This is a genomic window from Saccharothrix sp. S26, from assembly GCF_021390395.1.
GTDB lineage: Bacteria > Actinomycetota > Actinomycetes > Mycobacteriales > Pseudonocardiaceae > Actinosynnema.
Map to the genome: position 1 here is coordinate 111,280 of NZ_JAJUWT010000026.1, position 57,671 is coordinate 168,950.

Genomic DNA, 57,671 nt, shown 5'->3' on the forward strand with positions numbered 1-57,671 from the left:
TCCGCACGGGGGAGTTCCGTGGTCGCGAAGAGCTCGACCGAAGAACCCGCGTTAACCATCCTCGACCCGCCGCGCCCGGTGTTCCGGCGCAAGCGCTTCGTGCTGCCGTTCGGCGTGTCGGCGGGGATCGCGCTGGCGGGCGTGGTCGCGCTGCTGGCGTCCGGCACGGTCGCGCTGCCGTTCCGCGGCGTCACGATCGTGCGGGCCATGATGGCCTCGAAGGTCGAGTTCTTCTCCGATGTCGAGGTCCGCCGCATCCTGATGGCCAACGGCATCCAGGTGCACCTCACCGACTCCGGCGGCTCGACCGAGATCGCCAAGGAACGGGCCGACCCGACGTCGTTCGACTTCGTCATGCCGTCCGGCCAGCTCACGGCCCGGCAGATCCACGACCGGGTGGGCGGCACCCCGTTCTACCCGTTCACCACGCCGCTGGTGATCGCCGCGTTCAGCGACTACGCGCGGGCGCTGGCGCACGCCGGGGTGGCCGAGCCCCAGCCGGACGGCGACGGGCTCTACTACACGCTGGACATGACGGCGTTCGTCGGGTTGACGCTGGAAGGCAAGACCTGGAAGGGCATCGAGGGCGGCGGCCTGACCAACGAGAACCAGGTCATCGCCCAGTCGCCGGATCCCTGCCGGGCCTACTCGGGCGCGGCGTACCTGGCGGTGGTGGCGTTCGCCGCCAACGGCCGGCGGGCGCCGACGGAGGCCGAGGCCGCGGCGGTCGCGACGAGGATCAAGCCGCTGTTCGAGGTGGAGGGCCAGTTCGGCGCGGGCATCGGCCGCACGTTCTTCGGCCCGGACGGCCGCACGTTCGCCCCGCTCGGCGTCATGTACGAGCACCAGTACCTGGCCTACCAGATCCGCACCAAGGAGCGGACCGGCGAGGTCGACCGCGACCGGGTGCTGCTCTACCCCGACGCCCACCACCACGCCGAGCCGTGGCTGATCGCGTTCAGCGAGGCGGGGGAGAAGGTGGGGCGGCTGTTGCAGGAGAACCAGGACCTCCAGCGGCGCGCGTTGGAGCTGGGGTTCCGCCTGGGGCGGGCGGGCAGCGCGTCGGTGGGCACCGTGCTCGCCGAGCGCGGCATCCCGGTGGGCAACCCCGGCCAGGGCGACACCGAGGCGCACGTGGCCAAGCCCGCCGCGCTGACCACGATGATCGGGGAGCTCGGCGACTGCCCGAGCGGGGTGCCGCTGTGAGGGCGCCGGCCGTCGTCCTGGTGACCTTCGCCGTGCTGGCCGGCTGCACCACGGCCAAGCCCGACCCGGTCACGTTGACCGTGCTGGCCAGCTCGGAGCTGGCGGACCTGGGGCCGGTGCTGGCGGACCTGCGCCGGGACACCGGGGTCGAGCTGAAGCTGGACCCGCGCGGCACGGTGCGGGCGAGCGAGGAGCTGGCCGCGGGCGTGGACCACGACCTGGCCTGGCCGGCCACGAACCGGTACCTGCGGCTGACCGGCGCGGACGTGCCGCTGTCCACCAGCATCATGGTGTCGCCGCTGGTCCTGGGCGTGAAGGTGGGCAAGGCGGACGCGCTGCGCGACGCGTCGTGGGCCGACGTGGCGAGCCGTGCGGCGGCGGGGGAGCTGCGGTTCGGGATGGCCGACCCGAGGGTGTCCGGCAGCGGCATGGCGGCGTTGATCGGGGTGGCCACGGCCGCCGCGGGCACCGGCGCGGCGCTGCGTGCCGAGGACGTGACCTGCGACAAGCTCCAGGGCTTCCTGACCGGACGGGTGTTCGGCGCGTCCGGTGCGGCGGAGGTCGGCGAGGAGTACGTGAAGCGGCAGGACGAGGTGGACGCCGTGGTCGCGTACGAGTCGACCGTGCTGTCGCTCAACGCCTCCGGGCAGCTCCGGGAGCCCTTGCGGGTCGTGTACCCCAGGGACGGGATCGTGCTGTCGGACTACCCGTTGATGCTGCTCAAACCGGACAAGCGGGCCGCGTACGACCGGGTGGTGGACTGGCTGCGCACGCCGGCGGCCCAGCGGTCGATCATGGAACGCACACACCGCCGGCCGGTCGACCCGCAGGTCGAGCGCGGGGCGGCGCTGCGCGAGCCGATCGGCACCGGGCTGTACTTCCCCGGCACGCGGGAGGTCGTGGACACCCTGCTCGCCGCGTACGACCGCGCGGGCAGGCCGGGACGGGTGGTGTTCGTGCTCGACCACTCGACGTCCATGGCGGGCGCGCGGATCGCCGGGTTGCGGGAGGCGTTCGCGACGTTGAGCCGGGCGGGCGGGTTCGACCGGTTCCGGGTGGGGGAGACGGTCGTGCTGGTGCGGTTCGCGGGGACCGTGATGGAGGAGCGCAGCGTCGTCGTGCGGGGCGGCGCGGACCTGGAGGCACTGGCCGTTGCACTGGAGACGGCGGAGCTGGCCGACGACGGCACGGCGATCTGGTCCGCGCTCGACCACGCCTACCGGGTCGTCGGCGACGGCACGGTGGTGCTGATGACCGACGGCGAGAACAACGCGGGGATGAGCGCGGACGAGTTCCTGGCCGCTTGGCCGCGGCCGTCCGCGCGCACGTACGCGATCCGGTTCGGCGAGGCCGACCCGGTGGAGCTGGACCGGGTGGCGCGGGCGACCGGCGGGCGCGTGGTGGACGCCGGTTCCGGCTCGCTGCTGGAGGCGGTGAAGGAGATCCGTGGCTGTCGATAGGACGCTGTGGTGGTCGGTCTGGTGGCCGTGGGTGGTGGTGTGGGGCGTGACCGCGCTGGCGCTCGCCGTGGCCGCCGGGGTCGCGGTGTGGGCGTGGCGGTCGCGGCACCGGTTCGCGCCGGCGCGCGAGGTGCCCGGTCTGACCATCTACCTGCACGAGAAGTCCGTGATGGACCTCTACCAGGTCGGGCGGTACGGCGACGCGATGACCAAGGAGGTCGTGGACCGGGTCGGCGTCACCAAGGACGGCAAGATCGCGTTGAAGGGCCTCGACCTGGGGGTGGAGGGCGCGCGGACGTCCGGGCGCGAGGTGGTGAAGACCTACATCGAGCAGTACGAGCCGATCGCGGTGGTCGGCGTGCTGCTGGACGCGCTGGAGTCGGCGTCCGGGGTGGTGCACGTGGACCTGCGCGACCTGACCGTGCGCCGGAACACGGCGGTGGAGAAGCACCTGGAGCAGCACTCGGGCCTCACCGACGTGGTGCGGCTGCGGCGGGTCGACTCGTACGTGTCGGTGAAAGGCGTGTTCCGGGTGGCGTCCGACGGTGACGGCACGACGGTGTTCCTCGCGCCGTTCGGCGACCCGGACGACCCCGAGTCCGGGCCGCAGGTGCGGGTCGAGTGCTACAACGGCGGGCTGCGCGACGACGTCGTGCCCGAAGGCGGGTTCCAGGCGCGCTGCCTGGGCAAGGTGCAGGCGTGGAAGGCCGACGACCGGCAGCTGGTCATCCGGCCGATCGCCATGTTCCAGTGATCGGGCGTGCGATGCTTGGCCCATGGCATCGGTACCGGAGCGGCTGATCGACGCCGCGACGCGGTTGTTCGCCGCCAAGGGCTTCGACCGGGTCGCGGTGCAGGACATCGTGGACCTGGCGGGCGTGACCAAGGGCGCGATGTACCACTACTTCGGGTCCAAGGACGACCTGCTGCACGAGATCTACGGCAGCCTGCTGCGGATGCAGACCGAGCGGCTGGACCACATCGCGTCCGGGTCCGCGCCGGTGGCCGAGCGGCTGCACGCGGCGGCGGTCGACGTGGTGGTCACCTCGGTGGACAACTTCGACCAGGCGCGCGTGTACTTCCGGTCGGCCGACCACCTGGCCGAGGACAAGCGGCGCGAGATGCGGGCGGAACGGCGTCGCTACCACGAGCGGTTCCGGTCCCTGGTCGAGGAAGGGCAGGCGGCGGGCGTGTTCCGCGATGACGTGCCCGCGGACCTGACCGTGCACTACTTCTTCGGCAGCGTCCACCACCTCGGCCAGTGGTACAGCGCGGACGGCCCGCTGTCGGCCAAGCAGGTGGGCCGCCACTTCGCGGACCTGCTGCTGGCGTCCCTGCGCCCGGTGTGAGGATTGCTCGGTGAAATCAGATCTGCACCGCTACCTGCGGGCCGCGCGCGAGGCGATGTTGTGGAAGCTCGACGGCCTGTCGCCCTACGACGCGCGCCGCCCGTTGACGCCGACCGGCACGAACCTGCTGGGCCTGGTCAAGCACCTGGCCGCGATGGAGGTCGGCTACTTCGCGGACACGTTCGGCCGACCGTTCGGCGAGCGGTACGGGTGGATGGGCGACGACGCCGAGCCCAACGCCGACATGTGGGCCACGGCCGACGAGTCGCGCGAGGACGTCGTCGGGCTGTACCGGCGGGCGTGCGCGCACGCGGACACGACGATCGAGGCCCTGGAGATCGACGCGCCGGGGGTCGTGCCGTGGTGGTCGGAGGAACGCCGGGCGGTCACGCTGCACCAGGTGCTCGTGCACATGATCGCCGAGACCAACCGGCACGCCGGTCACGCCGACATCGTGCGCGAGCTGATCGACCGCACGGCCGGCCTGCGCCCGGACAACGACAACATGCCCTCGGTGGACTGGCAGGCGTACCACGCGAAGCTGGAGCGCGTCGCCCGCGAAGCCCGGGCCTGAACGTCCTCGCCGACACCGGACCCGGACGGCGTCGGTCACGAGCGGGAGCAGGGCCTCCTCGGCGCCAGACCCTGCTCCCGCCCGTGCGATCAGGCGGCCGGCACCAGCAGGACCACGGTCTCCGCCACGCACGCGGGCTTGGGGTTGCCGTCGATCTCCACGGTCACCTTGACCACGGCCTGCTTGCCCTGGGCCACGTCGGTGACCTCGGCCAGCTCCGCCCCGGCGCGCACGCGCGAGCCGACGACGACCGGGCTCGGGAAGCGGACCTTGTTCAGGCCGTAGTTCACGCCCATCGACAGGCCCCGCACCGCGTAGATGTCCCGCACCAGCAGCGGGATCAGGGACAAGGTCAGGTAGCCGTGCGCGACCGGCGCGCCGAACGGGCCCGCGGCGGCCTTCTCCAGGTCCACGTGGATCCACTGGTGGTCGCCCGTGGCGTCGGCGAACAGGTTGATCTCGGCCTGCGTGATCTCGTGCCACTCGCCGTGGCCGAGGTGCTCGCCCTTGGCGGCGGCCAGCTCGTCGAGGTTCGCGAATACCCGCATCGTCAGTCCTTCGGTCCGCCGGCGACGTAGATGACCTGACCGGACACGAACCCGGCACCCTCGCTGACCAGGAAAGAAGCCGTGTGCGCGATGTCCTCGGGCGTGCCGACGCGCTGCACCGGGATGGCCGCCGCCGCGCCCTTCTTGAAGTCCTCGAAGTCGACGCCGACCCGGGCCGCCGTCGCGGCGGTCATCTCGGTCGCGATGAACCCCGGCGCGATCGCGTTCACCGTCACGCCGAACTTGCCCAGCTCGATCGCCAACGTCTTGGTGAACCCCTGCAGGCCCGCCTTGGCGGCCGAGTAGTTCGCCTGGCCCCGGTTGCCCAGCGCGGACGTGCTGGACAGGTTGACGATCCGGCCCCACTTCGCCGCCGTCTGGAACTTCTGCACCGCCCGGCTCATCAGGAACGACCCGCGCAGGTGGACGTTGATCACCGCGTCCCAATCGTCGTCGGTCATCTTGAACAGCAGGTTGTCCCGCAGGATGCCCGCGTTGTTGACCAGGACGGTCGGCGCGCCCAGCTCGTCGGCGACCCGCTGCACGGCCGCGTCGACCGCCGCGCTGTCGCTGACGTCGACGCCCACCGCGATCGCGGTGCCGCCGGCGGCCTTGATCTTCTCCACGGCCTCGGCGCAGCTGTCCTCGGTGAGGTCGAGCAGCGCGACGGCCATGTCGTCCCGCGCGAGCCGCGTGGCTACGGCGGCGCCGATGCCGCGTGCGGCACCGGTGACGATGGCCACCCGTGCTTCCGTCTCGGCCACGGTCAGTCCTCCTTGATCTGCGGGCCTAAGCAACCGCTTAGTAACCTACCGGCGGCGTCGCCTTGACGCCAGGGCGTGTCAGGAGAACCATACCGACTGGTCGGAATGTGGGCGAGCGCGTTCGACACGTCAGCTCAGAGGAGGCGCGGTGGAGTTCTCGGGCAAGGTCGCACTGGTCACCGGGGCCGCGAACGGCATCGGCGCGGGGGTGGCGCGCCGACTGGCCGCCGCCGGTGCGTCCGTCGTCGTCGCGGACGTGGACGACGTGCGGGGTGAAGCCGTGGCCGAAGAGGTGGGCGGTGTGTTCGCGCACTGCGACGTGCGCGACCCCCGGCACAGCGAAGCGGCGGTCGCGACCGCGGTGCGGAGGTTCGGCGGGCTCGACATCGCCGTGCTCAACGCGGGCATCGCCACCGGGTTCGGGCTGGGTGACGACTTCGACCCCGAGCGGTACCGCACGGTCATGGGGATCAACCTCGACGGTGTCGTGTACGGCGTGCACGCGGCCCTGCCCGAGCTGCGCAGGCGCGGCGGCGGGCACATCGTCGCCACGGCCAGCATGGCAGGTCTGATGGCCATGCCCATGGACCCCCTGTACGGCGCGAACAAGGCCGCCGTGGTCGGGCTCGTGCGCGGCCTGGGGCCGGTGGCCGCCGACGACGGCATCACGGTCAACGCCGTGTGCCCGTCGTTCGCCGACACCGCCATCATCACCGACGTCAAATCCGCCCTGGAGTCGGCGGGGATGCCGGTGATGAGCGTGGACGACGTGGTGGACGCGTTCATCTCCGTGTTGCGCGACGGCAAACCCGGTGAATGCTGGTTCGTGCAGGCCGGACGCCCCAGCGCGCCGTTCACCTTCCCCAACCCGCCCGGCCCGCGCACCGCCACCGGCGAGCGCGTCCGCCTCGACCGCGACCCGATCGCGACCACACCGCCCGTCACGAAGGAGAGCTGACACCCGTGCGCGCCATCCAGATCACCGAGTTCGGCGGACCCGAGGTCCTCAACGAGGTCGAGCTGCCCGACCCCGTCCCGGGCCCCGGCGAGCTGCTCGTCGAGGTCAGCCGCGCGGGCCTGAACTACGCCGACACCCACCAGGCGGAGAACAGCTACCTGTCGAAGATGGAGCTGCCGCTCGTGCCCGGCGGCGAGGTCGTCGGCCGGGCGGGCGACCGGCGCGTGGTCGGCCTCACCAACTTCGGCGGGTACGCGGAGAAGGCCGTCGTGCCCGAGGCGACCGCGTTCGACGTGCCGGACGGGGTGGACGACCTCACGGCGTTGAGCATGGTCGTGCAGGGGGCGACGGCGTGGCTGCTGCTGCGGCGCAGCGCGCACCTGGAGCCGGGGGAGAGCGTCGTCGTGCACGCCGCCGCCGGCGGGGTCGGGTCGCTGGCCGTGCAGCTGGCGAAGAAGTGGGGCGCGGGCCGCGTCATCGCCACCGCCAGCACCGAGGAGAAGCGGAAGCTGGCGCTGGACCTGGGCGCGGACATCGCGGTGGACTCGACCGCGCCGGACATGACGGACGCGTTGCGCGAGGCCAACGGCGGCCGGCGGGTCGACGTCGTGCTGGACATGACCGGCGGCGCGGTGACGGACCAGAGCATCGCGGCGCTCGCGCCGTTCGGGCGGCTCGCGTTCTACGGCATGGCCAGCCGGGAGAAGCCCACGCCGGTCGACCCGGGCCGGCTGCTGGTCCGGTCGACGGCGATCGCGGGCATGTGGCTGCCGCACGCGTTCAAGCTGCCGGGCAAGGTCGTGCACCGGGCCATGGCCGAGCTGTTCGACCTGGTCCTGGCCGGTGAGCTGCGGGCCGTGCCGGGCGGGGAGTACGGGCTGTCGGAGGTGCGCCGGGCGCACGAGGACCTGCGGGCCCGCCGCACCACCGGCAAGCTGGTGCTGGACCCGTCCCGGTGGCTCAGTCGCTCAGCTCGGCCAGCGCGGCCTTGACCCGCGCGAGCTCGGCCTCCAGCTCCTCCATCCGCGTGCGGTGCTGGGCGCGGGCCGCCTCGATGACCTCGTCGATGCCGCCCGCGATGTCGTCGTGCAGCTCCTTGGCCGCCCGCGACACCGCCGCGGCCGAGATCGGCAGGCCCTGCACGACCCGCTTGGTGCCGTGCACCAGGTCGGCCTGCCACTCGCCGTCCGCCGTGCCGGTGACGGTCAGCGTCAGCTCGACCGTGCGGGTCTTCTTGGCCGTCGACTTCGGCCGCTTGGCGGGCTTGGCCTCGGCGTCCGCGGACTTCGCCTCGGGCTCCGCGGGCTTGGCCCCCGTCTCGTCGTTCGAGGGCTGCTCTGCCTGAGCCACGGGTGCGACCTCCTGCTGCACGGGTGCGGCGGGCGCCTCGGCGTCCACCGTCTCTACCTGCTCCACGAGCGTGTCCGCCTGCACGTTCTCGTTGTTCCTCTCTGCGCATCCGGCTCGACCCGGCGTGATCATAGAACACGTGTTCGATGGTGGGTCGATTGCCCCGCACAGCGTAGGGTGTCGGCCTTGTGAGCGGTTGGAGGGACTTCTCCGCTCGCCGGTTCTTGGACCGGTTGAGCGACGAACTCGGTGTTGCGGCGGTGTTGGCGCCCGGCGTCCTGGCGCCCGGTGTGCTCGCGGCGATCGACCAGCACGGTGCGGCGGTGCGCGACATCCTCGCGTTCGGCGTGCCCGCGGCGGCCGTGGCGGGCGCGGTGCTGCTGGCCGGGTACGCCAAGGGCGTGCTGGACGAGGCGAGGGCGCAGGGCTGGTCACCGCCCGCGATCGTGGACTGGCCGAACGCCGACTGGCTGACGCTGAGACTGGCCGCCGTGTGTCACCTCGCCCGCCGCGACGAACCGGCGCTCGAGGCCTGACCGGGACTAGCGCGGGCGCACGGCCCTGATCCACAGGTGCCACGGGAACGCGTCGCCGGTGACCTGCGGTTCCCTGAGGGCCTCGATGAGCAGCCCGGTGTCCTCCAGGGCGGCGGTGTAGGCGCTCAACGGGTGGTTCCACCCGGTGAACCTCATCCGCATCCCGTCCCGCTCGACCTCCTCCTCGAAGCGGTGGCGCCCGAAGTAGGGGCGGTCGAGGACGAACACGCCGTCGCGCCGGCTGCCGGTGTTGGTGATCGGGTGGGTGATCGACAGGCAGAGCCCGCCGCCCGGTTCGAGCACCCGACCGATCTCGCGGACCGTGCCCGGCAGGTCGTCCACGTCCATCAGCACGTTGTAGGCGACGACGAGGTCGAAGCCGCCGTCCGGGAACGGCAGGTCCGCCGAGTCGGCCACCAGGTACCGCCCCTCGGGGTCGGCCCCCCGTGCCGCCTCCACGAGGGTCGGCGAGGCGTCCACACCGGTCACCTGGTGTCCCCGCGCGGCCAGGTCACGCGCCACCCGCCCCTCACCGCAGCCGAGGTCGAGCGTCGCCCGCCCGGCGGCGGGCACCAGCTCGAAGAACCGGTCGCGGTACCGCCAGTACGAGTCGAACCCGGGCCTGCGCACCCAGACGACCCAGTTGCGCGCCTGCTCTTCCCACTCCCGCGCGGTCGACGTGCGCTCACCCACCACCGCAGCCTAATCCGGCCCGTTCCCGGAGCAACCGTGTTGACGACCGCGCTCGCTGACGGCGGTCACGAAACAGGGGTCCCCTTGGCGGGGACCCCTGCGGGGCGTGGTGGTCAGCGTTGTTCGCCCGGCGGGTACTGGCCGGGGTGCGGCTGGACCGGGCGGGTGGGCTGGGCCGGCGGCATCGGCTGGCCCACCGGCGGGGTCGGCATGCTGGCCGCGTGGGCCGGGGTCTCGGTGACGCGGGTCGTCTGCTCGGCCGGCGAGACGCCCTGGGTCGTCCGCCGCACGTCCTCACGGCCGCGCTGGTACGCCTCGGCCTGGGCCTTGGCCTGCGGGGCCTCGTTCTCGGCCCTGGTCAGCCAGCCCTCCCAGCGCTGCTGCATGGGCTTGATCAAACCACCGCCCACGCCGACGACCAGGATGCCGCCGATCGTGGCCAGGATGGTGATCAGGATCGGGGTGGTGACGGTGGTGGCGACGCCGATCTGGTTCAGCGCCGCGATCACACCGAGCGCGATGATGAACCACGCGGCGATCTTGCCCAGCGTCGGCCCGTAGGACAGGCTGCCGAGCGCACGGGTGGCGATGTCCTGCACGGCACGGGCGATGGCGGCGGCCACGACGACGATGATGATCGCGACGATCGCCCGCGGCAGCCAGGCCACGATCTCGGTCAGCAGGGTGCTCACCGGGTTCGGCCCGAACACGCCGAACGCGATCTGGAGCGCGATCAGCAGCACGGCGTAGTACACGATCTGGGCGACCAGGCCCGAGGCGTCGAACTTCGACCGCGCCAGCGCGTCACCGATCCCGCCGCGCTGGACCGCGCGGTCGAAGTGGACGCGTTCCAGCACCTTGTTCACCGCCGCGCGCAGCAACCGGGCGACGATCCACCCGATGAGCAGCACGACGAGGAACCCCACGAGCTTGGGCACGAAGGTCACCACTGAGCGCAAGGCGTCACCGGCGGCGTCGCCGATGCCTTGAGCCTGCGCCGTCTGCACGGCGAGCAGGGCTTTCATCGTCTTCGACCTCCTCGGACGACCGGTTCGTCTCACCCAGCCGGTTACCCGAGGTCGCCGCCCCAAACCTGTGCCGCCCGACCGGGTGACAAAGCCTCACCCTTCGGGCGGCAGCCGGACCTCGCGGTCCACTTCGACGTGCGCGACACCGGGCACGGCCCCGAGCAGGTCACCCACACCCGGCGCGACCGACCCGGTGACCAGGCCCAACCCGTCCAGCACGCGCTCCACCACCATCCCGGCGTCCCGCAGCGCCGCCACGACGGTGGGCAGGTGCGCCAGGCTGTCGTCGGCGACCGAGACCACGACCTTGTCCACGGACGCCTCCACCACGGCCTAGGGTGCCTGCACCAGTCCCGCGCCGACGTCGGTCGAGGGCAGGCCCAGCCGACGAGCGGTCTGCGCCAGCCTCGCCCACAGCTCCCACCCGCGCGCGCCGTGCTTCTCCGCGATGAGCGCCGCGACGCCCGCGACGTGCGGGGTGGCCATGCTCGTGCCCTGGATGCGCTTGTGCATCCCGAGCCCGCCGTCCTCGACGTTCCAGCTCGAGTAGACGTCCACGCCGGGGCCGACCACGTCGACCTGGCCGACGGTGTCGACCGTGCCGCAGGAGAAGAACGCGACGGCCCGCTTCACGTCCACCGCGCCCACGGAGAGGATCGACGGGCAGTTGGCCGGGTGCCCGACCGGCGCGACCTTGCCCGGCCGGTTGCTCTCGTTGCCCGCCGCCGCGACGATCAACGTGCCCTTGGCCATCGCGCGCGTGGCGGCCTGCTCGAAGATCTGCGAGTGCGGCGTGCCCGGTCGCACGCTCGCGCCCAACGACATCGACACGACCGCGCACCCGTTGGCGATGGCCCACTCGATGCCGGCCAGGATGCCGCTGTCGCTGCCGCTGCCCCGGTTCGACAGCACCTTGCCCGCGTAGATCTCGGCTTCGTGCGCGACGCCGTAACCCGGACGGCCGCCGGCCGCCTGGCGCGGACCCGCGGCGGAACCGATGCAGTGCGTGCCGTGGCCGTGCGCGTCGTCCACCGACTCACCCTCGATGAACGACTGCGTCATCATGGCGCGGCCCGCGAAGTCGGGGTGCGCGACGGTGAACCCGGTGTCGAGCACGGCGAGCCGGACGCCCTTGCCGGTGGCGGAGCAGAGGTTCGCGCCCACGGCCTGCAAGCCCCACGTGAACACGGACTCGTCCACCGCCGCGGCCTCGTCGGCGTCCGGCGGCGCGGTGTAGGCGTGCACGACGCGTTCGGCCTCGACCACGGCGATCGGGCCCGGCGCCTCGACGGCCCGGGTCAGCCGCGTGACCTGGTCGGGCGTGGCGTTGACCACGGCGACGCCGAGCTCTTGGAAGATGACGCCATCGGCCGCGGCGAGCTCCGCGCGGGTGGCGGAGTCCGCGGTGCTGGCGGCGCTGATCCCGGCGACCCGGTTCATCTCCCGCGCGCCGGCCGCGACCGACTTGTCGTCGAGGAGCACGAGATAGCGACCGGTGGTCTCGGCGCCCGTTGGCTGTGACATGACGACCCCCTTCGGGGTTGGACGGCAGTCAGGTGTAACCCCGGACCACGTTCGCGCTCAATCGGCCGGAAGAGTTGGCCGTGAGCGCGAACGTGCCTGTATGCCGTAGTGGAGCCGTCGTGCGGGGAAGAGATACAGGTCACGCGGTCGCCGGTGCGTTACCACCTTTTCGGGTGAACTTCTTGGCCAGCGGTTCGACCACGCGTGCCGCGACCGGGCCCAGCACCGCCATCAGCAGCACGTAGGCCGTCGCCAGCGCCGCCAGCCGCGCGTCCACCGCGCCGGACGCCACCGTCAGCGACGCGATCACGATCGAGAACTCGCCGCGTGCCACCAGCGCCGCGCCCGCCCGGGCCCGGCCCATCCGCCCGATGCCCTGCCGCCGCGCGGCCCACCACCCGGTGGCCACCTTCGTCGCCGTCGTCACCACGGCCAGCGCCACCGCGAGCCCCAGCACCGGCGGGATCGACGCCGGGTCGGTGTTCAGCCCGAACACCACGAAGAACATCGCCGCGAACAGGTCGCGCAGCGGCTCCAGCATCCGGGTCGCGTTCTCGGCGGTCGACCCCGAGATCGCGATGCCCAGCAGGAACGCGCCCACCGCCGCCGACACCTGCAGCTCCGAGGCCACACCGGCGACCAGCAGCGCCGCCCCCAGCACCTTCAGCAGGAACACCTCGGGGTCGGGGCTGTCCACGATCGCCGAGACGTACCGGCCGAACTTCAACGCGATGACCAACACCACCGTGATGGCGGCCAGCGAGATGCCCACCGCCGTCAGCCCGCCGGCGAAGCTCACGCCCGCCAGCACGGCGGTCAGGATCGGCAGGTACACCGCCATCGCCAGGTCCTCGAACACCAGGACCGACAGCACGACCGGCGTCTCCCGGTTGCCCAGCCGACCCAGGTCGCCGAGCACCTTGGCGATGATCCCGGACGACGAGATGTAGGTGACGCCACCCATCGCCAGCGCGCCCAGCGGGCCCCAGCCCAGGATGAGGGCCGCGATCACGCCCGGCGTGGCGTTGAGCACGATGTCCACCAGCCCGGCCGTCCACGACCGCTTGAGCCCCGTCACGAGCTCGGCCGCCGAGTACTCCAGGCCCAGCAGGAGCAGCAGGAGGATGACGCCGATCTCGCTGGACAGGTGGGTGAAGTCCTCGATGCCGTGCAACGGCACCAGGCCGCCCTGCCCGAAGGCCAGGCCGCCGATCAGGTAGAGCGGGATCGGGGAGATGCCGATCCGCCACGCCATCTTGCCGAGCAGGCCCAGCCCGAAGAAGACCGCGCCGAGTTGGATCAGTGCGAGTGCGGTGCTGTGCAAGGTGCTCAGCCACCACCCAGCAACTCGGCCGCGGCGCCCAGGCCGTCCACCGTGCCGACCACGACGACCAGGTCGCCGCCCTCGAAGACGAAGTCCGGGCGCGGCGACGGGTGCACCGAGCCGCGGCGCACCACGGCCACGATGGACGCGCCGGTGCGGGTGCGCAGCTCGGTCTCGGCCAGCGGGCTGCCGTCGAACCGGGAGCCGGGCACGACCGGGAACTGCTTGGTCGAGATGCCCGCGACCTCGCGGTGCTGCTCCTGCAGGTGCGCGACCAGCTGCGGCGAGCCGAGCAGGCCGGCCAGGGTGCTGGCCTCCGCGGGTGTGAGGGCTATCGACGCCGTGCAATCGTCGGGATCGTCCAGTGAGGACACGATCAGCTCGAACTTCCCGTCCCGGTGGGTGATCACCCCGATCCGGCGGCCGGCGCGGATCATGAAGTCCTGACGGGTGCCGATCCCCGGAAGCGGCGTCACCTCGACGTTCACAGCATGTGATCCTAGACGAGTGGGTACACGCGTTCGGGCGATAAGTCGGGGATGGGTGGTTCGGGACCGGGTGCCCGGCCCGGACGTGGACGAGTTCGCCGAACCGGAGCGCGTTGTCGCCGCCCTGGCCCGCGCGCGCCCCGGCACGCTGCTCGCGGTGCAGCACCCGCACCGCACGCCCGCCGCGCTGGCCGCCGGGTTGTCGCTGCTCGACGCCCTGCCGCACGCCGTCGCCGAACTCGCCCACCTGCGGAGCACCGCCTACCGCGAGGTGCGGGACGTGGTCGCGCCCTACCGCGTGGACGGCCCGGACGGCACCGCGCACGGGCTGCTGTGCTTGGTGGACCCGGCGGCGGTCGGGCACACCGAGGACGTCTACCCCGACGTGGTCGCCGAACGCGCCCGCGTGCTGTCCGGCCTGGGCTGCCTGACCAGCGCCGCGATGCTCGTGCCGGTGGCGCGCGAGGTCCGGCTGACCCGGCTGGTGGCCGAGGTGGACGACGAGCCCGCCGTGTCCGTGGTCGACCCCGGCGGGCGTCGTCACTGGCTGTGGCTGGTCGGTCCGGGCGAACGCCAGGACGCCCTGCTGGCCGCGGCGGGCGAGCACCCGTTGATGGTCGCCGACGGCAACCACCGGGTCGCCGCCTCGGCGGGCCTGTCCGGGCTGTTGGCGCTGGTCACGGCCGGCCCCGACCTGCGGATCGGGCCGATCCACCGCGCCGTGGCGGGCACCGGGCTGTCGCTTTCGGACATGGCGGCGGCCTGGCGCGCGCTCGGGCTGGCGGTCACGCCCGTGGACGCCGCCACCCGCCCGTCGCCGGGCGCGGTGGTCGCGGCGGCCGGGTCGGCGGCGGTGCGGGTCGAGCTGCCGTCGGCGGGCGTGGACCACGCGTTCGTCGAGTCGGTGCTGCTGGACAAGGCGCTCGGGCTCGACCCGGAGAGCCCGCACGTGCGCCCGGTGACCGGTGACGTGCCCGAGGGCCTGGCCGCGGACGCGGTGCTGCTGATCGCGCCCGTGCCGCTGGCGGACGTGCTGGCCGTGCACGAGGCGGGCGGCCGGATGCCGCGCAAGAGCACCTACTTCACGCCCAAGCCGCGCAGCGGGCTGCTGCTCGCCGAATCGGGGTGACGCGGGTGGCACGCTGGTGGGCGTGTACGTGCCCTCCCACTTCGCGCCCGACGACCACGCCGTCCAGGAGCTGCTCCGGCAGCACGGCGCGGCCGACCTGATCACCGCGACCCCCCAAGGGCTGGTCGCCACGTTCCTGCCGTTCGTCCACGACGAGGCGGCGGGCGTGCTGCGCGGGCACGTGGCCCGCAACAACGAGCAGTGGCGGCTGCCCGTGACGGGCGAGGCGCTCGTCATCGTGCGCGGCCCGGACGCCTACGTCTCGCCGTCCTGGTACGCGAGCAAGGCCGAGCACGGGCGGGTCGTGCCGACCTGGAACTACGTCACCGCGCACGTGTACGGCCCGGTGGTGTTCCACGACGACCCCGACTGGGTCGAGCGGGTGGTGCGTGACCTGACCGCGAAGCACGAAGCCGGGCGCGAGCCCGCCTGGGACGTCGACGACGCGCCGGAGACGTTCATCGCCGGGCAGCTCCGCGCGGTGGTCGGCGTCGAGGTGACCGTCGCCCGGGTCGAGGCCAAGTGGAAGCTCAGCCAGAACCGCGCCGCGGCCGACGTCGACGGCGTGGTCGCGGGGTTGCGGGCCGACGGCGACGACGCCACCGCGGACGCCGTGGCGCGGGCACGGCGGCCACCGGCCACCTGATGCGGGTGTGACCGGCCGCACCAGGCACAATTGGAGGTTGACGACCGTCGTCGCGTTGAGGAGGAAAACCCCGTGGGACACGGTGAGCTGCGTGGCGTGGTGGCCCTGGACGGCCCCTCCGGCACCGGCAAGTCCTCCGTGGCGCGCCGGCTCGCCGCCGCACTCGGCGCGCGCTACCTCGACACCGGGGCGATGTACCGGGCGGTCACGCTGGCCGTGCTGCGCGCCGGCGTCGACCTCGCCGACGCGGGCAAGGTCGCCGAGGTCGCGGCCGCCGCGCTGGTCGTGCAGGGCACCGACCCGGACCGCTCGACCACGTTCCTCGACGGCGACGACGTCGGCGCGGAGATCCGCGGCCCCGAGGTGACGCTGGCCGTCTCCCCGGTCTCGGCCGTGCCCGCGGTGCGCGAGCAGTTGGTCGCCGAGCAGCGCCGGATCATCGCGGAGGCGTTGGAGGGCGCGGGCGGCATCGTGGTCGAGGGCCGCGACATCGGCACCGCCGTCGTGCCCGACGCGCCGCTCAAGGTCTACCTGACCGCCGACGCCGAGGCCCGCGCCCAGCGCCGCGCCAAGCAGGACAGCGCGTCCGGCCGCGCGTCCACCTTGGACGCCACGCTCGCCGACGTGCGGCGGCGTGACGCCTACGACTCGTCCCGCGCGGTGTCGCCGCTGCGCGCCGCCGACGACGCGGTCGTGCTCGACACGACGTCGCTGGACCTGCCCGGCACGCTGGCCGCGTTGCTGGACCTGGTGGACGCCCACGGGCTGCTGGCCCAGCCGAGCGGACGGGTGCGCGGGTGACCGACCAGCTCCCCGAGGGGTCGGTCCCCTGGCTGCACGAGGTCGGCCGGTGGATCGCGCGCGGGCCCTTCCGGGCGTCGTTCCGGGTCCGGGCGCGCGGTGTCTCGCGCATCCCGCTCGACGGGCCCGTGGTCGTCGTGGCCAACCACAGCTCGATGGCGGACGGGCCGATCCTGTTCGGCGTCCTGCCCCGGCGCGTGGTGTTCTTGATCAAACAGGAGATGTTCAAGGGCGTGGTGGGCACGCTGCTGCGCAAGATCGGCCAGTTGGCCGTGCGGCGCGGCGCGCCCGACCGGGCACCGCTGCTCGCCGCCCAGAAGGTGCTGCGGGCGGGCGGCGTGGTCGGCGTGTTCCCCGAGGGCACCCGCGGCGCGGGCGACGTGGCCGAGGCGCAGGCGGGCGCGGCGTGGCTCGCCCGCTCGACCGGCGCGGTCGTCGTGCCCGTCGCGTGCCGCGGCACCCTGCGCCCGGCCGGGACCCGACGGCGGTTCCGGCCCGTGGTGGACGTGCTCGTGGGTGAGCCGTTCGAGCTGCCGGACGACCGCGGTCGCCAGGCGCTCGTGAAGGCCACCGAGCAGGTCCGCGACCGCTTGGCCACGCTGGTGGCCGAGCTCGACAGCCAGCGAGGAGAAGCGAAGTGACGGACTTGGACGGCACCTGGGCGGACGAGTCCGACTGGACCGCGTTCGACGAGACGGTGGAGGGCGAGGAGGGCGGCACGCCGCCGATGCCCGTGCTCGCCGTGGTCGGCCGGCCGAACGTGGGCAAGTCGACGCTGGTCAACCGCATCATCGGCCGCCGTGAAGCGGTCGTGCAGGACGTGCCGGGCGTGACCCGCGACCGGGTCGCCTACGACGCGCTGTGGAACGGCCGCAAGTTCACCGTGGTCGACACCGGCGGCTGGGAGCCCGACGCCACCGGCATGATGGCCTCGGTCGCCGCGCAGGCCGAGCTGGCCATGGCCACCGCCGACGCGATCCTGTTCGTGGTCGACGCCACCGTCGGCGCCACCACCACCGACGAGGCCGCGGTGAAGCTGCTGCGCCGGTCCAAGCGGCCCGTGCTGCTGGTCGCCAACAAGGTCGACGACGAGCGGCTGGTGGCCGAGGTCGCGTCCCTGTGGTCGCTGGGCCTTGGTGAGCCCATCCCGGTGTCCGGCCTGCACGGGCGCGGCTCGGGCGACATGCTCGACGCGATCCTCAAGGCCCTGCCCGAGACGCCCCGCGAGACCTACGAGGCCGTGCGCGGCGGCCCACGCCGGGTGGCCCTCGTCGGCCGGCCGAACGTCGGCAAGTCGTCCCTGCTCAACCGCCTGACCGGGGAGAACCGGTCGGTCGTGCACGACGTCGCGGGCACCACCGTCGACCCGGTCGACTCGCTGGTCGAGCTGGACGACGAGCTGTGGCGGTTCGTCGACACCGCCGGCCTGCGCAAGCGGGTGAACTTCGCCTCCGGCGCGGAGTACTACGCGTCGCTGCGCACCAAGGCCGCGATCGAGTCCGCCGAGGTCGCGATCGTGCTGCTGGACGCGTCCGAGCCGATCAGCGAGCAGGACCTGCGGGTGTTGAGCATGGTCGTGGACTCCGGGCGTGCGTGCGTGCTGGCGTTCAACAAGTGGGACCTCGTCGACGAGGACCGGCGCAACGCGATGGTGCGCGAGCTGGAGCGCGGCCTGGTCCGGGTGCCGTGGGCGGAGAAGGTGAACATCTCGGCGTTGACGGGACGCGCGGTGCGCAAGCTCGCCCCCGCCCTGCGCACGGCGCTGACGTCGTGGGACACCCGCGTGCCCACCGGTCAGCTCAACTCGTGGCTGACCGACCTGATCGCCGCCACCCCGCCGCCGGTGCGCAGCGGCAAGCAGCCGAAGGTGCTGTTCGCGACCCAGGCCAGCACCCGCCCGCCGACGTTCGTGCTGTTCACGACCGGCTTCCTGGAGGCCGGGTACCGGCGGTTCATCGAGCGCAAGCTGCGCGAGGAGTTCGGCTTCCAGGGCAGCCCGGTGCGCATCTCGGTGCGGGTGCGGGAGAAGCGCCCGAAGAAGTGACGCCGGGCCGTCTCGTCGGGGTGGGTTGCTCCGGCAGGCCGAATGCGGTTGCCTGGCGACGTGCCGGTGCGATTGGTGCTCGCCGACGACGAAGCGCTGCTCCGTCGAGGGCTGAAGGTGCTGCTCGAAGCGGACGGCCGGGTCGAGGTGGTGGCGGAAGCCGCGGACGGCGCGGGACTGGTGGACGTCGTGCGCCGGTTCCGGCCCGACGTGGCGCTGGTCGACGTGCAGATGCCGGGCATGGACGGGCTGTCCGCGCTGCGGACGATGCTGGCCTGGCCCGACCCGCCCGCGCTGGCCGTGCTGACCACGTTCGACCTGGACGACTACGTGGCCACGGCGTTGGAGCTGGGCGCGCAGGGCTTCCTGCTCAAGGACGCCGAGCCGGAGGCCCTGGTGCGCGCGGTGCTCGACCTGGCCGCCGGGGGAGCCGTGCTCGACCCCCGGATCACGGCCCGGCTGCTGCCCAAGATGCGGGGCGCCCGGCTGCGGCCCAACCCGCAGCTGGACGGCCTGAGCGCCCGTGAGCGCCAGGTGCTCGACCTGCTGGCCAGCGGTCAGCCCAACAGCGCCATAGCCGCGTCCCTCGGCCTGAGCGAGGCGACGGTGAAGAGCTACGTCTCCACCGTGCTGACCAAGCTGGGCGTCGAGAACCGGGTCCAGGCCGCCCTCGTCGCCCACCAGGTGGACACGTGGTGATCCTGCTCGAGCTGCTGGTCGTCGTGGTGCCCGCCGCGATGGTCCTGCTCGCCGACCACGTGCCGTACGCGTGGTCGATCCCGGCGGCGCTGGTGGCGTGCGCGTTGCTGCCGGTGCGCCGGTGGCGGCCGTGGCTCGCGGCCCTGGTCTGCCTGCCGGGCCTGGTCGGCGGCCTGGGCTGGCCATCGACCGTCGTCGCCCTGTACCGCGTGGGCCGCAAGTCCACCGCGCCCGTGATGATCGCGTTGGTGGGCCTGGCCACCGTGCTGCCGTCGACGCTGGTGGTCGTCACCCAGCGACTGCCCGCGGGCGCCGCGCTGCTGACGTTCTCGTTCAGCCTGTTCATGGCCGGCGCACCCACCGCGCTCGGGGCGCTGATCACCACGAGGCGCGAGCTGACCGCGAGCCTGGCCGAGGCGTCCCGGGCGCGGACGGCCGAGCTGGAGGCCCGCGAGGACGGCGCACGTGCGGCGGAACGCGCCCGGATCGCGCGGGAGATCCACGACGCCGTCGGCCACCACGCCACCCTGATCGCCGTGGAGTCCGCCGCACTGGCCGCCACCACCGAGGACGCCGGGACGCGTGACACGGCGCTGCGCCTGCGTGCGCTGGCCAAGGAAGCACTGGCCGAGATGCGCGCCGCGCTGGGCCTGCTCAACACGGAGCCGATTCCGGGCTTCGAAGGCATCCCGTCCCTGGTCGACCGGGCCAGGAAGGCGGGCCTGGCCGTCGAGTACGAGGACGACAGCGGCCACCTGCCACCACCATCCACCGGCCGCGCCGCCTACCGCGTGGTCCAGGAAGCACTGACCAACGTGACCAAACACGCCCCCACCGCCACCGTCCACGTGCGACTGTCCAACCAAGACGGAAGCCTGCGCGTCACGGTCGCCAACGACCCACCGACCACCCCACCTCGGCCCCCGGGTCACGACCAAGGCGGCCACGGCCTGCACGGCCTGAAGGAACGAGTGACCCAAGCCGGCGGCACCCTGACCACCACCCACCACCAGTCCGGCGCCTTCACCGTCGACGCGACCCTACCGACGGGTTCGCCAAAAGTTGACCGAACCGACTCGACTTCCGGCGGTAGTGCACAAACCCAGGCCAACGCATAGTCAACCCCGAGGCCGCCGCTCCGGAGGGGACCCGGCGACCCGGATGGCAGGGACCGCACGGCCCCTCTCATCTCCGCAGGTAGAACCGCCGTCCGCCCCTCAAGGGGGGCCGCGTCGGACCCCCGTTGGGAGTGCGCTAAGCTATCCGCGCACCCCACAACGGGGGTGCGGCCGGGACGTGGCGCAGCTTGGTAGCGCACTTGACTGGGGGTCAAGGGGTCGCAGGTTCAAATCCTGTCGTCCCGACGGTCGAAGTACGGCGAAAGCCCAGGTCAGGGCCTTGGATCACTACGGTGAGACAAGGCCCTGATTCTGTTTCCGGGCACGTCGTCTCACAATTTCTCACGAACGCTCGTACTGCTTCTTTCAGCCCAGAAGTTCACCGAGCTGGTCGGCCGCCTGGCGCAGGTGCTCGACGTTCGGGTGGATGTAGACCCGCTTGGTGAAGCTGAGGTCCGCGTGGCCCGCCCAGGCGCTGACGATCACGTCGGGCACGCCGGACGTCGCCAGGTAGGTCAGACAGGCGTGCCGAGCGTCGTACGGCCGAACCTTCCGCACATTGGCCTGATCCATCAGCTTGTGGATCGCCCGCCGAAGTCGATCGGTCTTCCAGGGTTGACCCAGCTCGTCGACCAGCACGAACCCGGACCGCTCGTACAGCTCACCGGCCCGCATCGCCTCCGCGGCTTGCCTGGCCTTGAACGCCTTGAGCGCTGCGTGCAGGGGCGTGGGCAGGGGCAGCTTGCGCTTGCCCTTCTCCGACTTCGGCCCCTTCTCCTCGACTTCACCCTCGACCAGCGTGCGCGTCAGCTCGATCGACAGCGTCCCCTCGTCGAGGTCGACGGCGCTCCACCTGAGCCCGCAGACCTCGGCGGGCCGCATCCCGATCAGCGCCAGGAGCACGGGCGCGTGGAGCCGGTGGTCGCGGATCGCGGCGAGGAACTGTCTCACCTCCGTCTCACTCCAGGGCACGCGCAGGGCTGCCGCAGCCGCGGCCTTGCGCCGCGCTTCACGCGGGATCTGCGTGTACTGAGCGACATTGCGGACGACCAGCCTGCGCCGCATCGCCACGTTCAAGGACGACCTGAAGCGCCCCAGCGTGAGCTGTACGGACCTGACGCTGAGCCCGCTGCCGACCTTCCCGCCGCGCTTGCGGCCGGAGGTGAGCATCCAGCTCACCAGCTCGTCCACGTCCTCCTCGGTGACGTCCTGGAGCCGCTTCCCGCCAAACCGTTCGCGCACCGGCAGCAGCGCGTCGGCGTAGTTGGCGGCGGTGGCCTTCTCGACGTCGACCGTCGTGGACTTCAACCAGGTGTCCAACCACTCGGACACCGTGGTCTTGTCGGGCCCGACGAATGTCCCCTCATCCGTCTGGTGCTTGACCTTGGCGTACTCGGCGCGGGCTTCCTTCTTGGTGCCGTAGGTCTTCGTCAACTGCCTACGCTTGCCGGTCGCCGGGTCGCGCCCGATGTCGATCACGAACCGGTACCTCGTCGTACCGTCCTTCAACTCGATCTTCTTGATCGGGTCCCCCACGAGCTTGCAGCTCCTTCGATCAGGCCCCCTCGGATGGGCCCAAGGGGGGCAGTAGTCCCATGTCGCGCGCCCTGCGGATGTACCTGGACACCTGGGTTCGGGAACGGTTCATGGCGGCAGCCACGGCGAGGCCGGGTGCCCTGTCTCCCGAGGCCACGGCCTCGTTGTAGATCTGCGCCGCCAGTCGTGCGTCGTGATCGGCTTGACCGCGGGTGCGTTGCTCGGCACTCGGAACCGGCTCCGCCTGACCGCGATCCACTGGCTGAACGCCAGGTGGAAGTGAAGCCAGCCAGCGCTCACGCACAGACGCTGGCACCGTTGCCTCGACCATCGCGGCACGCACTAGTTGGTCGATGAGGACCTGCCTCATCACCGACGTGGTGATCGGTGCCTTGACCTTCCCCCGCACGGTCGCCTCGATGACCACTGGGCGGCGATCCGCGCCCACCATCACCTCGATCTGCATCGCCACTTCGGGCTCGCTGAGCACGAAGTTCGCCTGGAAGTGCGTCGGCACGGCGGTGTCGCGACCTGTTGACACGTACCCACCAGGCGTCAGTTCGTCAACCGACACCCATGCGATCTTGAAGTTCTTCGGTAGGCGAGGCACGGCAGAACGATACGCACCCCCTTCATGCTCCGTAGTCGGATGGTCACGACACACCGCCTTTCCGTGGCAGTGGTGAGTCAATGCCCTTGAAGCGTACCCTATTAGGTATGACAACCGGGGGGAAGACTCTGGCGGACCGTTCCGCCGAGCTTCGTACATGGATCCGGACCGGGAGGGCACGGCAGCTCCGTGTCGACGCCGGTCTCAGCCAGGCACTGGCCGCGCAGGACTGCGAGGTCACTGCGTCCACTGTGCACCGATGGGAGATGGGTGACCGACTGCCTCGCGGTCGCAACATTGCCGTGTACCACGGCTTCCTGGCTCGCCTCGTCGAGCGAGAGCAGCGGGGAGGCGAGCACGATGGCGAGTAGGCCGGAGCCGCAGAGGCCACCGACTCTGGCGGAGATCAAGGCGACGTGGCCACCGACGGTGGATGTGTCGACCGCGGCAACAGCGTTCGGGATCAGCCGCAGCAACGCTTACGAGCTGATCGCGCGCAGCGAGTTCCCAGCCAAGGTCGCCAGGTACGGCGGTCGGATGAAGGTGATCACAGAGTCGATCATTCGTGCACTGTCTGCGACGGACTGAAGCGATGACCACGTTCGGGGGGACAGGTCATGACTAGTGCGGACAATGAGTCACCAACGCGGCGCCTGCGGCTGAGAACGGCCCACGAGGTCGACATCACGCGGACGCGGTTCGTGTGGAACGGCTACCTACCTGTCGGCGAGGTCTCGCTACTGGTGGGCAAGCCAGGGCTGGGCAAGAGCACGGTCGTCGTGGACCTCGCCGCCAAGGTGACCACAGGGCAGCTCGACGGCGACCTCAACGGCGAGCCGCAGCATGTCTTGTACTCCATCACCGAGGACTCGGAGTCCATGTTCAAGGCCCGGTTCATCGCTGCTGGTGGAGACTTGGACCGTCTGCACCTGGTCGATGTCGTCTACGGCGATTCGACCGACGGCACGCCGCTGGTCGTCAACCTCGACTTGGACGGGGTGCGCGAGGCGTTGGAGACCTGGAAGCCGGCGCTGTTCGTGATGGACGCGCTCAACTCATCTCTGTCCGGACAGCTCAACGACAACTCCGTCGTCCGTCCACAGTTGGAGAGATTGAGGTCGCTGGCCCATTACACGGGCACGGCGGTGTTGGGCGTCGGTCACTTCCGGAAGTCGACCGCAGGTGTCGACCCGGTCGACGCCATCGGTGGTGCGGGCGCCTACAGCCAGGTCGTCCGGCACGCGCTGGCCTGCGCTGCGGAGGACGAGACGGTCCGAGTCCTGTCGGTCATCAAATCGAACGTCGTGTCGCTGACCGACGTCCGGTCACTGGAGTACAGGACTGAGTCTGTGACCGTCTCCGCTGACGACGGAGGCGAGGCCGATGTAGGTCGGATTGTCTGGCTGGGGGAGTCGACCACCTCGGTTGTCGATCTCCTGCAGCGCACCGCGTACGACGACGGGGACGAACGTGCGGACGCCGCCGCGTGGCTCACCGACTACCTGCTGGAGCGCGGAGGAGAGGCCCCGGTGATGGATGTGCTGGACGAAGGACACCAGGCCGGATTCTCCAAGGACACCCTGAAGCGTGCCAAGGCGAGGGCCAAAATCCGCTCCGAGAAGGCCGACTTCGATGGCGGCTGGGTGTGGCGTATCCGCCAGAGAACGTAGGAAGAGAGCATCCAAGGGAGCGAAGGGAGCGGCACTCGCAACGCCGCTCCCTTCGCTCCCTTGGATGCGCCCTTCGTTGGGCCCGGGGAGGCTTACTGCGCTACAAACAGACTTGAGTGCTGAACCAACGCAGTGCGTCGGCTGGGTTGCTGCCACGACCTACAAGGGTGTCCAGCCAGCAAGAGCGAGTACGGCGGCGATGGCGGCGACGATCCCAGCGATGCCGCCGGCGACGGTGAAGAAGGCGACGAGGGCTCCGCGCTTGCGCAGCCGCGTCCACCAGCCTTCCCGTTCGGGGCGGTCCGGCGTCGCACCGTTGTCGCGGCCGGTCACGGCGGCGTTGTCACCGTGTGCTGTCTGAACTCCAACCACGGTGGAGCCTTGGCCGCTGGCGGTCTGGCTGCCGATGGCGGTCCCGGCGCTGCTGGCCAGGGTCAGAGGCCCTGATTGCGGGGCGGAGAGGTTGGTGCCGCCCGCCCCGGCGTGCTGAGTGGTGATGTTGATGGTGGGACGTTCGCCGGTTACGACGAACTGCACAGCCTGGTCCGCCGCAGCCTTGTCGGGAACCTCCTGGCCTGTGGGCGTCAGCATGGTCAGCTCGGCAACCAGTTCGGCCAGGGCGGTGCGCACTCGCACGAGCACCCCGCGCATCGTGGCGTCGGACACTTCCCAGTAGACGGCCGCCACGACACTGAACTCGTCCGTCTGGAACTTGTTCAGATACTCGATCAACGGGTCGGAGAAGTGCGGGATCAACCCTCGGGGCTCGTCCCTGTGCGGAACTGCAAGAGCTTCCAGTTCGCCGATGTCCCCGACCAGAACCACCTCCTCCACGTCGACGCTTTCGGTCATCCAGTCGGGCAACATGGAGGGCTGGATCTGTTGAGTGAGGCCGCCGTAGCCGCCTCTGTTGGTGATCCGTGCGTACAGCGGAGCGCGAACGCGGCGGTAGTCGGGGATGCTGTCAGCGGCGCCAACGTAGCCGTTGAGTTCACGGCGGGCCCAGTCACGCATCCTCTCTGACCCGGCCTTGCCGCCGAGGACGATGCACTTCTGCAGCAGCGACGCCAACGGCACCGCGTCGTCCAAGACGCCCGCCTCGATCTGTGCGAGCAGTCCTTCTCTCCTGCCGGTCATGGCGGAGATCCTCCCACCACCTGTCCCGAGGACACCTTGTACGCGTCTGCGGCCTGCCCGTGTGGTCCACCAGCCGACCAGTCGGGGCGCGATGCGGCGGACCAGATGGCTGCCGATGCGCAGCACGGACTGCAGGTTCTCGGGCTCCTGAAACCACTCGGCGAGGGCGTGAACAACTACTGGGTTGGTCATGGCCGGCAGCGTGCGGGCCTGGTGTCACCACGCTTTTCGGGCCGTTTTCGTGGCCTGATCGGGTCGAGTTCAGGACCCCATAGCACCGGTGTGTCACCGGTCCGCCGGACGAACCCGACCATGATCAACGCGGAGCGAGATAGCGCTAACCGGTGGTTAGCGAGGCTCAGGCCGCCGGGCCCGTGGCATCCTGGACGCACGCGACGGCTACCGCCCCCCGTGGTCGACGTCGCCCTGATCAGCGCCTGTTCGCGCGGCCACCACGGCCGTGTTGCCCACCGGACAGGTCCGCGAGGTCGGGGCTGGCACCGACACGAGGGGGACGAAGGTGGGCACGGCAGGCGACACGCCGCAGGGGCGGCGGCCCGGACGAGCCGGTCGACGCCAGCGGGTGGCAGGTGGCTACCCGGTGGTGCGCCAGATCGCACTGACGATGAACGACGGCGAGCGCCTGGCGGTGCTGGCCACGCTGGCCGGGATGAGCCAGGGCGCCTACGCAGCTCATGTCGTCGAGCAGCACCTGCGCGCCCGCTGGGAGGGCGAACTGCCGATGGGTGCCCGCGAGGCACTGGGTGTGCTGGTGGCCCGCAGCGCCGACGTCGTGGGCTTGGCCCAGGAGGTCGCTGCGATCGGCCGGTTGTTCAACCAGGTCGCTCGACACGTCCACGTCCACGGCACGCTGCCGCCGGGCAGCTCGTTGGCGCGGATTGAGCGTGAGTTCAACCTCGCGCGGATGAAGGTAGCCGGCACTCTGGCTGGTCTGGACGAAGCCGCCGCCGCGCTGCGGGAGCGGCTGTGAGAACCATGGCGAAGCCGTATCGCCGTGGCGACACCTCGGCTCGGATTTTCGTGACCCCCGGGGCTTCGTCCCTGGCCGGGAGACGTCTCGCCGCAGCTCGGCTCAGATGGATGGTGCACCGCTGCACCACCTTGCCGCGTTCGCCGCGGCGCGGATGTGGGCACGGCGTCCGGTGATTGGGCGGGTGGTACGGGGTTGGCGTGTGGCCGGGCTGGTCTTCTACCTGTTCGGGCCCGGCCGCCACAACGAGCACACCGACCAGCACGTGATCGCTTCCTGGGACGGTCTGCCCGACCGGCACCAGCCGCCTCGCATCGACGAGAACGAGTTCGACACCGCGGCGCTCGCGGCGTTGGCAGCCACCCTGTCCGCGCCCGCCGTGGCCGCCGGTGTTCCCCAGCGCGAACCTGATCAGGACGACTCTGGTAAGCGACCGCAGGGGCCGGTGTGGCACTGCTCGCTCCGTACCGCGCCGGGCGACCGCGAGCTCATCGACGACGAGTGGACCGACATCGCCGCCGACGTCCTGCACCGCACCGGCATCGCCCCCGCCGACGACCCCGGCGCCTGCCGGTGGATCGCCGTGCGCCACGCGGCCGACCACATCCACATCGCCGCAGTCCTGGTCCGCCAGGACACCCTGCGGCGGGTCGAGCCGCGTCGGGACTACCACCGCGTTCGCGAGGCGTGCCTGGACGCCGAACAACGCCACGGCCTTACCCCGACCACCCCGATCGACCGCACCGCGCCGGTGGCACCGGACCGCGCCGAGATCGAGAAGGCCGCGCGGGCCGGACGCGCTGAGCCCTCCCGGGAGCGACTGCGCCGCGTCGTGCGCTTCGCCGCCGCCCGCTCCGGGTCACTGGAGGAGTTCGCCGCCGCCGTGGCCGACGACGGCCTGGTCGACCTGCGCTGGCGCACCGATAGGACCGGCCGCCCGGTCGGCTACGCCGTCGCGCTGCGCGGCGACCGGGCACGACCCCGCAGCGGCGACGACGAACTGGTGTGGTTCGGCGGCCGGTCGCTGGCCGCCGACCTGTCGCTGTCCCGCCTGGCCGAGCGCTTCGCCGCCGCCGACCCGCTGCCACCACCGGTCGAACACGGCTTCGCCGAACGCGACCGGGTCCTCGCCAAAGCCCACGACGTAGTCGACCGCGTCCGCGCCGCCTGCGCCGCCGCCGGCCACGCCGACCCCGGCATCGCCCACGCCACCGGCGACCTACTACTGGTCTTGGCCCACTCCACCGAAGGCGCCTACCATCCCGGCCCGCTCACCACTGTCGCCACCCGGTTCGAGCACGCCGCACGCCACCCCGGCCGCGGCGAACCGGAACGGCTCGGCAGCCTCGCCCGCGACCTGCGCCTCATCGCCCGCGACGTGGCCCGCCTCGGGCTGCTTAACCCCCGCTCCAGGCTCGTTGGTCCGGCCGTGGCCGCCCTGGTGCTGGTGCTGATCTCCCTCGTCGTGGAGATCGCCGCCTGGCGGGCCTCCCAGCGCCAGCACGCCGCCGCTCGGCACGCCACCGCCACCCACACAGCCTTGACCGAGTACTACGACGCCCTGCCGCACAAGCAACCGACCGCGCCGCATCGGCGCACCGGCACGTCCACCGCAGACCGTCTCGCCGGGCAACGCCCCGCGACCCGACCCGTCGTGCCGACAACCACGCCGCGTTCGCGCAGCCTCTGAACTCCGGCACGCCTCTGTCTCCGGGTGACACCCGCAGCCCCGCCGGGCAGGACGTCTTACAGCAGTCAGTACGGAGAGGGGCGTGTATAGGCAGCGCATACACGTCCGAGATTGCCTCGGGCCACCGCTACGGTGGTGAACCGTGTGTAAACAAGCCGCTACGCTTAGAGAATGACCGAACGGCCTGCACCGGCAGTCGACGCGCCCTGGTATCAACTGCTCTTGGTGGGCGTTGTGGTCGTTACCTCGGGAATCCTCGCTACAGTCGGCATCGGTCGGGCCCACGCGGCGCTGCATGTGTCAGCGGTGCCGTTGTATGCACTGCCGGTCGTCATGCACTTGACAGCGGTGTACTCAACCTGGCTGAACGTGCGCGCGGCCGACCTTCGCCGACGGAATGCGCTGCGGCGGAGTGTGCTCGCGCTGGCCGTGATCCTCATGGTGCTGGGCGCGCTCACCACGCCCCTGTACCTGGGCAACTGGAACCCGCTCGTGATTCTCGTCAGCGGCGTCGTCGCCGGTGGCGGTCCGCTGGTACTGGCGCTCGTACTGTTCCCGGTGCCGGAGAAGGCGGCCGACTGATCGGGTCACCCGATCGCGGCGGGATGCCGGTTAGCAGGATGCCGGACCATAGCCACTGCTTCTCCTGTCCTGCCGTTGTGGGCCACCCGTACCCGCCTGTCTGCCCTGGTACTGCCCTCGACGTTCTACGTCCTGCTGCACTACGTCGTGGCTACGTGGCTGACCTTGGACGTGGTGAGGCCGGGCGCGCTCTCCACGCTCATATTCACGAGGGTTGCCCGACTACCGCCCTGCTCGACCACCGACTTGGTCGGCCTGGTTCATAGCGCTGGAGTCCACTGCCAAGGTCGTATTGCATGCCCGCGGAGGCAGGCGACACGGAGGGTGGCCTCTGCGCGAGCGTCGGGGCTTTCGGCGGCGCGTTGAGCGACGTAGGACGCCATGCGTAGTTCGCGGATGTCGCGGAGCAGTTCGAAGCCGGACCAGTCGGTGACGTCGTAGCCGTAGCGGTCGCAGAAGTCGCGGTAGTCCTCGGCGGTGATCCAGTTGAAGCTGGTGTGCTTGATGGCGGTGCTGACGAGATCCCACTCGGGAGGGCCGACGGAGCAGCGTTCGAGGTCGAGCAGGACCACTTGGCCGTCGTCGGTCGCTACGACGTTGCCGACCCAAGCGTCACCGTGAACCACGCAGTGCGGCAGTCCGGCGGGGAGTTCGGCGTAGCGGGCCTGTAGTGAAGCCAGGCGTTCGCGAAGCCAGTTTAGGTCCGTGCCAGTGAGGGTTCGGGCGGCGTCGATGCGCTCGCTCAGCCGGACGAAGGGATCGAGGGCGGCGAAGGGAACGTCGTTCGGGATAGGTAGATCGTGGAGTCGGCGGATCGCTGTGGCGACCTCGGCCGGAGTGCCGTGGCGGTGAGGAGGAAGCTCCTCCCAGAAGGTCACCGCCCTGTCACCGACCTGCACGGGCTGCCCGATGTCCTTCAGCGCTCGAACGGCAGGAACGTCGTGCTCGGCCAGCCATTGGGCGATGAGGACTTCGCGGGTGGCGGCGGCGAGCTGTCCGGGACGGGTTATGCGTGCCACCACGTCGCCGGGCAGCCGGAACAAGGCGTTCTCGCCCAGCCGGATCGGCTCCGCGCCGCTGGAGTCGATCCCGACCTGTGCGCAGGCTTCGGCCAGCACGGCGAGGTGTTCGGCACTCACGTGGCCAGCACCAGGGTCGTGATGCGGTGCCGGAGGGCCTCCACTTCGGGTATCGCGCGGTGCCGCTGACCGTGACGTGCCAGCTCGCGTAGGTCGTCGACGGCGCGGTTGGATCGGATGGCGCCGGCGGCGTCCAGTGCCGCGGAGCCGATCACTGCGGCTTCGCGCGGGTCACCGGTGGCCATCGTCAGCGAGGCCAGCTTGATCTGCGACATTGTGCGTGACCGGGCGTAGGCGGCGGTGTGTCCGGCGACGGCCGTGGAGAACCGTGCCGTGGCTTCTGCGGGGGAGCGGCCCTGGACGGCCAGATCGAACAAGGCGTGGCCGGTGTCGCCCGCGTGTTGGGCGGCGTCGTAGTAGCCCATCCACGACGCGTCGTTGGCCGGGTTGCGGTGGGCGAAGTGGTCATCGGCGGTGCCGACCGCGATCAGCGTTTCCCGGACGCGGCCCATCTTCGCCAAGGCTCGGGCGTGGGCGGTGTGCAGCATCGCCCGCTCGGTCGCCGTGAGCCGGTCGGAGCGGACCAACGCGTGCTCGGTCAACGTCAGGCCCTCGTCGGGCTTGCCGACCCAGATCGCCTGCCGGGCCATCGAGGACAGGATCTTGGCACGTAGGTGCCAGTCCTGCGCCTCCTCGGCGCAGGCCAAGCCGAACTGGAACACGCGGCGGGCGTCGTCGTGGGCGTAGGCGTCGAAGGCCATGAAGGCGCAGGTGTGGGCGAGATAGCCCACGACGCTGTGAAGAGGGCCTCGCAGTCTGGCCGGGTAGCTGGCTTCCAGCAGGTCGGCGGAGAACCGGAGTTGGGCAAGAACGGCTTCGCGGGCCAGGCCGCCGCCGTAGGTGTGGTCCCACCCGGCGAACACGCGTGCCGCGGTGTGGATCTGCTCGATCTCGGTCTGCCCGATGCGGGCGGGAGCCGCAGTCGGCTGGGTGTCCTCCAGCAGGGCTGCGACCGGGGCGAGCGCGAGGGTGCCGACGCCGAGGGCGGCGGTGCGCAGGAATTGCTTTCGGTCCACGGTCGCCAGCTTTACCACCGTGCGGCGGCGGTTGCTGAAGCCCAGCGCGGCGTCACTGGAAGCACCCAGGGTGACGCGCAGTGCCTCGCGGTACAGCGCTCCGGGCCAACGGATGTCGCCGCGTTCGAGCTTGCCCAGGTAGTTGGCGTCGAGCTCGACCTTCCGCTCGTAATGACGCCAGATGTAGGCGTTGACCAGGTCGGCAAGCTCTTGCCGGGACAGGCACTCGCCGGGCTGTGCAGGCGAGGCGGTGCGTTCCCGCGCCTGCCGCAGCTGATCGTTTGCCGTGGGCACTGGTCCGGCCTCCCATGGGTGTGACCAGGGCCATCGTGACACGCAACGTGACGAAACGGGTACTGCTCCGCGAATGGGGAGGATTGCAACCCTCCCCGAATCCTCCCCTTGACATCCCCGGTTCCTGGTGTCCGCAGCAATGCGGATCGCGGGCACGGTTGGTGGCATGACGGAGACCGCGCTTGAGCAGGGTGGAACGGCGAACACCGCCGCAGCCGGCGTCATCCCGCGTGCGTCGCTGGTGGTTCGCTCCTTCAGCAGTCCTCATGAGGTCAACGGCCTGCACCCGGTGCTGGCCTTGGCGGCAGACCTGGGTACCGAGAATCGGACACGCGCCGAGGCCCAGCAGATCATCAGCGACCCGCGCGGCGACGACCACGTGGCCGCGGCGGCCCTCCGTGCGATTTACGACCACGATGTCACCCGATCGGTGCTGGTCGAGCGGATTGACGCCTGGGCGGGAAGGCAGTTCGACGAATCCAGCGCGCGGCTGCTGCACACCGAGAGCCTGGGGCAGTTGGTTGACCGCTTGGCCGCGGCGTGGGTCCGGTCCCGACTGCTGGCCGAGGACGACAACCCGGCCGCGCGTGATCCGGCGAAGCTCGCGCTGCACCGGCTGGGAGAGCTGTGCATCGGCTACGACGACCTGGCGACCGACCTGCTGGGCGGCCGTCGCCGACTGCCGATCTACCAGGCGCTCACCGGCCACGTGGCGGCATGAGACGTGGACGGGACACGCGATGTCGTCGCCGTCGTCGTGGCAGTCGACAGCCCCGTCGGCCGCGTCGCGACGGCCATCGACGAACTCACCACCCACCTCCCCTCAACTGGTCAACAGCTCGTCTGCCCGATCTGCTCCGCTCGGTCGTGGCCGTGTCCCCCATTCCACGACGCGGCGCACCTGGTGATCGCCGCCGGAGTCCGGCTCGCCGACCTGGTGCCGGTCGACCTCCACCTGCGGCTGTGGCCACCAGCCACCACGAAGCAACAGCCCTGGCCCACCGAGGAGGTCTCGAATGGCTGAAGCACCGCTCACGGCCATGCACAAGGCCGTGTTCGACCACCTCGACTACCTCGACGCCCTGGTCGGCGAGGGCGACCTCCGATGCCGTGCGGCGTTGGCCGACTCCGAGATCGCCCGTCTTACCGCCGCATGGCGCGCTTTGCTCGACCAGCACGCACTCGACGGGCGCGGCCGCTGTCGGCAGTGCTCCGGCCAGTTCCGTGCACGGAGATCACCGTGCACGGTGTGGACCACCGCCCACCAGCACCTGGTCACCGACGGCCCTCCCACGGCCGCGACCGGTCGGCACGCGGCAGTCGACCGGCGGTCGTCCGTCGCCGTGCTGGGGGCCTCCTGACCGGAGGAACGCGCCGCCCCCGACGCGGTGCGTTCCTCCGGTCGCATGACCTCCTCCGCGAGCCGCACTTGCGCAGCAGAACCCTCTGAAAAGGTGACCAGGTGAACACACTGCGAGACCACAACACCGGCCCGTCCACCGACTCCGACAGGGCGACCGAGATCCGCAACGCCCTGACGGACAAGCTCCTCTCGGACGGCATGATCACCTCACCGGTCGTGGAGCGGGCATTCCGCACGGTGCCTCGGCACCTGTTCGTCCCCGAAGGCACGCCCCTGGAGGTGGCCTACAACGCCGCCGACTCGGTGGCTATCAAGACCGACCAGGACGGCGTGATCATCTCCTCGACCAGCGCGCCATTCATCCAGGCGCGGATGATCGAGCAAGCCGGGCTCGGGCCCGACATGAGCGTGTTGGAGATCGGATCCGGGGGCTACAACGCCGCGCTGCTGGCCGAGGTCGTCGGTCCGCGCGGGCGTGTCGTCAGCGTGGACATCGACCCCGAGGTGACCGACCGGGCCCGCGTCCTGCTGGACGCCACCGGGTACGGCAGCCAGGTCACGGTTGTCCAGGCCGACGCCGAGAACCCTGTGCCCGAACTGCACGAACCGGTCGACGCGATCCTCGTGACGGTCGGGGCGTGGGACCTCTCGCCGACCTGGCTTGACCAGTTGTCCGAGCACGGCACGATCGTCGTCCCGCTGCGGATGAACGGCATCACCCGCTCGATCGCGTTCCGCCGCGAAGGCGACCACCTGGTCAGCACCTCGGCCGAGGTGTGCGGGTTCGTCCCGATGCAGGGATCGGGCGCGCACGACGAGCGAATCTTCCTGCTCCCCGACGCGCACGGCCACAACGTCAAGCTCCGCTTCGACGGCGACGTGCCGCAGGACATGAGCCTCCTGGACGATGTCCTGGCCACGGAGCGCACCGAGGTCTGGTCCGGCGTCACCGTCAAGCACGGCGTGTCGTTCGCCGACCTGCACCTGTGGTTCGCCGGCTTCCTGCCCGGCTTCTGCAAGCTGGCCGTGGACGAGGGCACCGAACTGGCCGCCGAACGCAAGAGCTGGTTCCCCTTCGGCGTCGTGCGCGGTGACTCCTTCGCCTACCTGGCGGTGCGCCCCGCGCTGGACGGCGCCGGAGTCGAGTTCGGGGCGCGGGCCTACGGAACACACGGCCAGGCCGCCGCCACCGCGATGGTCGAACAGATCCAGGCGTGGGACCGCCAGTCCCGTGACGTGGCACCCACGTTCGCCTACTGGCCGACCGGTAGTGACCGCACCCGGATCGACGAGGGCGCGGCGGTGCTGGAGAAGACACACGGCCTGGTCACGATCTCCTGGCCGCAGGCGGCGAACACCGCAGCCGGCCCGGATGCCCTGCACACCACCGAAGATGAGGAGTGAACCCGATGTCGCCAACGCTGACCGTCGACAGCCCGGACCTTGAGGATTCCGCCGTCGACGACGCGGAGTTCGAGCTCGACATGCGCGTCGTGGAGAGCACCACCCAGCTCGTGATCATGATGTGCGACACGAGCGACGGCTGCGGCAACACCTGCGGCACCAGCGCGTGCAGCACCGGCTCCAACGACCCGTTCTGACCCAGCCCTCTGCCGTCGGCGCCCGAACCCTCGGGCGCCGACGGCGGCGGCCAGCCGACCGGGCGAGGAGAGCCGATCACCATGACCGTGTCCACCCGCTACCGGCACACCGGCCTCGTCCTGGTCCGTGCCACCACAGACCCCGGCGACCTCGACCCTCCGACACACCTGGACCTGTCCGACCCCGCCGCGGTCGAGCAGGAGGGCCGGACATGGTTGACGAAGGTGTGGGCGCGCCGAGAGGTACGCGAGGCACTGCACCTGGCCAGTCCGGTCCTCTGTGCCCGCCTCGACCAACTCCTCGACACGGGTGCCGGGCCACACCCGGTGAAGGAATTGCGCCGCGCCATCGTCTCCGTGGCGTCCTACCTGCTGCGCTGGCAGCGGCGCGCGACCCCGTTCGGGCTGTTCGCCGGAATCACCGCCGCCGCCATCGGACCCGCGACGGCCGAGGTAGGCGGCAGGCACCGGGCCGTGCTACGCGCGGACGCCGAGTGGGTTACAACGCTGATCGACCGGCTCGAACGGCATCCTGGCCTGCGCCCGCAGCTGACGGTCATGGCCGACAACGCGAGGATCGTGCGCGACGGCCGCGTCATCGTGCACCGCCGGGCTGAGGTCGGTGCCTCCACCCCAGGACCGCTCCGGGAGTCCTCGGTACGGCTCAACCGGCCCGTGCAGTTCGCACTGACCGCAGCAGGCTCGCCGATTCAGTTCGACGCGCTCGCCGCCGAGATGACCGCCCGGTTCCCGTCCGCCTCCCCGGACAAGATCCATGCACTACTGCACGGCCTGGTCGACGGCGGCCTGTTGATCACAAGCCTTCGCCCTCCGATGACGACCGTTGACGCCTTGTCCCACCTGGTCCGCGCGCTACGTGTGGCCGGCGGAGATGACCTGCCCGACGTTGCCGGGCTGATGCGTGAACTCGACGGCATCAGTACCCGCCTAGCCCATCACAACAGCACCACCGACCCTATGCGGACCATCGAGATCCGGAAGGCCCTCGGCACGCAGATGACCGCCGTGGTCCCGGATGCCGGCCATGTCTTTGCCGCCGACGTGCGGCTGGACGCGATGATCACCGTTCCCGAACGGGTGCTGACCGAGGCGACGGTCGCCGCCGGTGTTCTGCTGCGGGTAAGCACTCAGCCGTTCGGTTCGGCGGCCTGGCTGGACTACCACGCCCGGTTCCGTGCTCATTACGGTCCCGGTGCGCTGGTGCCGGTGCGGGAGTTGATTGCCGACTCTGGGCTCGGCTACCCGGCCGGGTACCTCGGTGCGCCACGCGCCAGGCCCGCTTGGCGGATGCTGACCGAACGCGACGCCGCCCTCATGGCGTTGATTCAGCAGGCCACGGTGGACGGTGCCGAGGAGATCACGCTGACCGACACGGACATCGAGGCGTTGACCGTCGGGGAGCACGCCGACATCACCGCGCCGCAGCGTGTCGAACTCGGTGTCGCGTTGTACGCCACCTCGACCCAGGCGATCGACCGAGGTGATTTTCAACTTCGAGTTACCGCCGCACCGCGCATCCCCACCAGCATGGCTGCACGGTTCGCCCACCTGCTCGACGACGCCGACCGCGCACGGCTGGCCGCGACCTACGCCGCAGAACCCGAGAACTCAACGCAGGACGGGACGGTTGCGGTGCAGTTGTCGTTTCCACCACGCCGCCCGCACAACGAGAACGTGGTGCGCGTCCAGCCGCTACTCCCGGACGTCGTACCACTCTCGGAACATCCCGACCCGGCACACCCGCATCTCGGCGTGATCAACGTGGACGACCTAGCGGTCACAGCCGACGCCGAACAGATGTACCTGGTCCAGCGTTCCACCGGCCGACGGGTGATCCCCCGGATTCCGCACGCCCTGGACACCACCGTCCAGACTCCGCCACTGGCCCGGTTCCTCGCCGAGGTCGCCGACGCGCGCAACGCGGTATTCCGAGGATTCGATCTCGGCGCCGCCCGCACCCTGCCCTACGTGCCCCGCATCCGGTATCGGCGCACGGTGCTCTCCGCTGCCCGCTGGATCCTCAGCGATCCAGACTTATCCGGCTGGCAGAAGGACTCGCTGCGTTCCTGGCGGCACCGGTGGCGGGTACCGGCACGGGTCGTGCTGTGCCACGGCGAACTGCGCCTGCCGCTCGACCTCGATCAGGAACTGGACCGCGCCTTACTTCGGGCTCAGGTGGAGCGGACCGAGCGGATCGAGCTGCAAGAAGACGGCCCACCCGACGGCAACGGCTGGATCGGACGTCCGGCTGAGTTGCTGATCCCGATGACCGCGACCACGCCGTCCTCACGGCCGCTTCCAACAACTGCGGCCTCCGGTGAGGTCCTTCGACCGGGTGGCTCCGCCATCGTGCACGCGCAGTTGGTGGGCAACCCCGCGCGGTTCGACGAGATCCTCACCGGCCACCTGCCCGCGTTCGTCGACAGCCTCGACGGTCTGGTCGGGCCGTGGTGGATACGACGGCACCGCGACATGATCCGACCCGAATCCGATCAGCACCTGGCCGTGTTGCTGCGCCTGACCAACCCCGAACACTACGGGCCGGTCGCCGCCAGAGTGGCCGCCTTTGCGGCCGACCTGCACGCGCGAAATCTTCCGTGCCAGCTCACCCTCGCCGCCCACCCGCAGCATCTCGCTCGCTACGGCGAAGGCCCGGCGCTGGCCGCCGCCGAGGACATGTTCACCGCCGACACCGCGGCCGCCATCGCACAGATCACGACCACCCGGGCATCCGGGATTCCCACCCAGGCACTGGCCGCCGCGTCGATGGCACACCTGGCCGCGTCCTTCGCCCCCGACCCGCAAACCGGGTACCGGGCGCTCGTCGGATGCCTGCGCAGGGAACACGGCCCGCTGGACCGGACATTGCGCGACCACGCGCTCGATCTGGCCGACCCTGACGACGGATATCGAGCCGTCCGCGCCCTGCCGGGCGGTGAGGCGGTCGCTGCGGCCTGGACTGCCCGCGACACCACGCTGACCACCTACCACCACGCTCTCACGCAGCAACAACGCGATCCGGGCACCGTGCTGCGCACACTGCTGCACGAGCACCACGTCCGTGCCGTCGGCGTCGATCCGACGTTCGAGAAGGAGACCGGCCGCCTCGCCCGCGCCGCCGCGCTGCGCCGCCTCGCCCTGGCCGGTGCCCGATGAACTCCGACCCCGGCGCGGTCACGCTCACCGCCGACGAAGCGGCCGGTCAATCCCTGGCCCGAGGCGCGGCCGGGACGGCGCTGCTGCACATCGAGCGAGCCTGGACCGGCTCCGGAAGCTGGGAAACCGCCCGGTCCCACATCCGGCAAGCGACGGGCGGGCCGATCGACGCCGCCGAACACGCCGGCCTGTACTACGGGGCACCGGCGATCGCGTTCATGCTGCACACCGCCTCCGACAGGCATCCTCGTTACCGCGCGGCCTGCGAGGCGCTGGACGAGCACGTGCTGCGCCTGGCTCATCGGCGTCTGGCGACCGCCGCGGGCAGGATCGAGCGCGGCGAGGCCACCACGTTCGCCGAGTTCGACCTCTTCTACGGGCTGACCGGAATCGGTGCGTTGCTGATGCGCCACAACCCCGGAAGCGACGTCCTCGCCGGGATCCTGCGGTATGTAGTCGCACTGACCGGGCCGCGCCACCAAGACGGCGTCGCACTGCCGGGGTGGTGGGTGGCCCATGACCCGGACGAGATCCTGCCGACCCCCGGCGGGCACGCGAACTTCGGGATGGCGCACGGCGCGGCCGGGCTGCTCGCCCTGCTCGCCCTCGCCACCACCCACGGCTGCGTGGTCGACGGCCAACACGAGGCGATCGCCGTCCTGAACGACTGGTTCGACCGGTGGCAGCAGGACTCGGCGGACGGACCGTGGTGGCCACAGTGGATCACCCGCGAAGAACTGCGCACCGGCCGTCCCGCCCAACCCGGACCGGGCCGACCGTCCTGGTGCTACGGCACGGTCGGCATCGCCCGCGCTCAACAACTCGCCGCCATCGCCACCGACGACCCGCGACGCCAGGAAGCCGCCGAGGACGCCTTAGCCGCGAGCCTGACCGATACGCAGCTCGACCGGATCACCGAACCGGGCCTGTGCCACGGCATCGCCGGGGTCTATCAGACCGCCTACCGGGCCGCCCGCGACGCGCGGAACCCCGCCATCGGCCGACGCCTCCCGGCACTGGCCACCCAGCTCGCCCGGCACGCCCGATTGCTCGGCGACCAGACGGACGAGGGCGGACTGCTGACCGGAGGCGCCGGAGTGGGACTGGCGCTGGAAACCACCCAGCACGCTGAGCCACCGCACACGGGATGGGACGCATGTCTGCTGATCACCTGACCACAACGTCCCCACACGAACTCGCCGCTAGCGTGCTCGCCGTGCTCGCGGGCACCGACCCGAAGACCGTTGCGGCGAACAGCGGCCTGGACCGCGCCGACCTCGACGAAGCCGTGTACGTCTACCAGGCTGCGGGCCTCGCGGCGCTGGAACGACATGCAGAACACGACTGGTACCAGGTGCGCGTCGAGTTCCCCGACTGGTCCACTGCCGAGGCTGTAGGTGCGGCGCAACTCGGGCCGCTCCTGGATCACCTCCAGGCCGCTGGGGCGGTGGGCGGGTGGTGGTTTCTGCGCAAACATCCCTGCTGGCGGCTGCGTCTGCACGGTGCGGACACCGCAGCTGTCGACCACGTGCTCGACGAGATGACTGCGGCAGGGGTCATCGCGCGGTGGTGGCCGACGGTGTACGAACCGGAGACCGCCGCCTTCGGCGGCCCCTCCGGGATGGACGCCGTCCACGACCTGTTCTGCGCCGACACCCGCGGTGTGCTCGACTACCTGGGCCACGACGCCCCGGGCCTCGGCCGCCGCGAACTGTCGATCCTGCTGCTCAGCGGCCTCCTGCGCGCCGCCGGACTCGACGTGTTCGAGTGCGGCGACGTCTTCGACAGGGTCGCCCGGTTCCGACCCGCACCCGCCGACGCGGACGCCGCACGGATCGAGCAACTGGTCGCCAACGTCCGCGTCCTGTTGTCGATCCCCGACCTGCCGACCAGCGAGCTGTTCACTTCCGGTGGAGCGGTTGAGCACGCGGCGCCCTGGCTCGCCGCGTTCCAGAACGCCGGCCGCCGGCTCGGCGACGCCGCCGCGCAAGGACGCCTCGACCGCGGAGTCCGCGCGATCCTCACCCACGTACTGATCTTCCACTGGAACCGGTTCGGCCTGTCGGCCGCTAGCCAGGGCATCCTCGCCCGTGCGGCGACCACGGCCCTGCTGCCCCGGAGCTGACCCATGGACCCCACGACACTGGTCGCCGCCGCCCGCCGCTTCCCGCTCCTCGGCAGGCCCCGCCCCACCTGTCCCTCACTCGTGCGCCGAGTCCAGGAGGTCGCCGACATCGCCCACAAAGCGGGACAAGCGGGCACCGACGGTCTGGCCGAAGGAGCGCATGCCCTGAACAAGGCCGCGCTGATCGCCAGCGACTGCGGCGTGCCGAGCCTGGCCCGCGACCTGTGCTGGCAACACATCGACCTCTACCGCGTCGCCGCCGACCGCCCGCTCACCGTGCTCCAGGCCAGGTACATGCTCGAACCCGTCCTCAACCTTGCCCGACTCCAGATCCGCGCCAGCGACGGAGAACAGGCGCTGCACCTGCTGACGGCGATGCACCGCGCCGTCATGTCCAAGGCAGACCTGGACGTCGACGGACAGACCTTGCCGCTGACCGACCTCACCGGCACCCGCCAGGAACACCACAAGCTGCGCGAATGGGTATGGCTACACCTCGTCGGGGATGGTATCCGCGCGCTGACCCTCGCCGGACGCTGGGACGATGCGGTCGCCCACGCGCAAGCCCACCGAGGAGTCGGGCTGCACCTCATGGAGGGACGGCAGGCCACGATCGTGGCCCACTGCCTGAAGGGAGCAGGTGCGGAGGCCAACGCGGCGCTGGCGGAAAGCAGGCCAGTGCAGCCGTGGGAACTCCAGGTCTCCTCCTGCCTGAAGGTGATGTGCAGCGACGCGGCCGGTGTGCCTGCACGCCGGGACATCTACACGATGATCGGACACTTCCTCGGGCAAGAGCCGATGCCCGGCTACGCGGCCTTCCGCGCCCAGCTCGGACTGACCGTGACCACACTCGCCAGCGCCACCGATCCCGAGGCGGCCGACGCCGTCCTTACTCAGGTGTCCGACGAAGTGATCAAGGCTGGCGACGGATACGCCGCCCGCGACGTGCTCCGATACCGCGACACACAAGCGAACTTGACCAATGAGCAACGCGAAGCGCTCTCAGACCTGCTGGTCTCCTCCGGTTTAGGGGCAGGAGCGCTGCCGGAGACCCTCCTGATGTTCCTGCTCGGCTCGACGCAGGCTGCGGCCAAGGTGGTGCGCATGTCGCTACCGCAGCAGAAGCGTCCAGCCATGTGAGCGTGAACGCCGCCGCGGTATCGAACTGTTCACGTCTTCTGCAGTCGCTTGCCCTCGATCAGCAACCGCCTATCTGCGTCGGCAGTGGCCTCCGCGACGCCGCTACGGGCATTGAGGCCCGCGGCGGTCGGGGGGAAGCTCAACCAGGGCCACTCGCAGGGGCACGGGGCGAGGTAGCTGCCATGGCCCTATTGGGCCTGGGGTTGGGCCGCCATATTGACAGGTCCCGGAGCGGGGTCACCGGCGCCGTTGTGCTTGAAGCCGCACGGCAAGGGCCTTGCGCTCGGTCCCGCAGCCTCTGACCCACCGGTGGCTGCAGACGCGTTCGTCCCGGCAGTCGCCACCAGGTAGTCGTGACGAGTTCGGCGGCCGCCTGTGGTGTGTCCGCCACGGCCGCGCCACCCAGACGATGTATTGCAAGTTCGGTGGGACCGGTCGAAGATCGTCGAAAAGTGAGGTGAACATGATCCCAACCTTCGACGTAGGCATAACGTCTTCGCTGCCGGACAACGCAGAATTCTGGGTCCCGACCTCCGAAGATCTCGAAGATGAAGGTATAGGTTATTTTCGTGACAAATGGCCGATCTTGGATGTTTCTGTGGATGACGCCATGGGGATGCTCCGGCTTGAAGTGGAAATTCTTGATGTGGTGTCATCGCTGGTGGCGGACCCAAGTGAATACGAAGTTCTCGCTCATGCTGTCGAGGCGGGCTCCCTCAATGACGTTCGAGACCGATTTGACTCACGGCCTGAGTGGCCGCGTCTCCAGGAGTTGGTCGATGATGAGTCTTCTCCGCTGGAGGGGCTCGACCTTGGAGTGAGCGGCTTGGTACATGCTCTTGTGGCGGCGGGTCTAATTACTGCGGCAAGCTGTAGGGGGCACCATTTGCGGGATGCCTGGTCCCCTTACCCGGTGGTTTACTTCGCGACCAATCGAAGTCGGGCGGAGGTCTTGCAACCCTTGGTCGTGGAAGCTGGTTGCGGTTTTGACGTCGACGAATCTCGCAGAGAGCTCATTCTCGTTTACAGTAGCTCTGTCGAGAACTTCGTGCGCTTGGCGCACTTGATCCTTGCTGGCCGGGATAGATTTGGTGTCGGTTCGATTGTTCGTGACACAAATTTCGATGAGGGTGATCATGCTGCTGTCGTAGATGATCCCAATCAACTTTATCTGCCCGGATTCGGAGATCCAAGTCTCCGTCCGTAGATCACCCTTGCTGCAAGGGTGATATTGTGTTTTGCCGTACGGGTAGGCCATCAGGATGGTCCGGAAGCATTGCCAGTTGACCATCGGCTGAAATAAGGATGCTACCCAGCGGCCTCACCACACCGAAGTCGAGGTGTGGTCTCAAGTCATCGCGGCGGCTCCGAGCTTTTCGGCGAGTGGCGCCAATTCTCAGCCTCCGCGGTGACCGCACCGATCGACGCGTGATCATCGCGTGCGCCGTCAGCTCGCCGAGCAGGGCGGCCAGTATCGACCTGTCAATGCCTGATTCGGCTATCGACGGTTCGCTGTGCTGGTCCAAGCGAGCTGCACCATCAAAAGAGGGGTTGAACCGTCGGCTGACCGGAGCTGCCGATGCACTGCTGACGCAGCGGGCAGTCGGCGCACAGCGTGCTAGGCGCCTTGCACACGGTGCTTCCAAGCAGCCTGAGCGCGGCTGCTCGCAACGGCGCGTCAGGGCCGGCTCCGACCAGCCGGGCGAGATCCCCCCTGCCGTCGCTCATCCTGTTGGTCTTGTCCGATTCGCTACCGGCCACGCGTGCTGCGACCCGGAGGGTGGCTTGCGAGGCCAAGAGAACGTCTTCGCCCGCCAGCAGGCGGAAAGTTCGTTCCTCCGCTGCCTTCATGGCTAGTTGCTCGACGAGCTGGTCCGGATCGGTCCAGAGCTTGCGTTTGGGCAGCAGTGGCCGGAACCGTTCCAGCAGTTGGCGGCCCGCCTGCGTCGAAAGTTCGTCCTGCATTTGGTCTAGCTCAGCTTTTGTCAGACGCTCTCGGCCCCGGATCAAGGCCAATGCCTGGTCAGTGCCCTTTGGGGTGTTGGAACGACTCGTCAGGATTGCCGCAACTGCCGCAACAATCGGTGTAACACTCTGACTTGGCAGCGCGTGCCAGTAGCGGCCGCGCTGTTGTTGTTTGGCCCACTCGGTGAGTGCACGCCTAGCTTCCACCCAGCGTGAGGCCTCGCCATGCGGCTTACCGGAATGTTGGTCCGCCGGTACCGGAAGGAGCGCGGTTGCCGCGGCCCGCCCCAGCAGCGGAGGTACGGCGTTACCGATCTGGCGGAACGCGTCGCTGCGGGTTCCAGCAAAACGGAACCGGTCGGGAAAGGTCTGGATTCGAGCCGCCTCACGTACGGTGAGAGTACGTAGTTGCTCGGGGTGGATATACCAGTATCCGTCCTTGGCGATGTGCGCTGTGATGGAGCGGCTCACCGAGTCCCAGTCCAGCTTCTTGTACTTGTCGTCGAACGTATCGACCTTGTAGCGCTGGTACTCCACGGGGATGTCGGCGTACAGGGTGGTGGCGTCCATGTAGTCGAAGATCTTGCGGTCATCCTCGCGTACCGGCCGTGTCATGTGGTCCCACACGATGCCGTCCCGCGCACCGGCCCGCATCATCTCGGCGAAGGGGGACAGGCGTCGGGGCTTGCGGTAGGCGAGCTCGCGACCACCAATGGTGTCGCCGAGGTCTGGCAAGTCACCGATCGCGTCGCGCAGCGTCGGCTGTTTACGCTGCTCGGCTGGCCACGGGAAGTCCTCGATGTCACGACGCGCGAGAAGGATGAGACGCTTGCGGTGCTGGGGAACGCCGTACTTCCATGCGTCGACCAGCCTGAACTCGGTGTAGTACCCGCCACGTTCGAAGGCGTCGACCATGGTGCGCACCACGGCAAAGTCGTCGCCGAGAGCCATGTCGGGGACGTTCTCCATCAGGACCGCCCTTGGGCGGACGGCCAAGGCCACGTCGAGGAACGCCTGCCACAGCTCACGCCGGTGGTCGTGTTCTTCACGGTGTCCGGCGACGACCAGGCTGCGGATCTTGCTGCGACCGGCGCGGCTGAACGGCTGGCAGGGAGGCCCGCCCGCGAGAAGGTCGATCTCAGTCTTCTTGAGCAGGTCGACGAGGCTTTGGCGCTGCTCAGGGTCACCGAGATCACGGGCAAGCGCAAGGCCGGGGAAGTTGTGCCGGTGGGTCTGTAGGGCCTTCTCGTCGTTGTCGACGGAAACCGCGACCGTCCAGCCAGCCTCCTCCAGCCCGAGGCTCAGCCCTCCGGCGCCGGAGAACAGGTCAACGGCCAGTCGTTGCCCCGCGGCGAGCCTGCGCTCGCACCATCCTTCGAAGGTGTCCTCGGTGCAGCCGTCAGGATGGTTGGCAAGCCGTAGATCGTCGCTGCGCTGCAGCTTGACCCCGTAGATGGACACCTGCCGTACCCTTCCCGAACCTCTGCGTCAACGAGCACCAGGACAACACATGCGCCGTCCCAGATCAAGCACCTCCATGATCTCCGGTGTCGTGTCGGGACTCGTCACCGGGCCGATGGAACGGTCGCCACGTTAGCGCCGTGGTCTGACAGTTTCCGCTGGTCAGCGAATACTGTAATTGTAACGATTAGGTTACATCGTATCTGGTCGGCTGCAGCTCATCCTGAGCCTAAATGCCAGGTCAGGCCCCTGTTGACCTACATCTCGCACAGTGGCCGCTTGGTGTCCCTACACTGCTTCCTCCATACAGGGAGCCAGATCGGGTCGGCCGACTTGGTGGTATGGCCGGGTTGGTGTTGATGCAGGTGGGGTGCACTGGCTGATGGCGGGCTGAGATGGTTGCTGATTACGAGATCGTCACCCCGGATCCTGCGGGCACCATCGCGTCGCTCAGTTCGCTGGGCTACAGCGTCGAGGCCGCGATCGCGGACCTAATCGATAACAGTGTTGCCGCGCGGGCTCGCTCGGTCGAGGTCGTGTGTACCTGGGAAGGTGCGGAGTCCTGGATCGCAGTGGCGGACGACGGCTCGGGAATGACGTCGTCGGAGCTGCTTACCGCCATGACCCTGGCTATTAAGGGCCCGGACACGGTACGAAGTGCGCAGGACCTGGGTCGCTTCGGCATGGGACTCAAAACCGCGTCCTTCTCGCAGGCGCGCCAGCTCACCGTCACCACCAAGGTGGTCGATGGCGATTGGGTGACCCGCACCTGGGATCTCGCTACCGTGCGCGAGAGCGGCGAATGGCGTCTGCTGTACGGCAGCGACCCGGCCACCGAGGTGGTGCTTGACCGCCTCCGAGATCGGAGGTCGAAAGGCACGATCGTGCTCTGGCGCAGGCTGCACCGCTTCGACTCCGATGAGGTGACCGTCCTTGACCAGGTGAGCCAGCGCCAGTTCTACGGCGAGACAGATCGCATCGAGAGCCACCTCGGTATGGTCTTCGCCCGGCTGATGACGGGGCAGCGCAGACTGGCGTTGTCGGTCAACGGGACGCCGGTGTCAGCGTGGGACCCGTTTCTCAGTCGACACCCGTCGGGGCAGCGGTTGCCTGCGGAGGAACTGCCTGTCGCGGGTCATCTGGTCCGAGTCGAGGCGTTCGTCCTGCCCCATCCGAAGCGACTGGACGAGTCCGCCCTCAAGGAGGCAGGTGGGCCTGGGGGCTGGCTCGACCAGCAGGGCTTCTACGTCTACCGGCGGAATCGGCTCATCCTGCCCGGTAGCTGGCTCAACCTGCCAGGGCTGCGACGGCAGGAGAAACACAACCTGGTGCGGATCTCGGTGGACGTGCCTGCCGAGCTCGACGCTGAGTGGAGCGTCGATGTCCGCAAGTCCGCCGTCGTTCCACCGATCGCGGTCCGGGGCCACCTGCGCAGAATCGGTGTGGCCGCATGCCGACTCGCAGAGGAAACGCTGCGCCATCGGGGGCGGGTCACAGCCCGCACCCGAGGCGCGGACTTCGTCTACGCCTGGAACGTGTCTCGTGACAACGGGCAGCTGACCTGCCGGATTAACCGGGACCATCCCCTCGTGCGCCAAGTGCTGCGTGGTGGAGCGGACAGCAGCGCCGACGCGCGTGCGCTGGTTCGGCTTCTTGAGGAGACCGTGCCAGTTGCCGCTCTGCGGGTCATGCACCAGTCGGACACCATCGACGACCCAGAACCCTTCGCCGAGGCGGCAGCCGACGAGGTCGTCGAGGTGGCGCGCCGCATCTACGGTGCACTGGTCTCACAGGACAAAACCCCTGGTGAAGCCCGTAGACGCATTCGGCAGATGTGGCCGTTCGAGCATCTGGACGGCTTCTGGAACGAGTGACTCCTCGGAATTGACCGTCACTGCGCGTAAGTTCATCCGGGAACTCCAGTCCGCCAGGAGGTATCGGTGGCCGTCCACCCCGACCACGACGACTCGATGCAGAAGGCCATCCGGGTCGTCCAAGCCTGGCTGCCGAACAACCGGCAGCCAACCACTGACGAGGTCACCTCCGCGGTTACGGGCGTGCACCTGATGATGACCAGCCAGGGTCTCGACATCGACCGGGTGCAGTTCGAGCGCGAGGTGCAAGCACTCGTCGCCACCCACCAAGAGGAGTCCGCAGGGCTGGACGACCCGGAAGGGCACGTTCCTTGGCTGGCCGAGGCCAAGGCAGACCGGACCTGGTCCTTCTGGGAGCGCTACCGACAGTACATCGAGGACGTCAAGATCCTCCCGAAACAGGTGGTGCTCCGCCTCGACCAGTCCACCGACCGCATTCTCGGTGCCCTGGAAGATCCGCTTCGTGCTGGCCAATGGCACCGCTATGGGCTTGTGGTCGGTCAGGTTCAGTCCGGCAAGACTGGCAACTACATCGGCCTTGCGGCCAAGGCGGTCGACGCTGGCTACAAATTGATCATCGTGCTCGCAGGCATGCAGAACAGCCTGCGCAGTCAGACACAGCTCCGCGTTGACGAGGGACTCCTCGGCTTCGACAGCCAGTACCAGCAGCGCTCGGACGATGACGCGGGGGCTACCTCCTACATCGGAGTCGGCCGCCTGCCCGGCCGGGCACGGCTGAGGATCGGGTCGCTGACCACCAGCGCAGAGAGCGGCGACTTCAAGCGCAACGTTGCGAAGAACACCTCGATCCCGATCGGCGACTACCCGGTCGTGCTCGTGATCAAGAAGAACAAGAGCATCATCAACTACGTCCGGAAGTGGATCGTCGAGGTAGAAGGGCACTCGACTGCCACCGGCGACCGGAAGATCGTCCGGGACATCCCGCTGCTAGTGATCGACGACGAGGCCGACAACGCCTCGGTCAACTACGAGTCCGAGGACTCCGACCCCTCTACGATCAACGCCGCCATCCGCGAACTGCTTAACAGCTTCGCGAAGCGTGCCTACGTTGGCTACACCGCAACGCCTTTCGCGAACATCTACATCGACCCGTCCGTCGACCACGACCGGTACGGCCTCGATCTGTTCCCGAAACACTTCATCGAAAACCTCCCGGCGCCGTCGAACTACTTCGGCCCGGAGCGTGTGTTCGGCTTGGAGAGCTCGGACCCGGACGAGGACGATATCGAGCCGCTGCCCATCTTCCGCAAGGTTCTGGACTACCAGCAGTGGATGCCTGACAAGCACAAGAAGGGATGGGCACCGCCTGCGGATCTTCCGGAGTCCCTTCGGCGGGCGATCGACTCGTTCGTCCTTACCTGTGCGGCTCGACGTGTGCGGGGCCAGGTGCACGACCACAACTCGATGCTCGTGCACGTCACTCGGTTCCAGGACGTCCAAGCGCGCATCGCGCAGCAGGTCGACGAGTACGTTCGGCTGCTTCGAGACGAGCTGCGCGACCGCCACGGCAGCGCATCGGCACGAGCCTACGGCCGGCTGCGCGACTTCTGGGAACGTGACTTCGCGCCTACCAGTGCGAAGTTCCCTTCCAGGGGTCTCGACGACATGTCGTGGGGACACGTCGAGAAGGAGCTCCGCGCCGCCTTGGAGAAGATCCAGGTCCGCACTATCAACGGTAGTTCGCAGGACGCTCTGGAGTACTACGACCATCGACGCACCGGCCTGTCGGTCATCGCGATCGGAGGGGACAAGCTCTCTCGCGGTCTTACCCTTGAGGGCCTCAGCGTGAGCTACTACCTGCGCGCATCGAGGACTTACGACACGCTCCTACAGATGGGGAGGTGGTTCGGATACCGCCCGCGGTACGAGGACCTGTGCCGGCTGTACACGACCCCCGGACTGCGTGACGCATACTGCGAGATCACCTCGGCCGACAACGAGCTTCGGCGGGACTTCGAGGAGATGTCTGCGCTCGACGCGAAGCCCACCGAGTTCGGACTGCGGATGCGTACCTCGCCGGTCGGACTCGGCATCACCGCAGCGAACAAGATCCGCCGAGGACTGAAGGTCAAGCTCAGCTACTCGGGTGACATTCCCGAGACGATCATGTTCGACCTTCGAAACGGAATCGTCGAACGCAACCTTGAGCGGTTGAAGAACTTCGTCCAACGTCTCAATCAGATCGCCGTCGCCCGCAAGGACGGTGAGAAGGATCGGCCTAGCATCGTGTGGGAGGGCATCTCTCCCGAGGAGGTCGTCGACCATTTCCTGGGTCAGTACGAGGCGGACGCCAAGGCTCAACGAGTCAAACCGGCGTTCATCACCGAGTACATTAGGCGGTGCCGTAAGGTCGGAGAGTTGTCGAACTGGACGGTGAGGCTGGTCAGCAGCGGCACCGGTCAGTCCTACAAGCTCGGATCCCATACCATCGGCTTGGTCGAGCGCGCTTCGACCAACGACCCGATCAGTGAGCAACGGTATGTCATTCGCAGGGTGCTGAGCCCCAGTGACGAGAGTCGCGACCTCGACGAGGACCAGCGCAAGCGTGCACTGGCGGAAACAAAGCTGGTGGCGAAGGCCCGTGCGGAGCGCGGGGGCAAGGTCAGTGATCCTAAGGTCCCTACTGGCACGGTGCTGAGGAAGCAACGCCGTCCGGACCAGCCTCTCCTCCTTCTCTACACGCTTGAACACCCTGCAGCGACGGCAGCCCGGAAGGCCAAGCAGCCGATCCCTGACGGTCTGTCCCCAATCGTCGGCTTCGCGATCAGTTTTCCGTTCTCTCGTCACGCCACCGAGGTTGAGTACGTCGTCAACGACATCTGGTTGCAGCAGGAGTTGGATGACCTTGACGGGGACGCCGAGTGAGAGTAGACGAGCAGGACTGGCAAGACCTCGAAGCCGAGCGGCACAGGCGCGGGGTGGTGAGCAGGCGGTTGTACCCGGCTTCCCAGCGTGACCTGTTCATCGCGATCGATCAGGTCACAGGGCAGCGGATGTTGGTCATCAGGACATCCAGCAGTCATGCGATGGCAGCATTGCGCCGGTTTCGCGCCTTTCCCCGAACCCGCGGGTTGCATCTTGAATTCGTCGGCCTCACCGACGGACAGCGGGAGCTTCGGATCGCGCTCATGACCGCAGATCTACGGGAAGTATTCAACCCGCTCCTGACCGACATTGCCGACGCGGCCCAAGCCGCCCCAGATGATACTGAGGCGCTCGTCGCTGCCGTCCAGCGGTTCGACCACTGGCGCAATCTGCTTCAGACGATCGGGGACACAGGGCTTTCGAAAGAATCCCGGCGAGGGCTCTACGGCGAGCTGCGTGTGCTCCGAGAGCACATCCTGCTCGCTCTTTCGCCAGTGGAAGCATTGCGGTCGTGGACGGGGCCTCTACTGGCAAACCAAGACTTCCAGGTGAACAGGTGCGCCATCGAGGTGAAGACGACCTCCGCGAGAGGCCCGCAGTCCCTTCAGATCGCCAGCGAGCGCCAGCTCGACGAAACCGGGGTTGAACACCTGTTTCTCGTCCACCTGTCGGTCGATGAGCGACAGGGCGGCAACGGCGAGTCTCTGAATGCAGCCGTGGAGTCCGTGCGGCGCCCGTTCGACGCCTTCGGGCTTGCCACGCAGTTCGACGAACTCCTCATGCGGATCGGATTCTTCTCACACCAACGGCACCTATACGACGACCCTCGCTACACCGTCCGCGCGGAACACCTTTGGAGCGTCCAAGACGACTTTCCGCGCATCACCGAGACCGACCTGAGGCCCGGAGTAGGCGACTGCCAATACCGCATCACCACGACCGGCCTCGAGCGGTTCGAGGTCTCGCCCGAACAACTCGCCGTCACCCTTGGAACGCCGCATGCCTGACTCCGACCGCGCCCATTACGCCCATGATCTCGTTTCAGACGTGCTCGCCACCGCCGACGCCGAGAACGCCAGCTCCCCGGAGACCTTTACGCGGCGCGTGCTTGACGAACTCGAACAGGCCGGCGAGGTTGAGAACACTTTCACCGCGTACTATAAGGCACACGGTGTCGAGGTCAGCGGTTACGGCGAGACCGACTCGTTCGGCTCACTTGACCTGTTCATCAGCTTGTTCCGGCAGCAGCCCTTAGAAGACCGCACGAGCCGCACCCAGGTCGAAGCCCTCTTCAAGCGACTGATCAACTTCATCGCCCGTTGCCGCTCCGGCCTGCGCAAGGACATAGATGAGGCCTCCGACGTGCACGACATGTGCCTCGCCGTCGAGAAGGCATTGCCTAACGCGGACAGGATCCGTCTCTTCCTGCTGACCAACACCGTCTGTACCACTACAAGCCTGCCGCGGACCGAGATCGACGGTGTTCCCGTTAGCTTCGAGATCTGGGATCTTACACGGCTGCATCGGATGTCGAGTTCAGGCACTCTGAGTGAGCCCATCGTTGTGGACTGTGTACCAGCGCTGCCTTGCCTCGCCACGCCTGTGACTGACCGTGACTACTCGGTGTTTCTCGCAATCATGCCAGGCGAGGAACTCCACGCGCTGTACGGGCAGTACGGCACGCGACTGCTCGAACTGAACGTCAGATCCTTCCTGCAAACCAAGGGGGCGGTGAACAAGGGCCTTCGTGAAACCCTGCTCAACAATCCCGAGAGGTTCCTAGCCTACAACAACGGCATTACCGCGACGGCTTCCAAGATCGAATTTGTGGAGCTGGTCGAGGGGGGACGCGCCATCAGTCGCATCCATGACCTCCAGATCGTCAACGGTGGCCAGACCACCGCCTCGATCCACTACGCCCGCGCTCGCGACAAGGCCGACCTCTCACAGGTCTTCGTGCAGATGAAGCTTACGGTGGCCTCACCAGACCGGTTGCCGGAGATCGTTCCCGAGATCTCCAAGTACTCCAATACCCAGAACAAGGTCACCGTCGTCGACTTCAGCTCCAACCACCCGTTCCATGTGGCGGTTGAAAAGGTCACCAGAGCGCTGTGGGCGCCTGCTCCGGACGGGACCGGTCAGGAAACCAAGTGGTTCTATGAACGTGCACGCGGCCAGTACTCCGACGCCCTCGCCAGGGAGCGGACCCCAGCTAATCAGCGCAAATTCAAAAATACCCATCCGACGGCCCAGAAGTTCACTAAGGCGGACATCGCAAAGTTCCTGCACTCGTGGATGAAGCTGCCCCACCTCGTGAGCCGTGGAGCCGAGAAGAACTTCCGCGAGTTCATGATCGGGCTGGAGGACAACCCGCCGTCGGTGGACATCCGCTACTGCCAGCACCTGATCGCGCTGGCCAAGCTCTTCCGCGACACCGAGAAGATCGTGTCCAGCCACCGCTTCGGTGGCTATCGGGCGAACATCGTCACGTACACCATCGCTCGTCTTGCGGCTGCGACCGACCAGAGAATCGACCTCGACCGCATCTGGCGCGAACAACGGCTCAGCGATGCTCTCACCAGGGCGATCAGTGACCTGTGTGTGCCGGTTCGCGAGCTGATCATCAGTCCCGAACGCGGAGCCAACGTCGGCGAGTGGGCCAAGCGGCCGGAGTGCTGGGACAAGGTCGAGAGACTCCCGTGGCAACTGCCCGACGACTTGGCCGCCGAACTCGTTGACCCGGCGGCCATCGCCGCCAGCGATGGATCGACAGGCAACGCCATGCACAGCGACGTTGCGATCGCGTCCGGTATCCCCGCCTCGGAGTGGCTCGCCGTCGCCAAGTGGGCGAAGGAGACACAGAACCTGGAGCCGTACCAGCGTCAGATCGCGTACACCATTGGCCGCTATCTGGGCAGGGAGTGGACTATCAGTGATAAGCAGGCGGCACAAGGGTTGAAGCTGATGCGTGAGGCCAAGGCTCAAGGGTTTCGTACCGAGATCGAACTGTAGATTTCATCTTTCATCGGGTTCGTGGCAGGCGACCGGCCGATGCGCTGGCGGCTAGGTCGCGAGAATGCGCGGCGTCGGGGTGTATCTGTGGTGTGCCACAGAGCGTTGAGTCGGTAAATGACCTGAGGGAGGTCGAGGTCGGACTGGCTTTCGCTTGAATTGGGACCATGTCAACAGCGAGCACAGGAGGCCGAGATTCCGAGCAACCTGCTTTCTCGCAGGGGACTATCGTGCATGCGCAGTGGACCGAAGGTGCGGTACCGAACACACGCATGTCCATCCGGGCCAGCCGCATCGTCACGTGGTGGCGGGTCAGCCCGTGCAGACCGCCGACGGCGGGGCGGGGCGCGGTGTCGGCGGGCGATGCGGACACCACGCCGGCGAGGTATGCGATCACGCACGCGGCGGCGATCAGGGCGAGCCAGCGGCCGGGCCGGAACTCGCGGGACGTGTTGATCGTGGGCATCGGTTTTCTTCCCTGGTGTGCCGACCTCGACGGTGTGCCGAGGTGGGTCGGAACAAGGCCCGTTTCCGGGCCTGGAAATCCCTGTGACGGGTAAGCCGTGGCGGCCTCTGAGGGGTGGAACATCGCCTGTCCGTGCAGCTCGCGGGCCTCTGGGCGGTCGGATGGGGTCGGAACAGGGGCGTGTCGGGGTTGGAACGGGTGTTCCGACCCCGCGCCGACCTCTCAGCCGTCGATCGCGGAGCGGACGACGTCCACGTCGACCACGCTGACCGGGTTCGGGTGGCCCTGCACGCGACGCTTGCCCGCCGAGGGCACCCCGGCCGCGCGCAGTGCCTCGCCGAGCGTCTTCACGTCCCAACCGATGCGCGCGGCCAGCGCGCCCGTGGGCACCAAGCCGTGCTCGTCGTGGCCGATCAAGCCGTCCAGCAGCGCCAACACCTCGGGCAGTTCGTGCACCAGCTCGGCGTCCACCGGCTCCGGGCTGGTCGCGGTGGCGGTCACCTCGTCGGCCAGGCGCGCGGCCACCGTCGGGTCCAGCACCGCCAGGTCGCGCTTCCCGATGGCGTCCCCGGTCAGCGTCCCGGCCTGCTCACGCAGTACGCGACCGCGCTCGCACGCGGCACGGATGGCGGCGATGTGCAGCAGGTGGGTCCGCACGGTCACCGCGTCACCGGCCGACAGTTCGGTCTCGCCGTCCGCGCCCAGCAGCAGGCCGACGCCCTTGTGGCTGGTCAGCAGTTTGGAGGCGTCCATCCCGGCCTTGTAGGTGCCCGCGCCGAGGATGGTCTCCGACGCCTGCCAGGTCATAGTCTTCAGCGCGAAACGGGTGCCGAGCTGTCCGCGCAACCCGTCCGGGATGACCTGGGCGTCCGGCTTCTGGGTGGCCAGGATCAGCGAGTAGCCGGCGGCCGGGCCGGTCTTGGCGATGTAGGTCAGCAGCTCGCAGATCCGGCCGCCGATCTTCTTGCCCTTGAGGTTGTCCTTGTCCAACGGCACGTTCAGGCCGAGGAAGTTCTGCACCTCGTCGATGCCGATCACAGTCAGTGGCATCCCGTGGGCGGGGTCGCGGGTGATCTCCGGAGTGACCTTCGACTCCGGGCACAGCTCGTCGTCCATGTCCGCGAGCCGGTCGAACCGGTCGGCGACGTCGGCGGCGCACTCCTCCAGCACGTGGATCAGGCGGCGGGCGTCGGCCTCGCGCGACCCTCGGATGAACCGGTGCGCCACCTGCTCGAACGGGCGGAAGTCCTTGCCTCCCTTGCCATCGGCAATGATCAGCCGCACATGCGGGTCGAGCGCGGCGGCGGTGAGTGGCAGACGTGCGACGAACGTTTTGCCCTGGCGAGGGATCGCGCCGATCAGCAGAGACGTCCACACCACCGGCAGGGTCACCGCCGCGCCGCGGGCGGTGGTGCCGAACGGCACCGGCCGCCACAAGTCCCAGGATGTCGCCGAGGCGAGCGGACCGGGGACCGGTTCGGCGGCGTAGGGGTCGGCGTCGCCCACCCACAGCGCCAGCCTGCCCGCATGGCCGTCGTCGCCGCGCACCCGCTCTACGATCAGCCGCACTTCGTCGACCGCCAGCGCAGAAGCCAGCGCCTCCCGCTTGCCGATCACGTCAGAGGCCTTGCGGCTGGGCGGCAGGTCAATGGTCAGCGCCCACCCGGCACCGTCGTGGCGCGGCGCCTTGACCAGCATCAACGATTCATCACGGCCGATCAGCTTGGCATCGCGGAACGCGATTACCAGGTGGTCGCCATTCATCAGCCACGCCAGCGACCGGGAGCCCAGACGGGTGCTCCGCCCGCCTGCGCCGTCCTTGCGCTGCCCGGCGACCGCCAAGATCACCGACACCGCGCCACCCGCGACCACCAGCGGCAGCGAACCGGCGGTCAACTCGGCGATGAGACCGCCCAACCCCGTCACGCCGACGGTCAGCACAGAGATCACGCCTCGGCGGCGGCGCACGACGGCGATCTCCTGCCACTTGTCGGCCAACCGGTCGGCGGCCTTGGACGCCTCGTAGAAATCGGCCACCCGCACCCACGCCCACCAGGCCCGTGCCGACACCGTCAAGCCGCGTCCGACGGCCGCCGGGTAGCGCACCGGCACCATCACCACCCGGCCCGCCAGCTCAGCCCCAGCCTGGCGGGCGGACTCGGCGGTCTGCCACTGGGCGGGCAGCCGCGATGCCGCCGACTCGGCCAGCCGGCGGACACGGGAACGCTGGTACTCGGCCTCGGTGATCAGCTCGCCGTCCAGCACCGGCGTGGCGGCCTCGACCGTGTCCGCCGCGCCCGGCTTCTCGGCACCCGGCCCGACGGTCGACACCGAGGCCGCCTCGTGCCCGGCGGTGTCCGGGAGCGGGATCCGCTCGCCGCCCACGTCGTCCTTCTGCTGCGTCAGGCTCACACCGCACCCCTGCGTAGGGCGTCGCGGATCTCGCGGGCCGTGCCGGTGCCGCACCCCAGCGCCTCTCGCAGCCGGGTGGCGGACGGATCGACGGGCAACCGGCCAGCGGCGATCAACCGCCGGGCGCGGTCCACGAGTAGGGCTACTCGGTCGTCGGTAGCCCCGTGCTGTGCCGCCGTCGTGTCAGGGGCGTTGTCCCTGTACTTCGGGCCGGTAGTGGCGGCGGTAGGGCCTACCGGGACGCCGTGGTCCAGGTCCGCGAACGCCGACCAGATCACCGGAAGCACCATCACCGCGCCGACCGCGACCAGCGGGCCGATGGCGTGCGCGAGAAGCTGCATCGCGTCGAACCGCGCCCACGACACCGACACCCACGGCAGGTACGGCCACACGTTCAGCGTCAGCGTCACCGCGAGCGCCCCGTACTCGACCGCGGACAGGTGTCGGTGCCGCAGCACCCGGCCCCGAGCCGCCAGGAACGCCCGCGCCCCGACGATCACCAACAGCACCGCCGAGACCACCGGCTCCACCGCCCACGCACCCCACCACGCGGCGGTCCTCTCGACTATGCCGCGCGTGAGCGTGAAATGGACACCTGTGGTGGACCAGCCCAGCGCACCGACCAGCGCCACCAAGGCCACGACGGTGAGCACCAGGCGCACCCGCGCCGCCTGCCACGCCCGAGCCGCCGGGTCCTGGGCCAGCGCGTGCAGCCGGGCGGCCTCGGCGGCACGTTTGCGGCTGCGGCGCACCCGGTCGGTGTCGAGCAGCAGTGGCGCGGCGTCAGCCTGCAACTCCAGCAGCGCGTGCGCCTCGTCCACCTCGGCGCGCAACTCCCGGACCCGCCTGGTGGCTGGCGGTACGACGGCCGGGGTCGGGTTGGACACGGCCGGGGCCTCTCCGGCCACGTACTTCACGACTTCGGCCACGGCGCGCTGTACGTCCTCGTCGCTCGGTTCGGGGAACGGGATGAGGGTGGTCATCGCCGCACCCCGCAGTTGTCGCCGGGGCAGTCGGTGATGCGCCAGGTGCGGCGTGCGGCGGCGTTGCGGCCGGACAGCAGGTTGGTCGCGTCGCGCAGCCGTTCGGCGGCCTCCCGGTTCTCCAAGCAGTGCGCCGGAGAAGTCCAGCCGTCGGGATGCGCCAGGGTGGCGGACTCGATGTAGGCGACGTGCACGCGGTTCATCGGGCACCTCCGCCCCGCTGCGGTGCGCAGCGCGGACACGGCACCGACCGCGTGCGGTCCTCGTCCAGCCACACCACGCGAGCGGAGACCGGGTCGGAATCGCGAGCATCGCAGTGGCCGCACACCGGCCGCACCGCCGAGCGCCCATCGGGCGCGCTCGGCGTAGGACGGTTTCCTGGACGGTTAAAGGACGGTTTGGGCGTCGTGCTGACGCCCCCGTTGGTTGCTGTTGACGCCCCCAGGCGCTTCTGCTGACGCCCCCGGCTGGTCGGAGGGGCGTCGTCCTGGCGCCCCTCGTTCGGGGCTGTGGACAACTCGGGGGACAGGAGGTCGTAGACCTGGGGTCGTGCGTTGGCCTCCGGGATCTTGGCGTCGCGCACTCGCGTGTTGCCCGCACAGATCAGGCCCAGCTCTTCCAGCGACCGCAGGGAACGCTGGATGGTCCGCCTGGACAGACGGGTGTAGCGCACCATCCGCTCGACCGACGGGAACGCGTCCCGACCGTCGGGTCCGGCGTGGTTGGCGAGCGCGATCAGCGTGATCGCCAGCGTCGAGGCGTCCTTGCGGTCGGTGGGGATGGGGGCGCGGTTGAGCGCCCAATCGATGGCCTCGATGCTCACCAGGCACCGTCCACGGCACGGGCGCGGTAGAGGAGGCTGGCGACGGTGCCCACGACCGAGGTGTCCTGGTCGGCCAGCCATTCGATGACGTGCCGGTCGTGCTCGCCCAGTTCGACGCCGTCCAGTGGCTCCAGGAGGGCGGCGGTGCGGTCGGCGTGGCAACGAGCGCGCCACTGGTCGATGGTCTCGTCGGACTGCTGGCTGTCGAGGGTTTCGACGCCGCTCATGTCGAAGGGCGGGCGAACGCGCCGCGGTGGCCGTCGGAGCGGCGTAGCGGAAGTGGGGAACTGGGTGGTGCTCATCGTGAACAGGACCTCTGGTGCTCGGGTCCCGTCTCACAGGCGTCTCACGAACCTGTTGGACGGGGCCGGAATGGAGGCCCTGACCTGGATTGTCACCGGACTCGACCAGCCACAACGGACCGGAGAAGACCACTGTGGACACCCCTTGTCCCGCTGGGGGTCAAGGGGTCGCAGGTTCAAATCCTGTCGTCCCGACGGCCATGACCAGCGGGTTTGCCTTTCGAGGCAAGCCCGCTGGTGTCGTTTTCGGCTGTTGTGGTCGCAATGTGGTCGCGTCCTGCGGGTCAGGCGACGTCGGCTTCGTTGAGGGCGTGGGCGATGACGTCGACGGCGTCGTGGGCGACGTGGCGTAGCAGGTGGCCGTAGACCTCGGTGGTGGTGGACAGGGTCGAGTGGCGCATCGCGCGGGAGATCACGGCGAGTGGCACGCGTGAGTTGAGCATGGTGGTGGCGGCGAAGTGCCGTAGGTCGTGTACGCGGATCCTCGGTAGTCCGGCGGCGTCGGCGAGTTGGTGGAAGTGCCGGAGCACGTACTCGGGTCGTAGTGGCCTGCCGTCGGGTCGGTGGAAGACGAGGTCGTCGCCGGGTTGGCGGAGCTGTTGGTGGCGCAGTGCGGTGATGACGCGGTCGGACAGGCCGATCCAGGTGCGGCTGCTCTTGGTCTTGGGTGCGGTGAGGACGGGTGTGGTGTTGTTGATGTTGGACAGGGTGTAGCGGATGAACGCCACGTGGTCGTCGAGGCTGATGTCGTTCCAGTGCAGGGCGAGTGCCTCGCCTTTGCGTAGTCCGGTGCCGATGATGACCTCCAACAGGTCGGTGAGCGGGTCGTCGTGGTCGTGGCAGTAGCGCAGGAACCGTGCTGCCTCGCTCGGTGACCAGCAGGTGGGTTCGTACATCGGTGGCCGCGGCACCAGGACGTAGCGGGCGGGGTTGTGGGCCAGTCGTCGTTGTCGGACGGCGTCGGTCAGGGCGCTGGACAGGGTGACGACGCAGCGCCGCAGGGTGACCGGGCCGCGCCCGGCGGCCAGCTGGTCGTGAATGAACAGCGCAATGTGCTGGTGATTGAGCGCGTCCAGCCGCACCGCGCCCAAGGCGGGAACGAGGTCCTTGCAGACGTAGTCGTGGTAGCGGGCCGTGGTCGTCGGCTTGAGCGTCGACGCCTTGTCGTGCAGCCATG

General features: G+C 69.4%; 55 protein-coding genes and 1 tRNA gene (1 of these 56 running past the window's edge). 35 read left to right on the forward strand and 21 right to left on the reverse strand.

Annotation, left to right across the window (positions count from 1 at the left end):
• The first annotated feature begins 18 nt into the window (after window positions 1-18).
• The 5 genes from LZG04_RS34720 to LZG04_RS34740 are packed head-to-tail and all read left to right on the forward strand — an operon-like array spanning window position 19 to window position 4,589.
• Window positions 19-1,206 (forward strand): hypothetical protein, encoded by a 1,188-nt coding sequence (locus LZG04_RS34720; RefSeq protein WP_233825205.1) that lies wholly within the window; start codon window positions 19-21, stop codon window positions 1,204-1,206.
• Window positions 1,203-2,666, forward strand: coding sequence for a substrate-binding domain-containing protein (locus LZG04_RS34725; protein ID WP_233825207.1), 1,464 nt, complete (start codon window positions 1,203-1,205; stop codon window positions 2,664-2,666). The genes LZG04_RS34720 and LZG04_RS34725 overlap by 4 nt, the downstream gene beginning before the upstream one ends.
• Window positions 2,653-3,420, forward strand: a complete 768-nt coding sequence (locus LZG04_RS34730; protein ID WP_233825209.1) for a hypothetical protein — start codon at window positions 2,653-2,655, stop codon at window positions 3,418-3,420. Before LZG04_RS34725 ends, LZG04_RS34730 begins: the two co-directional genes overlap by 14 nt.
• A 22-nt stretch (window positions 3,421-3,442) precedes the next feature.
• Window positions 3,443-4,015 (forward strand): TetR/AcrR family transcriptional regulator, encoded by a 573-nt coding sequence (locus LZG04_RS34735; RefSeq protein WP_233825211.1) that lies wholly within the window; start codon window positions 3,443-3,445, stop codon window positions 4,013-4,015.
• Window positions 4,016-4,025: 10 nt separating this feature from the next.
• Entirely contained in the window at window positions 4,026-4,589 is a 564-nt protein-coding gene (locus tag LZG04_RS34740; RefSeq protein WP_308199629.1) for a DinB family protein, read from the forward strand.
• A gap of 89 nt (window positions 4,590-4,678) precedes the next feature.
• Here LZG04_RS34740 and LZG04_RS34745 read toward each other — a convergent pair whose 3' ends face one another.
• Together LZG04_RS34745 and fabG are read right to left on the reverse strand one after the other, a co-directional pair.
• Window positions 4,679-5,137: a MaoC family dehydratase gene (locus LZG04_RS34745; RefSeq protein WP_233825213.1), complete on the reverse strand. Its 459-nt coding sequence runs from the start codon at window positions 5,135-5,137 to the stop codon at window positions 4,679-4,681.
• Window positions 5,138-5,139: 2 nt separating this feature from the next.
• Window positions 5,140-5,901: a 3-oxoacyl-ACP reductase FabG gene (gene fabG / locus LZG04_RS34750; protein WP_233825215.1), complete on the reverse strand. Its 762-nt coding sequence runs from the start codon at window positions 5,899-5,901 to the stop codon at window positions 5,140-5,142.
• 148 nt (window positions 5,902-6,049) lie between these two features.
• Here fabG and LZG04_RS34755 point away from each other — a divergent pair, with 148 nt between their 5' ends.
• A complete protein-coding gene (locus LZG04_RS34755; protein WP_233825217.1) occupies window positions 6,050-6,859 on the forward strand; it encodes an SDR family oxidoreductase in 810 nt (269 codons plus the stop codon).
• Window positions 6,860-6,864: 5 nt separating this feature from the next.
• Window positions 6,865-7,851 (forward strand): NADPH:quinone oxidoreductase family protein, encoded by a 987-nt coding sequence (locus LZG04_RS34760; protein WP_233825219.1) that lies wholly within the window; start codon window positions 6,865-6,867, stop codon window positions 7,849-7,851.
• On the opposite strand, the gene LZG04_RS34765 is transcribed toward LZG04_RS34760, so the two are convergent.
• Window positions 7,820-8,275, reverse strand: coding sequence for a DUF6319 family protein (locus tag LZG04_RS34765; RefSeq protein ID WP_233825221.1), 456 nt, complete (start codon window positions 8,273-8,275; stop codon window positions 7,820-7,822). The genes LZG04_RS34760 and LZG04_RS34765 overlap by 32 nt on opposite strands.
• Window positions 8,276-8,397: 122 nt before the next feature.
• Between LZG04_RS34765 and LZG04_RS34770 the strand changes: the two genes are divergently transcribed.
• On the forward strand, window positions 8,398-8,745 hold the full coding sequence (locus LZG04_RS34770) for a DUF6401 family natural product biosynthesis protein (RefSeq protein WP_233825223.1): 348 nt from the start codon (window positions 8,398-8,400) through the stop codon (window positions 8,743-8,745).
• Window positions 8,746-8,751: 6 nt separating this feature from the next.
• Here LZG04_RS34770 and LZG04_RS34775 read toward each other — a convergent pair whose 3' ends face one another.
• The 6 genes from LZG04_RS34775 to LZG04_RS34800 all read right to left on the reverse strand — a co-directional run bounded on the left by LZG04_RS34775 (window position 8,752) and on the right by LZG04_RS34800 (window position 13,802).
• Window positions 8,752-9,438, reverse strand: coding sequence for a bifunctional 2-polyprenyl-6-hydroxyphenol methylase/3-demethylubiquinol 3-O-methyltransferase UbiG (locus LZG04_RS34775; protein WP_233825225.1), 687 nt, complete (start codon window positions 9,436-9,438; stop codon window positions 8,752-8,754).
• Window positions 9,439-9,551: 113 nt separating this feature from the next.
• The gene (locus tag LZG04_RS34780) at window positions 9,552-10,463 is read right to left on the reverse strand and encodes a hypothetical protein (RefSeq protein ID WP_233825227.1); all 912 of its coding nucleotides are present in this window, start codon (window positions 10,461-10,463) and stop codon (window positions 9,552-9,554) included.
• 96 nt (window positions 10,464-10,559) lie between these two features.
• Window positions 10,560-10,781, reverse strand: coding sequence for a hypothetical protein (locus tag LZG04_RS34785; protein ID WP_233825229.1), 222 nt, complete (start codon window positions 10,779-10,781; stop codon window positions 10,560-10,562).
• 18 nt (window positions 10,782-10,799) lie between these two features.
• Window positions 10,800-11,990: a S8 family serine peptidase gene (locus LZG04_RS34790; protein WP_233825231.1), complete on the reverse strand. Its 1,191-nt coding sequence runs from the start codon at window positions 11,988-11,990 to the stop codon at window positions 10,800-10,802.
• Window positions 11,991-12,129: 139 nt separating this feature from the next.
• Window positions 12,130-13,314 (reverse strand): cation:proton antiporter, encoded by a 1,185-nt coding sequence (locus tag LZG04_RS34795; protein ID WP_233825233.1) that lies wholly within the window; start codon window positions 13,312-13,314, stop codon window positions 12,130-12,132.
• A gap of 5 nt (window positions 13,315-13,319) precedes the next feature.
• Entirely contained in the window at window positions 13,320-13,802 is a 483-nt protein-coding gene (locus LZG04_RS34800; RefSeq protein WP_233825235.1) for a cation:proton antiporter regulatory subunit, read from the reverse strand.
• Window positions 13,803-13,821: 19 nt separating this feature from the next.
• Between LZG04_RS34800 and LZG04_RS34805 the strand changes: the two genes are divergently transcribed.
• From LZG04_RS34805 to LZG04_RS34840, 8 genes are all read left to right on the forward strand, one after another.
• Window positions 13,822-14,931 (forward strand): DUF1015 family protein, encoded by a 1,110-nt coding sequence (locus tag LZG04_RS34805; RefSeq protein ID WP_233825237.1) that lies wholly within the window; start codon window positions 13,822-13,824, stop codon window positions 14,929-14,931.
• A 22-nt stretch (window positions 14,932-14,953) separates the two neighbouring features.
• Window positions 14,954-15,577, forward strand: coding sequence for an FMN-binding negative transcriptional regulator (locus LZG04_RS34810; protein ID WP_233825239.1), 624 nt, complete (start codon window positions 14,954-14,956; stop codon window positions 15,575-15,577).
• 72 nt (window positions 15,578-15,649) lie between these two features.
• The gene (cmk, locus tag LZG04_RS34815; protein ID WP_233825241.1) at window positions 15,650-16,378 is read left to right on the forward strand and encodes a (d)CMP kinase; all 729 of its coding nucleotides are present in this window, start codon (window positions 15,650-15,652) and stop codon (window positions 16,376-16,378) included.
• Window positions 16,375-17,019, forward strand: coding sequence for a 1-acyl-sn-glycerol-3-phosphate acyltransferase (locus tag LZG04_RS34820; protein ID WP_233825243.1), 645 nt, complete (start codon window positions 16,375-16,377; stop codon window positions 17,017-17,019). Before cmk ends, LZG04_RS34820 begins: the two co-directional genes overlap by 4 nt.
• Complete coding sequence (gene der, locus LZG04_RS34825; protein ID WP_233825245.1) at window positions 17,016-18,422, forward strand: ribosome biogenesis GTPase Der; 1,407 nt, start codon at window positions 17,016-17,018, stop codon at window positions 18,420-18,422. The genes LZG04_RS34820 and der overlap by 4 nt, the downstream gene beginning before the upstream one ends.
• Window positions 18,423-18,464: 42 nt before the next feature.
• On the forward strand, window positions 18,465-19,121 hold the full coding sequence (locus LZG04_RS34830) for a response regulator transcription factor (protein ID WP_233825247.1): 657 nt from the start codon (window positions 18,465-18,467) through the stop codon (window positions 19,119-19,121).
• Window positions 19,115-20,239, forward strand: a complete 1,125-nt coding sequence (locus LZG04_RS34835; protein WP_233825249.1) for a histidine kinase — start codon at window positions 19,115-19,117, stop codon at window positions 20,237-20,239. The genes LZG04_RS34830 and LZG04_RS34835 overlap by 7 nt, the downstream gene beginning before the upstream one ends.
• A 172-nt stretch (window positions 20,240-20,411) precedes the next feature.
• Window positions 20,412-20,485, forward strand: a tRNA-Pro gene (locus LZG04_RS34840).
• A 120-nt stretch (window positions 20,486-20,605) separates the two neighbouring features.
• On the opposite strand, the gene LZG04_RS34845 is transcribed toward LZG04_RS34840, so the two are convergent.
• Both LZG04_RS34845 and LZG04_RS34850 read right to left on the reverse strand, forming a co-directional pair.
• The gene (locus LZG04_RS34845) at window positions 20,606-21,775 is read right to left on the reverse strand and encodes a tyrosine-type recombinase/integrase (protein WP_233825251.1); all 1,170 of its coding nucleotides are present in this window, start codon (window positions 21,773-21,775) and stop codon (window positions 20,606-20,608) included.
• Window positions 21,776-21,794: 19 nt separating this feature from the next.
• The gene (locus tag LZG04_RS34850; RefSeq protein WP_233825253.1) at window positions 21,795-22,385 is read right to left on the reverse strand and encodes a hypothetical protein; all 591 of its coding nucleotides are present in this window, start codon (window positions 22,383-22,385) and stop codon (window positions 21,795-21,797) included.
• A gap of 107 nt (window positions 22,386-22,492) precedes the next feature.
• Between LZG04_RS34850 and LZG04_RS43190 the strand changes: the two genes are divergently transcribed.
• Together LZG04_RS43190 and LZG04_RS34855 are read left to right on the forward strand one after the other, a co-directional pair.
• Entirely contained in the window at window positions 22,493-22,756 is a 264-nt protein-coding gene (locus LZG04_RS43190; RefSeq protein WP_374202953.1) for a helix-turn-helix domain-containing protein, read from the forward strand.
• Between the two features lie 246 nt (window positions 22,757-23,002).
• Window positions 23,003-24,055: an AAA family ATPase gene (locus LZG04_RS34855; RefSeq protein WP_233825256.1), complete on the forward strand. Its 1,053-nt coding sequence runs from the start codon at window positions 23,003-23,005 to the stop codon at window positions 24,053-24,055.
• A gap of 159 nt (window positions 24,056-24,214) precedes the next feature.
• On the opposite strand, the gene LZG04_RS34860 is transcribed toward LZG04_RS34855, so the two are convergent.
• Window positions 24,215-25,384 (reverse strand): hypothetical protein, encoded by a 1,170-nt coding sequence (locus LZG04_RS34860; protein ID WP_233825258.1) that lies wholly within the window; start codon window positions 25,382-25,384, stop codon window positions 24,215-24,217.
• A 409-nt stretch (window positions 25,385-25,793) separates the two neighbouring features.
• On the opposite strand from LZG04_RS34860, the gene LZG04_RS34865 reads away from it, so the two are divergent.
• The 3 genes from LZG04_RS34865 to LZG04_RS34875 all read left to right on the forward strand — a co-directional run bounded on the left by LZG04_RS34865 (window position 25,794) and on the right by LZG04_RS34875 (window position 28,455).
• Complete coding sequence (locus LZG04_RS34865; RefSeq protein WP_233825260.1) at window positions 25,794-26,183, forward strand: hypothetical protein; 390 nt, start codon at window positions 25,794-25,796, stop codon at window positions 26,181-26,183.
• Window positions 26,184-26,385: 202 nt separating this feature from the next.
• Window positions 26,386-27,873, forward strand: coding sequence for a relaxase/mobilization nuclease domain-containing protein (locus LZG04_RS34870; protein ID WP_233825262.1), 1,488 nt, complete (start codon window positions 26,386-26,388; stop codon window positions 27,871-27,873).
• A 171-nt stretch (window positions 27,874-28,044) separates the two neighbouring features.
• Window positions 28,045-28,455: a hypothetical protein gene (locus tag LZG04_RS34875; protein ID WP_233825264.1), complete on the forward strand. Its 411-nt coding sequence runs from the start codon at window positions 28,045-28,047 to the stop codon at window positions 28,453-28,455.
• A gap of 260 nt (window positions 28,456-28,715) precedes the next feature.
• Here the strand turns inward: LZG04_RS34875 and LZG04_RS34880 are convergent, their stop codons facing one another.
• Both LZG04_RS34880 and LZG04_RS34885 read right to left on the reverse strand, forming a co-directional pair.
• The gene (locus LZG04_RS34880) at window positions 28,716-29,594 is read right to left on the reverse strand and encodes a phosphotransferase family protein (protein WP_233825273.1); all 879 of its coding nucleotides are present in this window, start codon (window positions 29,592-29,594) and stop codon (window positions 28,716-28,718) included.
• On the reverse strand, window positions 29,591-30,946 hold the full coding sequence (locus LZG04_RS34885) for an XRE family transcriptional regulator (RefSeq protein ID WP_233825275.1): 1,356 nt from the start codon (window positions 30,944-30,946) through the stop codon (window positions 29,591-29,593). Before LZG04_RS34885 ends, LZG04_RS34880 begins: the two co-directional genes overlap by 4 nt.
• 124 nt (window positions 30,947-31,070) lie before the next feature.
• On the opposite strand from LZG04_RS34885, the gene LZG04_RS34890 reads away from it, so the two are divergent.
• The 10 genes from LZG04_RS34890 (at window position 31,071) to LZG04_RS34935 (ending at window position 41,517) form a co-directional block, all read left to right on the forward strand.
• On the forward strand, window positions 31,071-31,625 hold the full coding sequence (locus LZG04_RS34890; RefSeq protein WP_233825277.1) for a DUF4254 domain-containing protein: 555 nt from the start codon (window positions 31,071-31,073) through the stop codon (window positions 31,623-31,625).
• 3 nt (window positions 31,626-31,628) lie between these two features.
• On the forward strand, window positions 31,629-31,928 hold the full coding sequence (locus LZG04_RS34895) for a hypothetical protein (protein WP_233825279.1): 300 nt from the start codon (window positions 31,629-31,631) through the stop codon (window positions 31,926-31,928).
• Window positions 31,921-32,265, forward strand: a complete 345-nt coding sequence (locus tag LZG04_RS34900) for a hypothetical protein (RefSeq protein WP_233825281.1) — start codon at window positions 31,921-31,923, stop codon at window positions 32,263-32,265. The genes LZG04_RS34895 and LZG04_RS34900 overlap by 8 nt, the downstream gene beginning before the upstream one ends.
• A 101-nt stretch (window positions 32,266-32,366) precedes the next feature.
• A complete protein-coding gene (gene fxlM / locus LZG04_RS34905; protein ID WP_233825283.1) occupies window positions 32,367-33,671 on the forward strand; it encodes a methyltransferase, FxLD system in 1,305 nt (434 codons plus the stop codon).
• Between the two features lie 5 nt (window positions 33,672-33,676).
• Window positions 33,677-33,868 (forward strand): FxLD family lanthipeptide, encoded by a 192-nt coding sequence (locus LZG04_RS34910; RefSeq protein ID WP_233825285.1) that lies wholly within the window; start codon window positions 33,677-33,679, stop codon window positions 33,866-33,868.
• An 81-nt stretch (window positions 33,869-33,949) separates the two neighbouring features.
• Window positions 33,950-37,045, forward strand: coding sequence for a lantibiotic dehydratase (locus tag LZG04_RS34915; protein ID WP_233825286.1), 3,096 nt, complete (start codon window positions 33,950-33,952; stop codon window positions 37,043-37,045).
• Window positions 37,042-38,220 (forward strand): lanthionine synthetase C family protein, encoded by a 1,179-nt coding sequence (locus LZG04_RS34920; RefSeq protein WP_233825288.1) that lies wholly within the window; start codon window positions 37,042-37,044, stop codon window positions 38,218-38,220. The genes LZG04_RS34915 and LZG04_RS34920 overlap by 4 nt, the downstream gene beginning before the upstream one ends.
• A 41-nt stretch (window positions 38,221-38,261) precedes the next feature.
• Window positions 38,262-39,170: a thiopeptide-type bacteriocin biosynthesis protein gene (locus LZG04_RS34925; RefSeq protein WP_233825290.1), complete on the forward strand. Its 909-nt coding sequence runs from the start codon at window positions 38,262-38,264 to the stop codon at window positions 39,168-39,170.
• A 3-nt stretch (window positions 39,171-39,173) separates the two neighbouring features.
• Entirely contained in the window at window positions 39,174-40,310 is a 1,137-nt protein-coding gene (locus tag LZG04_RS34930; RefSeq protein ID WP_233825292.1) for a hypothetical protein, read from the forward strand.
• A gap of 463 nt (window positions 40,311-40,773) precedes the next feature.
• Entirely contained in the window at window positions 40,774-41,517 is a 744-nt protein-coding gene (locus tag LZG04_RS34935; RefSeq protein ID WP_233825294.1) for a hypothetical protein, read from the forward strand.
• 332 nt (window positions 41,518-41,849) lie between these two features.
• Here LZG04_RS34935 and LZG04_RS34940 read toward each other — a convergent pair whose 3' ends face one another.
• The gene (locus LZG04_RS34940; protein WP_233825296.1) at window positions 41,850-43,736 is read right to left on the reverse strand and encodes a DNA cytosine methyltransferase; all 1,887 of its coding nucleotides are present in this window, start codon (window positions 43,734-43,736) and stop codon (window positions 41,850-41,852) included.
• 395 nt (window positions 43,737-44,131) lie between these two features.
• On the opposite strand from LZG04_RS34940, the gene LZG04_RS34945 reads away from it, so the two are divergent.
• The 4 genes from LZG04_RS34945 (at window position 44,132) to LZG04_RS34960 (ending at window position 51,508) form a co-directional block, all read left to right on the forward strand.
• Window positions 44,132-45,610, forward strand: a complete 1,479-nt coding sequence (locus LZG04_RS34945; protein ID WP_233825298.1) for an ATP-binding protein — start codon at window positions 44,132-44,134, stop codon at window positions 45,608-45,610.
• 66 nt (window positions 45,611-45,676) lie between these two features.
• The gene (locus tag LZG04_RS42780; protein WP_233825300.1) at window positions 45,677-48,496 is read left to right on the forward strand and encodes a Z1 domain-containing protein; all 2,820 of its coding nucleotides are present in this window, start codon (window positions 45,677-45,679) and stop codon (window positions 48,494-48,496) included.
• Window positions 48,493-49,503, forward strand: a complete 1,011-nt coding sequence (locus tag LZG04_RS34955) for a PD-(D/E)XK motif protein (RefSeq protein WP_233825302.1) — start codon at window positions 48,493-48,495, stop codon at window positions 49,501-49,503. Before LZG04_RS42780 ends, LZG04_RS34955 begins: the two co-directional genes overlap by 4 nt.
• Complete coding sequence (locus LZG04_RS34960; protein ID WP_233825304.1) at window positions 49,496-51,508, forward strand: AIPR family protein; 2,013 nt, start codon at window positions 49,496-49,498, stop codon at window positions 51,506-51,508. The genes LZG04_RS34955 and LZG04_RS34960 overlap by 8 nt, the downstream gene beginning before the upstream one ends.
• A gap of 688 nt (window positions 51,509-52,196) precedes the next feature.
• On the opposite strand, the gene LZG04_RS34965 is transcribed toward LZG04_RS34960, so the two are convergent.
• The 6 genes from LZG04_RS34965 to xerC all read right to left on the reverse strand — a co-directional run.
• Window positions 52,197-54,386 carry a cell division protein FtsK gene (locus tag LZG04_RS34965; RefSeq protein WP_233825306.1) on the reverse strand — a complete coding sequence of 730 codons (2,190 nt, stop codon included), beginning with the start codon at window positions 54,384-54,386 and terminating at the stop codon, window positions 52,197-52,199.
• Window positions 54,383-55,369 carry a hypothetical protein gene (locus LZG04_RS34970; RefSeq protein ID WP_233825308.1) on the reverse strand — a complete coding sequence of 329 codons (987 nt, stop codon included), beginning with the start codon at window positions 55,367-55,369 and terminating at the stop codon, window positions 54,383-54,385. Before LZG04_RS34970 ends, LZG04_RS34965 begins: the two co-directional genes overlap by 4 nt.
• Window positions 55,366-55,572, reverse strand: a complete 207-nt coding sequence (locus LZG04_RS34975) for a hypothetical protein (RefSeq protein ID WP_233825310.1) — start codon at window positions 55,570-55,572, stop codon at window positions 55,366-55,368. Before LZG04_RS34975 ends, LZG04_RS34970 begins: the two co-directional genes overlap by 4 nt.
• Window positions 55,569-56,192, reverse strand: coding sequence for a helix-turn-helix domain-containing protein (locus LZG04_RS34980; RefSeq protein WP_233825312.1), 624 nt, complete (start codon window positions 56,190-56,192; stop codon window positions 55,569-55,571). The genes LZG04_RS34975 and LZG04_RS34980 overlap by 4 nt, the downstream gene beginning before the upstream one ends.
• A complete protein-coding gene (locus LZG04_RS34985; RefSeq protein ID WP_233825314.1) occupies window positions 56,189-56,494 on the reverse strand; it encodes a hypothetical protein in 306 nt (101 codons plus the stop codon). Before LZG04_RS34985 ends, LZG04_RS34980 begins: the two co-directional genes overlap by 4 nt.
• A gap of 284 nt (window positions 56,495-56,778) precedes the next feature.
• Window positions 56,779-57,671: the 3' portion of a tyrosine recombinase XerC gene (xerC, locus tag LZG04_RS34990; RefSeq protein WP_233825316.1), read on the reverse strand. 121 nt of this gene lie beyond the right edge of the window; 893 of the gene's 1,014 nt are visible here — the last part of the coding sequence; the start codon falls outside the window, past its right edge; it ends in the stop codon at window positions 56,779-56,781.

What these genes read in the sequence shown, in the direction of transcription:
- LZG04_RS34735 (WP_233825211.1), top strand. Translation starts at nt 3,443, where the DNA reads ATGGCATCGGTACCGGAGCGGCTGATCGACGCCGCGACGCGGTTGTTC.
- LZG04_RS34745 (WP_233825213.1), bottom strand. Translation starts at nt 5,137, where the DNA reads ATGCGGGTATTCGCGAACCTCGACGAGCTGGCCGCCGCCAAGGGCGAG.
- LZG04_RS34780 (WP_233825227.1), bottom strand. Translation starts at nt 10,463, where the DNA reads ATGAAAGCCCTGCTCGCCGTGCAGACGGCGCAGGCTCAAGGCATCGGC.
- LZG04_RS34790 (WP_233825231.1), bottom strand. Translation starts at nt 11,990, where the DNA reads ATGTCACAGCCAACGGGCGCCGAGACCACCGGTCGCTATCTCGTGCTC.
- LZG04_RS34830 (WP_233825247.1), top strand. Translation starts at nt 18,465, where the DNA reads ATGCGGTTGCCTGGCGACGTGCCGGTGCGATTGGTGCTCGCCGACGAC.
- LZG04_RS43190 (WP_374202953.1), top strand. Translation starts at nt 22,493, where the DNA reads ATGACAACCGGGGGGAAGACTCTGGCGGACCGTTCCGCCGAGCTTCGT.
- LZG04_RS34855 (WP_233825256.1), top strand. Translation starts at nt 23,003, where the DNA reads ATGACTAGTGCGGACAATGAGTCACCAACGCGGCGCCTGCGGCTGAGA.
- LZG04_RS34860 (WP_233825258.1), bottom strand. Translation starts at nt 25,384, where the DNA reads ATGACCAACCCAGTAGTTGTTCACGCCCTCGCCGAGTGGTTTCAGGAG.
- LZG04_RS34875 (WP_233825264.1), top strand. Translation starts at nt 28,045, where the DNA reads ATGACCGAACGGCCTGCACCGGCAGTCGACGCGCCCTGGTATCAACTG.
- LZG04_RS34890 (WP_233825277.1), top strand. Translation starts at nt 31,071, where the DNA reads ATGACGGAGACCGCGCTTGAGCAGGGTGGAACGGCGAACACCGCCGCA.
- LZG04_RS34900 (WP_233825281.1), top strand. Translation starts at nt 31,921, where the DNA reads ATGGCTGAAGCACCGCTCACGGCCATGCACAAGGCCGTGTTCGACCAC.
- LZG04_RS34910 (WP_233825285.1), top strand. Translation starts at nt 33,677, where the DNA reads ATGTCGCCAACGCTGACCGTCGACAGCCCGGACCTTGAGGATTCCGCC.
- LZG04_RS34915 (WP_233825286.1), top strand. Translation starts at nt 33,950, where the DNA reads ATGACCGTGTCCACCCGCTACCGGCACACCGGCCTCGTCCTGGTCCGT.
- LZG04_RS34920 (WP_233825288.1), top strand. Translation starts at nt 37,042, where the DNA reads ATGAACTCCGACCCCGGCGCGGTCACGCTCACCGCCGACGAAGCGGCC.
- LZG04_RS34930 (WP_233825292.1), top strand. Translation starts at nt 39,174, where the DNA reads ATGGACCCCACGACACTGGTCGCCGCCGCCCGCCGCTTCCCGCTCCTC.
- LZG04_RS34935 (WP_233825294.1), top strand. Translation starts at nt 40,774, where the DNA reads ATGATCCCAACCTTCGACGTAGGCATAACGTCTTCGCTGCCGGACAAC.
- LZG04_RS34945 (WP_233825298.1), top strand. Translation starts at nt 44,132, where the DNA reads ATGGTTGCTGATTACGAGATCGTCACCCCGGATCCTGCGGGCACCATC.
- LZG04_RS34960 (WP_233825304.1), top strand. Translation starts at nt 49,496, where the DNA reads ATGCCTGACTCCGACCGCGCCCATTACGCCCATGATCTCGTTTCAGAC.
- LZG04_RS34970 (WP_233825308.1), bottom strand. Translation starts at nt 55,369, where the DNA reads ATGACCACCCTCATCCCGTTCCCCGAACCGAGCGACGAGGACGTACAG.
- LZG04_RS34975 (WP_233825310.1), bottom strand. Translation starts at nt 55,572, where the DNA reads ATGAACCGCGTGCACGTCGCCTACATCGAGTCCGCCACCCTGGCGCAT.
- LZG04_RS34985 (WP_233825314.1), bottom strand. Translation starts at nt 56,494, where the DNA reads ATGAGCACCACCCAGTTCCCCACTTCCGCTACGCCGCTCCGACGGCCA.